We start from the raw sequence: 44,345 nt of genomic DNA, 5'->3' as shown, positions 1-44,345 counted from the left end.
CATCCGCCTCCTCCAATGTGAGCTCATCCTTCTCTATGAGCTCCTTAAGTCTTATCCTTTCCTCCTCAGTCAACACATCCGTGATGGGATTTCCGGATAAAACTCTGGACATCTCCCTTCTTAAAAGCTCGCTTGCCTCCCTTCTCAACACTCCTTCATAGCTGAGGAAATCTATCATGAACTCATTCACGCTTCTCAGGTTCTTTTTGAGGGAGTTGAATTTCTCGTGCATATATGCCTTGAGCGATGTCTCCAAGCTCTCGAGTCTCCTGTCCACCTGCTCAAATCTCCTGTCTATCTGCTTGAACTTCTCATCTATCTGTCTAAATCTCTCATCTATCTGTCTAAACTTCCCATCTATCCATGCGAACTTCCTTCCAAACCAATAAGCCAGACTTATAATTGAGAATAAGCCTCCAAGACCTCCTATTGCTGAGAGGATGCTGAGGATATCAGCCAGCTTTCACACCCCAATATGTGGATATGGAGGCATAAAAAGGTATCGTCACAGGCATTTTCAGTGCAGATAGCGATGCATGCAGAAGCTCCAAATGGCACAAGATTTATAAGGAGGGAATCGGATAATTTTAAAGTGGGAAGATGAGCGAATTTTCCCTCTCTTTAGCCTTCATTGTGCCAATAGTTGTGCTAATATTGGGGTCTATCGCTTTTGCCATCGCTGTAAGACGGATTCTCCTCTTTGAGAGGATGAGAAGAAGGGTTCAAAATGAGATAGAGAGGTACATTCAGAGGTGGAGGCCAAGGATAAAACCAGTTGATTCAATGAAGATTGGATCAGCAAAAGATGAGCTGAAGGAAAATATTCCAAAGCGTTGAGAAATCCTCTATTCTTTTTTTGTCTATGCGTGCTTCGTTGTTTTCATTAGGAAAGTAAAGGACGTGCCCGATAATTAAAAGGAATAGAAAGCAAAACTTTCTTAGCTGCTTCTCAGCTGACCTATAATAAATTGTGCACCTTGGGATAATAACATGAGCACTTGTGTTCTTGATAAACGTATTCTCCCCAGTGATAGGTCGAGATCTATTAAACTGGCTTCATTGTTTTCTCTGCGCTTTAGCTAAAATCCAAGGATATTTTCTAATTTTACTTATATAATATATTAGAAAAAGGACGTATATACCGCCTAGGCATAGCACATCTTCAATGCGATTTCTCTCTGTAAAGAAGAACATCAGCACCATAAGGCTCGCATAAGAGGAGCAAAAGAAGGCAATATCCGAGAGAAAATCCCTTCTCGTGAGAACTATTGGTTTTCCTCTCTCTAGGTGATAATAGATGTTCTCACGCAAAAGTTCAAAGGCAATGAACAGTCCAAAAAGTATTCCGATCATCGCAAGGCCCGGATATACCCCGATCTGTTGGGCATAGCTGAAGGGGCAGAAGGGACAGAGAAAGGCCATATATTCTAATATTGAATACTCTTTTTTCAATGAAAATTCGATTATAGGCGAAAAAGATATTAATGTAAATGCAAAAAGTAAAAAAGATATTATTTCCAGTAAAAGTATGATTCCATACTGTTTTCTCGAGGCTTTCTCCAAAGCATTACTTGCCTTCATTTTTATGGGCTCTATCGCTGAAAGAAGGAGTTTTGGCAGGATAGAAGCGATAACACCTCCTCCAAAGATCCCCATGATCACGGATGTAAAGCAAACGAGGAGTCCGATGGGATCGTGGATTATCCTCACAGAGAAGGAAAATGAGATATAAGTTCCCAGAATGAGCGAGATAATAGCCCAGATTTTCATGAATCTCGAGTAGAAAAGCTCAGATATGCCGAAAATTATAACACCAGTTCCTACTGCTACTGCTATTGTTGCTATAATGCCTAAAAATAGCCCAGGAGGTCCCTGAATGAAATCTCCAGTAAAAAATGCGATAAAAATGCCCAAGACGGAAAAAAGAATAAGCCAGATGATAGCCCGCACATACCATAGCAGGCGATTAATCAGCGTTTTCTTATCCCATCTATCCACTACATACCACCGTGAGATAGCAGATCTGGGCACTCATGTCTCTCGTATCGAGACCCACTATTAAAAGCTTGTAGTTCCCGTGTGGAAGATCGCTGGGCAAATTAAATGTTACATTATAGAATACAGTATTGTATGATTGGTTCACCAGTTTTACAGAGTATGATATTGTGTGGTTGCCAATCTCCACAGGATATCCCACCTCTATGCTCATGTTGCCCGGCTGCTCGCTCCACTCAGCGACTATTAAGACCGATACAGAGGAGCCTGCTTGAGCTGTTACATTGGATGGCACAGCATAAATTCTGGCTAAAGAATGAGAGGGGCCGAGCATGGATGTGTTGAATGTGGCTGATAGCGGATTGTAGCGATTTATCGCATCGCTTCTTCCTATTAGAGATCCATTTGCATAGATCCATCCGCTCCACTCCAATCCTGGTATTGATGAGATCCCCAACCATGTTGTATGGACGCCTTTTGTGACCTCCAAAGCTTTTATAAAGCAGAAACTGCCTGCAACAACTCCCATCACGGACCACGGCTGTGTTATCCAGAATTGTGTGTCGATCGGTATGTCTATCGTTGCCCCAGCATACCGAGCCCATGGATCCTTATAGGTCACTCCCTTATAGACAAGAATAACCACCACAGTACCACCAAGCCAGCGCAGAATAATCGACAATAACTCCTTTTCAGATAGAGCTAGAGTTTCTTCAAGGAGTTTTCTAATAGCCTCATCCTGATACAGCTTAAGAATTAAGTATGGTGTTGCTGTGCCTATTGGCACGAGACCTAGACGCTCCATTATAATAATGGGCATAATCTCTTCAACAGCTTTGGGGACTGTAACTGTAAGAATGAGCTCTATGATTAAAAGATTAACATAATATAACCTCTGCCGATCGGTGCTTGTGAGGACTTTCCCCTCCCTTTTCAGAAGATAGTCTACCTCTTCTGTTAGATGATAGGCTATCCATTCTGCTATGGGATATAGAAGTACCATAAATGCACCGTAATAGAGAATGATCATTATATGTCCAGGACTACCGCTCACTATCTTCACTTCTATTTGCACTCCTTTCTCTCTGAGTTCATCTATAACCTCCCTTAGCTTTTCATGTATCCCTTCTATCTCCAGTCTTAGAGAGTCAGCCAAAGACAGATCACTATACTGGATTATTTTTACCACAGGATATCCACGGAGACGGCTTCCCTCTATCAAATCCTCAGCAAGCTTAATAAGCTGTTCTGCTGCTTCTTCAGGTATCTTCTTCCCCTTTAATGCTTCTACCTCATTTATGAAGGATGAGAGTATGTTAGCAGAGGCATTTATCATGTTGTCAGCCTGATTTTTTCTTCCCTCCAGGACGAAACGGGAAGCATCTTTTGCCTTCTCAAGAGCATTGTTCAGCTTCATTACGAGGCTGTTCTTTATCCCAGGATTAAGCTCATAGCCCAGCAAGTGATCCCTTAGCTCTTCTATTCCCTTTGTCAGGAACCCCACCACGATAGCCTCATCTATCACAGAGGTTAGATTGGCTTCCTTGTAGAACACCTCCTCAAATTCCCTCAGAAGTTCTTCAATCTCCTTCTGATTGTCTTCTTGTCCTTCTTTCTGATCCAAGAGGGAATTTTGATCCAAGGAGGTTGCTTTTTCGCTCTTGGATCCAAAAACTGGCTGTACAATGCTAGAAAGGAGCAGAGCACACATAATCACAGCTAAGATCTGCCTTTCCATAAGAGAAAAACAGTAAGGAGTTTCTTTAAAAATATTTAAAATCTCACCTTTTTTTTTAGAAATACTTAAAGAACCCTTCTTCACGATTTTCATCTGATAGCAGACCATCCTCCCTCTCTTTTTATTGAGATAAGATGAGGAAAAGGCAATTCTGTTACTCTACATGGACTAAAAAATAAAATATTCTTTCTCTAAGATCTGTATAGAAGAAGTATATAAACATTTAGCTTGGAATGGGTTATAGACTATGCAAGCGGATAAACCTAAAGAGCATTCTTCTAGGTGCACATGTAAAAAGCACAAATAATATAAGAGGGATCGGTCTTAGCATTTTGCTGCGTGAACTCCTAAGAAGTCCTCCTTTTAAGATTTTTAAAGGTATTTCTCTATTGCCGGTATATGAGGCCTCCTAGGAATTTCTCATGGGTGAACAACTGGCTTGCAGCCTCCGCAATCCCAGATGATATAAGGCAGATCCTGTGGCTGAAGGAGAGGGGATTTGAGTTCATAATATCTCTTGAGGAGCTGGACAAGGAGATTGAGTCTTTCATAGAGGAGGTGGGGATAAAGAGGTTCTATTTCCCGGTGGAGGATTTTTCTGCACCTTCTGTCGATGATCTGATGAGGATAACAGATCTTCTCATGGAGCTGGAGGGAAGGAAAGTGCTAATTCACTGTTACGCTGGTTGCGGTAGAACGGGAACTGTGTTAGCTGCATACATGATCAGAAAGGGGATGTCGGCAGAGGAAGCCATATCATATGTGAGATCCATGAGGCCATGCTCAATAGAGACAGAGGAGCAGGAATTATCGCTTATCTACTTTGAGATGGCAAGTCGAGCAAAAATGCCTTATTACTGAGATCTATTTTCCGTGAATATTTATCCAGTGGTAGAAATATCTTCCGTATTCAACGAGCGCTTTCATCGCATTTACTCCCCTTTCTGGCTCTGGATAAGCCGGAAATCCCAGTTTTTCGAATTTTCTTCTGAATCTCACTGCGTAATCCTCCCCTCCTATATCGACAACAACCATGGGCTTCCCCATCAAGTCTACCTCAGCTATTCTCTCGGGAAGGGCTGATGTAACCCCTGGAACATGGTGTAGAGCTAGCATAACAATTCCATCCACAGAGTCATCTCTCACGATGACTTTCAGCGATTCCACAAATGAATCATCAGTGGCTGAGCCTGTCAGATCCACCGGATTTCTTATCGAAGCTATCTCCGGTATAACACCGGACTTCCTCATCTCATCCAACCTTCTAGATGTCTCCTCAGAGAATACAGCCATTCTCATTCCAGACAGCTCGATGGCATCTGTTGCCATTACTCCGGCTCCTCCTCCATCTGTTATCACTGCAATTCTATCCCCTCTTGCAGGTGGCTGCATTGAAAGAGCTTTTGCCATGTCGAAGAACTGCTCCATGTCATAAGCTCTGAGGACACCTGCCTGCCTGAAGGCAGCCTCATAAACGCTGTCAGATCCAGCTATCGCTGCTGTATGGCTGCTTGCCGCAGCAGCACCTGTTTTAGTCCTTCCAGCCTTAAAAACAACAATTGGCTTCCTCTTTGAGACCTCCCCAGCTTTTTTTAAGAACTCCCTTCCCCTATCTATCGATTCTGCATAGACAAGAATTACCTTTGTCTCCTCATCATCTCCCAGATATTCTATAAGCTCAACCTCATCCACATCAGCCTTGTTCCCATAGCTCACGAATTTAGAAAGCCCTATCCCCTCTCCGTACATGTAATCAAGGCATGCAACACCAAATGCCCCAGATTGTGTTATAAGGGAGATGCTGCCAGGCTCAGGTCTCTTCAGAGATGTCACCATATCTCCATCAAGCTCCTTGTCAACGGGGAGGAAGAGTGTATCCAAGCCGTGTTTTGGCACCAAGACGCCGACACAGTTCGGACCTATTAGCCTCATGTTGTACCTTCTGCATATTGATACAAGCTCCTCCTGAAGCTTTCTTCCCTCTTCTCCCACTTCAGCGAAGCCACCGCTTATCACAACTATGTTCTTTATGCCCTTTCTTCCACACTCCTCGGCTACTTGATTCACAAATCTTGCTGGTGTCACTATCACAGCAAGATCAGGCACCTCAGGAAGATCCATCACTGATCTGAAAGTTGGTATTCCTAGGATGTCAGGCCCTGGCTTTGGATTCGTTGCATAAAGCCTTCCCCTGAAAACTCCTCTATCCTTGTAGCCTTTCATGACCTCAGCCAGCGCATATCCAACTTTTCCAGGTTCCCTAGAGGCTCCAGCTATGAGAACTGCCTCTGGTTCAAAGAAGCCCCTTAGCATAGGCTGTGCTTAAAGGTGAAATTTATTAACCTTATCTCTATTAAATTTTTGTATATCCAGATCTACCTCCAGTATATGGCATGAAATGCATCTTCGGGCGGTAGCCTCAACTTTCTCTCCCTTCTATGTCTCCTTCTGTACTCCTTCTTGCATTTCTCCGAGCAGAAGTACTTTCCCCTCCATCTGTATGGTTTTCCCTCTATTCTTCTGCCGCAGTTTGCACAGCGTCTTGAGAAAAGACCTTTCAGGAATGCCACATGTTTTACAGCTCCGGATTTTATAAAAACTTTTTCTTGGAATCATGTTGATTTTAGGTATAATTTTTAATCTACATTCTCTATAGGCCCTTATGAGGCTAGTTGATGCCATACAGGCACTCAAGAATATAAGTAGGACTGGATGGATGCAGCATGGACTTAGGATTGCGGAAAGCGTTGCTGAACACTCCTTTGAGTCAGCTTTGCTTGCTCTTGAGCTTGCTTCTGCAGCAGGAATGAATGCTGAGAGAGCAGCAGCTCTGGCTCTCGTTCATGATGTTCCTGAGGCGATCATGGGTGATATGCCAAAGTGGAGCTCTGAAAGAGTGAGAAGGATTGATGAAGAGGCGATGGGGGAGATAAAATCTGATAAAATAGGCGAGCTCTTCAGGGAATTTGAGGAAGGAAGGAGCAATGAGGCAAAGATTGCTAGATTGTGCGATCTTCTTGCAACAAATATACAGGCAAGGAGGTACATGAAACAGGGATATGATATGACGGAGATAGAGGAGAAAACTAGGAGGGAGATAGCTGAGATGCTTGAGGATGATGTTTTTAGGCCCATCAGAGGAAGGGTATTAGAGTTAATGCAGGTCTGATAAATTGATCTAGGGGTAGTAAAAGCAATAAATTTTCTCAATTCTGTAATATATTTGCTTTTATGAAATCTGCTGTTTTTATTATGCAGCCGACGGAAAACATATGGATATACAGAGCATAGCTCTATCAGCAGGAGGACCATTTTTAGCTGGATTGGCTGTTGGTTACGCTGTGAAAAAGCTGATAAAGCTTGCTTTATTCCTTCTAGGGGTGTACATACTTCTCATGTATTACCTGAACAGTCAAGGGATAGTGAAGCTGAACTTCAATCCATCAGCAATAGCTGAGGAGCTCTCAATGAAGCTTGACCTCCTTGTGGAGAGGGCATCCCAGAACATAATACCGGTTTCATCGTTTCTTCTGGGCTTCATAGTTGGATTTAAGCTCTGATGGGAAATAAAGCTTTTATTAAAAGCTTAAGGCTTTTCGAAGGTGATTCCATGAAAAAGATAATTCTGATCCTTGTTTTCCTCTTTCTCCTTCTCACTGCTGTCCTTCTCCTCAATCAGCCGAGGAAAAGAATAGTGGTTGGCACACTGCAGGGGGGAATCTCCACTCTGGATCTGATGCCGGATGTGGATGTCAGGTACTTTGACAAGACCCTAGATCTAGCCCAAGCTCTTATGAGGGGGGATGTGGACTTTGCTGTCATACCAGCCGAACTTGTGGCAAAGATAAGGATGATGGATAGCGACGTTAAGATAATCTCAGTCGACATGATGCAGAATCAGGCGATAGTAGTGAAGGATATCTCCAGTCTTGAGGGGCTCAGAGGAAAGAGAATAGGGGTGTTCACTCCGACAGGGACTTTTGCTATGTTCAGCTCTTATATGAGTGCGTTGAACATAACGGATTTCAAGCTAGTTGATAAACCCCCGGCACAGCTGATACAGGCATTTCAAAAGGATGAGGTAGATGCGGTGGTGATTTGGGAGCCATATGTCTCCAAACTAGTGGGGATGGGAGGAAAAATACTGGTCACCTTCAGGGATCTCTGGAGAATTTGTGGTCTTAAAGGAGATCCAGTGATGGTAGTATGGGCCGCTAGGCCAGGAATAGATGCCGACTCTGTGAACAAAGTGATGAAGATGAGGGAAAAAGCTCTTTCAGAATGGGGAAATGAGACTCTCGTTGTCAGAGTGATGATGGACAAGTATGGGCTCACCGCTGAGGAGGCTTCCTTCATGTACAAAAGAGTTGAAATTGTTAAAACAGGCTTGGATGAAGATCTGAAAAGGAGCATAAGGGAGGTGTGGTATCTGGCATGGAGAGGAGGATATATTCAGAGGGATCCATCAGAAATAGGAGAGGACGCTTTCTGGAGCCCATAGGATGGATTCTGTCGATCTTTACAATGCTCCTTCTCTGGTCTCTCCTCTCCTTTATGAACAGGGAGATAGTTCCGGATCCAGTCTCATCTTTTGCATATATGTTGCAGCTTAAATCGTATGATCTTATTGAAAACATTTCTATAACGCTTGCAAACAGCGTGGAGGGATTCCTAATAGCTCTTCTCCTGAGCATGTTACTTCTCTCAGCATCTCATGCAAGCAGCATAGTTAAATCCATTATAAATTCAATGAACACAGTCCTCCAGAGCGTCTCAGTCCTTGTCTGGACGATAATATTCGTCCTGATATTTGGGGTTCTGAGCAGAATGCCATCCATTCTAGTTACAGCGGTCACAGTTCTGCCAGTTATGCTCTCAAACTTGGTAACATCCTTGGAGAACGTGGACAAGAGGTATCTGGAGATGGTCAGAATTCTTGGGGCAAACTGGAAGCAGGAGCTCGTTGAAGTCGTGATACCATCCAGCATTCCCTACTTAATATCAGCTTCTAGGGCCGGATTTGGCCTTGCTCTCAGGATAAGCGTTGTAGCTGAGGCATTTGGGAGCAATGGAGGAATAGGGTTCATGATAATACACAGCTACAATCTCATGGACACAAAAGGAGTTTTCTCATGGTCTCTTGTGCTTGTGATCCTTATGATAGCGATAGATCAGCTTGTTCTCAGGCCTGCTGAGAGATATATGATGAGGTGGAGGATCTGAACTGCTCTTTTGATTTTCAGAAATCATAAAATTTATTCTTTAGAAGGCTATTATCCTCTCTAAATTTCAAAACAATTTTGCTGGCCGGTGTTTCTCTAAAGCTCCTTCTCATAAGCTGCTTCCCCAGCTGATATTATTATGATGTCCTCAGGCCTTGCATAGATTCTCACAATATCTCCAACTCTGTTTGAAAAGCTAGGGTTCATGTATGCCAATATCCTCCCGAAGGCAGTCTCCAAGCTTATCTGGACATATGAACCGGCAAAGGAGGACCACTTCAACATCCCCTCGAACTTGTTCTCCGCCTCTAGTGTCGAGAAGGACTCAGGTCTCACTATGCAGACAACTTCATCTCCCACTTTTACAGACCCGCTCGATATTATTCCAACTATCTCATTTCCATTCAGAGATACAACAGCTCTTTCTCCCTGAAGCCTTGAAACTCTTCCTCTTATCATGTTGCACCTTCCGAGGAACGTGGCTACAAAGAGATCGGAGGGTCTTCTGTAGAGCTCAACAGGACTTCCAACCTGGATTATCCTCCCGGAGTTCATCACAGCAATTCTGTCGGATATCACCATTGCCTCCTCCTGATCATGGGTGACATAGATCGCTGTAAGGCCTAGATGCTTCTGTATTCTCTTTATCTCTTCCCTCATCTCCACTCTCAGCTTTGCATCCAAGTTGCTCAGGGGTTCATCAAGCAGGAGTATCTTCGGCTCTATGACCAATGCCCTTGCCAGCGCAACTCTCTGCTGCTGTCCTCCTGATAACTGGGTAGGATATCTCTCCTCCATTCCCTCAAGCTTGACGAGCTTCAACACCTCCTTTACCTTCTCCTTTATTCTGTTTTTATCATATTTTCTTATTTTAAGTCCATATGCTATGTTCTCAAAGACTGTCATGTGGGGCCATAAAGCGTAGTTCTGAAAAACCATCCCAGTCTCTCTCTTGAAAGATGGGAGATCTGTCACATCCCTGCCATCGAAGTATATCCTCCCGCTATCTGGAAACTCCAAGCCAGATATCAACCTGAGAAGAGTGGTCTTTCCGCATCCGCTTGGTCCAAGAACAGAGAAGAACTCCCCATGCTCAACTCTGAGGGATGCATTGTCGACTGCTCTCACCTTTCCAAAGCTCTTGCTCACATTTCTGAGCTCCACAACAACCATATCAGACACCCAGAAATGCAACTCTCTGCTTAAGTATCTTTGTTGATATAGTCATTACAATAAGCTGGATTGTCATTAAGAGAACTGCAAGAGCAGCAGCTATGCTCACAGTTCCCACGGCCCCGCTTGAGTATACAACTTGGCTCATATAGAAAGTTATCGGTCCCTGCTCAGGCCTTAAGCTGCTCAATGTTATGCTTGTGCTCACCTCGTTCATTGAGTAGACAAATGAGAGAAGGGACCCTCCTATAACGCTCTGGGATATCAGGGGGATCACTATGGAAACAAAAGTTCTGCCCCTTCCAGCCCCGAGATTTAGAGAAGCCTCCTCAAGGCTCTCATGAGTCTGTTGGAGTCCTGCAAAAACACTTCTAGTTGTAAACGGTATTCTTCTCACGGTATATGTGAAAATTAAGAGAAGACCTGGATTGATGAAGGGATCAAGCATGGACTGAGATGCGTATGAGGAGAAGAAGAGAAGGTATCCAACTGCTAGTATCACGCCTGGAACGGCTATCGGAATCGTGACAAGGCTGTCGAGAAAGTCCTTTCCGGGTATTCTTCTCCTTGCAATTACATAAGCTGAGCTTGTCCCCGCCAGCAACATGATGAAAGTGGCGGCGGAGGAGTAAATGAGGCTGTTAGTTATGGCTCTTAGCACATCAGGTCTCTCAAATAGGGATTCTATGAACTTAGAAGTGAGCTCAGTGGGAAGAGGTGAGCCACTATAAGCCCAATCAGTTACTGCAAGCACAAAGGTGCCTATCTGTGGGAATGATGCTGCTGATATCAGGGATATCAGGAAGATATATGCGAGAACAACGCCTTTCCATCCGAGTTTCCTCACCCTAGGGTTGAACCTGCCTCCTTTCGATATCATTGCATATCTCCTGAGTGTAACGTATTTTCTTATCAGGATGAACACGGCTGTTGCCATGAACAGCATTATCACAGCGGAGGCATATGTTGATGCATGCACCTGCTCAACAGATCCGAGGCCCTTCCTGAACTCGTTGTATATGTAGAAGCTTATGAGCCTCTGATGAAGCCCGCTTCCAAAGGCACCGCTCAGCCCTATAGGGGCACCGAGATCCTCCAAGCTTATTATAAAGACCAGAGCTGAGCCAGCTGCCAATCCTGGCATTGAAAGGGGGAGCGTTATGTCCCTGAATATCCTGAAGCCTCCCGCTCCTAAGCTTTCTGCTTGTTCCTCCATCGATGGATCGATTCCTATCAAGGAGCTCATTACATTAAGATAAACTATTGGAAAGAAGCTTATTGTCTGTATGAGTACTATCGCTGGAAGCCCTGATATCTGAACTTTAACAGGCAATAAGTGCAGGACATCGTGGAAGATGAAGTTAAAGAGCCCATTTGTGCCCAGAACTTTTCCCATGACAAATGCATTGACGAATGGAGTTGCAAGCATCGGGACGAGCAGAAGAATCCTGAACACGCTCTTTCCGGGGAAGTTGTATCTGGCTATTATGAAGGCTGATACAAGCCCTAAAATTGCTGAAAATAATGTAACAAAAGCGGAGACGACGATGCTGTTCATGAGTATGCCGAGATCAGGTCCCATATCCCCTATGAACATGAATGTACCCAGAGAGGTGTTGCTCACCCTGAGGAAGTTGAGATTAGGGGGATTTCTTATGAAGTCCGGGTTTTCGAGCAAGGAGCTGAAGTAGTAGAGGGAGAGGGAGCCTTTGTGGAAGAATGCCCTGGCAACCATGTAAATCAGAGGAACTAGGAGAAAAAATGAAAGGGTGAGCACGGGGAGGAAAAGCTGAGCTGATGTCAGGGGATCTAGCTCCCTTTTTACCTCCCTTATCCCCATGTTCTAACCCAGCTTCTTCAGCTCCTCAAGGATCATATCATATCTTGCTGTAGCAGCTTTCTTCCATGCCTCTATTAGCGACTTTCTGTAGTCAACATCCGTGAACAAGGCCTCATTTATGCTTTTTGCATAGCTTTCAGTGAAGGTCTCAACTTTTCCAGTCTTCGGATCCTTGAAGCTGAGCTTTGTAGGATCTGTCATCATCTCAACAAGTCTCAGGAACTCGCTCTCTGATATTTTTCCATCCAGCTTGGCCTTTGCAAGTTTCTCCCATGTGTTTTGCAGTTTATCATGGACTGCTGTTATGGTGGAGTAGAAGAACCATATCAAAGACTGCTCATAAGAGCTTGCTACCTCATCGCTGAAGTTTATCGCCAGCACCTTCATCGTGTTCTCGTACGCTATTCTAAGATCCTCCCTCTTCTTTCCCTCTGGCGTATCAAAAACCCTTGGATTTGCTGGCATCCTGTTTACCCTAGGATCAAGCCATATCTTCTGTCCTTCGGTGCTGAGAACCCATGCTATAAAAGCCTGAGCTGCCTCTGGGTTTTTAGTAGTGCTTAAAAGAGCTATGGGATCCCCGTTAACTATGGAGCCATCTGATGGGACTATGTATCTGCAGAACTCGGGCTTCTCAAGCTGGGCTGTGTAGCCATAAAAGTCAATTGTAGTCCCAACTCCAACATCCCCTCTTATAACAGCGTCCCTGACAAGCCCGGATTCATCATATATCCTAGCATTCGCGCCAAGAAGCGTTAATATCTGCCAGCCCTTTACCCATCCGTAGTCCTGAAGTATTATCTCGAACATTCTCGTGTTGCTCGTGCTTACAGAGGCATCTGCAGTCCCAACGCTGGGTATTGGCAGGGTTTTGGCAAAAGTCTCATTTGCAAGATCTATCCACTTGTCCGGCATTGGAAGCCCGGCTTTCTGGAGGTAGTTTGTGTTCACGGTGAAGCCGAATGAGGATATAGCAGCTGCAACCCAGAGGAGTTTCCCATCAGCAGTTCTCTTCATTATCGCACCAGAGAGCTCATCTGGTATCTCCTTGGAGACGGATATCACGAGATCGCTGTCAATTGGTCTTAAAAGACCCTGTCTCACCAGAAGATCGAAGAGAGTTGGACCTCCACCCCATGCGACATCTATCTCCTGTCCCGGCTTGGATGCGCTTGCCTTTATCACATCAACCCACTCCCCTGGATCTATGGAGAGCCACTCAACATTGACTATGTTGTATTTCTTTGCATAATCCGATGCCAGAAACTCGCTCTTGGCCACATCTAATATGTCATAACCATGCCTTGTTATCACCCTGAGTGTTATGCCTTTCTGTGGCTGCTGGACTGGAGCTTTTGCTTGCATAAGAACCAAAACTGCTATTAAAACAAGTACTGCTACAATTAAGGCCAGAAAAGCTGATTTTCCGACACCATATCTCCTCAATAAGCTCACCAAGCTTTTCCATAGATGTAATTTAAAATCTTTTTCTCAAGAAAACTATTTATAATTCCAGTCTTTGAGTTTATAGGTGGAAATATGAGGAGCATGGCCTTGTTTCTAGCTCTTCTGTTGGCATCCTCTCCAGCTCTTCTTGTAGGGGCTCAGGGAAAACCTCTTGTTGTCGTCTTTGCAAAGGGAATGATGAAGCCAGATGCCTCCCTTAACTGGATGATGGGAAATATAACGCAGGTGGAGTGGAAGGTCTACACGGAGACGATAAAATTTGATGACATAAAGAACGCAGCCCTTCTAATACTTGTCCAAGTGGATACGTCCCAGAACTACACAAAGGATGAGATATCTGCGATAAAGCAGTGGTTTGATCAGGGAGGAAAAGTTCTATGGGTCACTGGAGACTCTGATTATAAGGGAGGAGATTATCTCAGAATAGCTCCTGCAAACTCCGTTCTTGAGGCCGTGGGCAGCGTTTTAAGGAACGATCACTGTGAGGCAACAGATCCCAAGTTAGCACCAGCAAAACCATACCATGTGGCTGCCATAATATCACCCGATCCACCTCTCTCAGTTCTTGCTGACGGCATCAGCAATTATGTGCTCTTCCATGGTCCAGGGGCTGTTGCTGCATATTACAATGGAAAGTGGATGAATCTTGTAAATGAGACAATACCGAATGTTTACAGAATAGCCTGGACGAGCGATGGAGGGGCAATAGCAGAGTTCACTCCACCTCTGCCTCAGGCATATCCAGTTAACTACAGGGGAAAGATATTGGAGATGGCAGCAGAGGTGATGCCCAACAACGGTATAGTAATATTCAGCGCTGAGGCCCCATTTGATCACTACAAGGGAATGTGGATCAGCAGCTATGAGGAATTCCCGAAGCTAGACGGACCAAAATTTGTGACAAATGTAGTACTGTGGGCAGTTGGGCTCAAGGGAACGAAGCCAACATATCAGGGAGGAGGAGCTAACATAGCTTTATGGACATCCATCATAGTGGTGATAATAATAGTGATAGCTTTAGCAGTACTCCTCATGAGGAGGAAGAAGAGCTGAGAATTCCCCTCCATTCTTTTTTCTTAAAAAAGAGTAAGGGGTTTTGCTAGCTGTTTACTTCCTTCTCCTTATGATAACTAGGAGAGTTAGGAAAATCACCACAGCTAGCACAGCGATCATGATTACTGTATAAGGTGTCTGAGGTTGCTCTGCAGGTGGAGTTGGCTGAGGTCCTGTCGGCTGGGGTACAGCTGGTTTCCATGTTGCACTGTTTCCAGCGAAATCATATGCCACAGCCCTTATATCAGCTCCCTTTGCTGGTATCCATGCCGAGTACACAATAGTTCCGTTCTCAATAGGACTCATGTCAACTAGATCCGGCTTTTCCCACCTATCCCCTATTTTGTAGGATATGCTCATGTTCTTCGGTCCCCATCCACTGTCCTGTACAGAGAATCTGACAATTGTCCACTTTCCGTGCTCTTCTGCTCCAAGGAATTTTATAACAGGAGGAACTTTGTCGTCGCTTGTGTAAAACCCTATGGACACAGCTGAGTTAGCGGGAAGGCATAAATTCTTGAATATCACAAATCTGGTTCCATTGTAGTCAATGACCTCATAATTTCCTTTAGTTCCCTCCATCAACATCCTATATGAGCTTATTTGGACATCTTGAGGCAATCTGAACACAACTTTTATGTCACAGAACTCCTCCTTGAGCTCGTTTATTGCCTCAAATGATACATCATGGTGCTTTCCATCGTTATTTATGTAGAAGTACTTGAGAAATCCAAGCTTGTAAGGCTCCACTCCCTCCCCTGAATCCAGAGGTATCGAGTTAGGGTACTTGGCAAAGCCAGTTCCATCGTAGTAAGTGCTTCTCAGGTCAACTGTTCCATTGTCATATATCCTGAGCAGCTTGAATCCTCTTATATCATTCTGCCTTATGTCGTATGCTATTGCAGCTGGGGAGATGAAGTAATGCATTTTTCCATTCCAATCCCTGACCATTACATTCAAATCCGTGTGTATGTGCTCTGAGAGAATGAGCCTAACATCTCTGTTTATTATCACGCTGAAGAGCATCTTAGCCTCCTTCGGATGGTCCGCAAAACTTCCATATATGTATTTATCGGAGAGAAGCCTGTCAAAATCGTCTATCGAGCTCACATTTACCTCGTATATTCCTCTTTCTTTCAGTTCAGGGGAGAACAAAGGATGGTGGAATGCCAGTATCTTGAACTTTCCTTCTGCAGTGGATAGGACTTCATCGGCCCATCTTATGTACTCCTCCCTTATCCATCCATCCTCATCCGTTGGGAGAACCACTATAAAGAAGTTTCCTATCGACACTGAGTAGTTCCACGGGCCAAATATGCTCCTGTATATGTCAGCTTTTCCTCTGGTCTCATACTCGTGGTTTCCTATCACAACATAAGTTGGCACCTCAAGGAGGTTGTATGAGCCCAGAAAAAGCTTCCATGCAGATGATATAGATGGAGTCTCAACGAGATCTCCCAGGAATATCGCAACATCTGGATTTATCAGGTTTATCTCCTTCACAGCCTCGAAGAAGTTTGGAGCTGCAGTAGGAGTTTTTACATCACCGAATGCCAGAAGTCTGAGCATTTTCGGCCAGCTTGACATCACCCAGACGGAATGCGGTTCCTCTATGCTTTCCGATTCACTGGATAAAAGCAAGTTGTATAGACCAGGTCTCACGTCCTTTGGAACTGAGAAGAAGAACCCTGATGAATTTTTGGACAATAGAGGGAGATCGTATGATCCAAGCTCATTGTGTATCTTGGCTTTGCTTATCTGCAAGCTCGAGATGACCTTCAAGACTCCTCCCTGTAGGACGGGCTCCGGTATGCTTGGAAGCGGATATGAGACTTTTTCTGCATAGAAAACTATGTTTGCCGATGGAGGCTGTGCTGAGACAAGAACTAGGGGCAGGATCAGGAGGATTATAATAGGCTTTTTCATCCTACCACCAAGATCTTTAACTAGGGAAGCTAATAATTTTATCACGAATAAGAAAGAGTAACCGTTATGAAGAATCTCCTAGAATGTGAACATAAAACATTTATGTAGTGCTATCCAAAATCCTTATATGCTTTTCAAAATCGATACCCTGAGGACGGAGAGCCATGTCCTTTGAGCATACAGATAACACAGCAACTGAATTTCCTGATCTCACTGATTATGATCTCATCAGATATGATAGGCAGATAATGATCTTTGGAAAAGACGGCCAGAGAAAGCTGAAGAAAGCAAAAGTGCTTGTTGCTGGAGCTGGAGGGCTTGGATTTCCTGTATCAGTCTATCTTGCGGCATCAGGTATTGGAGAGCTGAGAATAGTTGACAATGATGTGGTGGAGCTGAGCAATTTAAACAGGCAGCTTCTTCACTGGGACAAGGATATAGGAAGAAGGAAGGCAGAATCTGCTCGTGAAAAACTGCACCAGATAAATCCTACTATCAAAATAAGGGCTTATGATGAGGAGATAACAGAGGAAACCCTGTTAAGAATTATTGATGGTGTTGATGCAGTTGTGGATGCCTTAGATAATTTTGATACAAGATATTTGCTGAATAGAGCATGCCTCAAGGCTGGTATCCCATTCTTTCATGGGGCTGTTCGCGGTCTCTTCGGCCAGGCAACAACAATAATTCCAGGTAAAACGGCTTGTTTAAGGTGTATATTTCCCACTCCTCCTAAAAAAGAGGTGTTTCCTATACTGGGAGCTGTAGCCGGCACAATAGGGACAATACTAGCAACAGAGGTGGTAAAGTATTTAACAGGAGTTGGGAACCTTCTGGAGAACAGGCTGCTTATCTACGATGCCGCCTCCATGAGCTTTGATCTTATAGAGGTTAGAAGGGATCCGAGCTGTCCGGAATGCAGTTTTTTGAGAAAATAAAAATTTATAAAAGATAACTAGCTTATTATCAAGAGATATAGATACATAGCTTAAGTTTTTAATTAATAATATGACTTTTGTTTTATTACATTTCTCTCTGAAATGGGATCTTAATTATTAAAGGGGAGTAATCGCTTGGTGTCAGCTTGGAGGAGATAAGGACAGTCCAGCTCACTGGCAGGTCCACCTACATAATCTCCTTGCCTAAGGAGTGGATGGATCAGATGGGGATAGGAAAGGGAGACAAGCTCAGGCTTGTCAGAAAGAATTCTGAGATCTCAATATATCCGGAAAACGTGAAGCTGAAGGAGGAGGAAAAAGTTGTCAGGGTGATCCCGGAGAGGGGATCGATGATAAGGGCTGTTCTGTCATGCTATATGGAGGGATACAGCAAGATTGAGATAACTCCGATGAAGGGAGAGTTTTCTCTGAGCGATCTAGAGGAGCTGAGGGAGTTCGTAAAGAGAGGGCTGATAGGAGCGGAGATAGTGATGGAAAACAGGAATAAGGTGGTGATAAACGTTCTTTTGGATCCCTCTCAGCTTCCCTTCAGGCAGGCTTTGATGAGGCTCTACTGGATGGTGAGCAGGATGATGGATTACTTGGAGGAGCTTGTGAAGGGAGAAGATGTAAGGGATGCTGTGATAAAATCTGATGACGATGTCGACAGATTGTGCTACTATCTGCTTAGACAGCTTAAGCTCTCCATAAAGAATGTGAAGGTGCTGAAGGAGGCAGGTCTTGAGGATCTCAGCGCAGCAATAGATTACAGCCTTGTTGTGAAGTTCTTGGAGAGGATATCAGATCACATAGTTGGAATAGCAAAAACAATGGTCAATAAAGAAGGTGTCCCCGAAGCATTAAAGCTATCTAGGAGGATATTTGAGAGCGCATTTGAGTCCATATCCTCCCTTAACTATGAGAAGGCGGAGAGAACAGTAGAGGAGAGCAAGAAAATGAGGGATATGCTCATGAATCTGGTGAAGGACAACCTTCTCATGGAGCACATAGCTAGGATCTCCGAGTATTCTGGGGATATAGCTGAGATAGCTGTTGACATATCGCTCAGACATTAATTCAAACTATTCCCCTTATATCCTCAAGCTTCAGGCCTTTCTCCGTAAGAAATCTTGAGATACCAAGTTTTATCTCCTCTATCACATTCAACCCCTTCTTTACCGCAGTTCCAATTCCCACCGCATCAGCTCCGGCCATTATCATCTCCAAAGCAGATCTCCAGTCCTCAACACCCCCAACTCCAATTATCGATACCTCTGGAAAGGCCTTCCTTATCTCGTTCACAACCCTGAGGGCGACGGGCCTTATAGCAGGTCCTGACAAGCCACCGTATTTTCCTCCTAGGATTGGGGCCATTTCATCAATATCTATCACCATAGCTCTCAGGGTGTTTATAGCAGTCACGCCATCTACATGCTCTATGAACTTCTCCAAGTACTCTGGTATAGAGGGGAAGTGAGCCGATATTTTTGCAAAGATGGGAATGGATATCGATCCCTTTAGCTCTTTTGTCAGAGTTTTAACAAAAATAGGATCCGATCCCATCTCAAGTCCAAGTTTCCTTGAGTGAGGACAGGATAAATTCAGCTCTACTGCATCGGCTCCAGCTTCCTCCATCATCGAGGCAACTTTCAGGAACTCGTCTATATCCTCACCAGCTATGCTCGCAAATATCGGTATCTTTGCCTCTCTTTTAGCTTTGATTATCTCCTCAGCCATCTCCTCAGCCCCTGGATTCGGAAGCCCCATTGAGTTGACAAGACCGAAATCCAGCTCATAAACATTTGGAAGAGGATTTCCCTCCCTTGGCTTCAGTGTTGTTGTCTTGGTGGTTATTGCACCTGCGCCTGCATCAGCAAGCCTTTTCATCAAGCCACTAGTTGTGCCGAGTATCCCGCTTGCAATTACAATTGGGTTCTCCAGCTTTATTCCCGCTACGGATACGCTTAGCATATAACTTCCCTTTCCTTTTTTACTATCTCCTCAGCTGCTGAAACTGGATCTGGGCTCTCCGTGATAGCCCTTCCAACTATCTCAAAGTCAGCTCCATATCTTATGGCTTCTCCTGGCATTGCCCCCTGTTTAACAATACCAGGAGATAGAATGGGCTTTCTTGTCATCTCCCTTGCTCTTGATATGTATTCAGGCCTTGTGGCTCCCACTACAAAACCGTCAACATCAACTGTTATCCCATATTTTATCAATTTTTCGAAATTCTCCTCAAAAATAAAAGCATTTCTGTGGCTCATCATCGCAACGCCTATCGCATCGCATCCCCTCTCATGCAAGAGCTTTACCGATTCCTCCAAGCTCATTGGGAACAGGTGAAATATCATGCCCCTGAACCCCATCTCAACCAACTTTTCAGCTATTCTCGAGTTTATCTCAGGAATATCAGCTATCTTCATGTCCGAGATGAAATACAAATCTCTCTCCTTTTTTATGACATTTTCAGCTTTTCCGGATATTATTGGAACTGTTCCGAGCTTAACTCCTGCTAAAAGGCTTTTCAATTTCTCAATGAGGCTCAGATGAGATGGGTTATCTACAGCAAGTATAAGCCTGCTTCCTTTTCTTCTTGCCTCTTCTTTAAGAACCTCCAGCTCCAAATTACCCTCATAGCCTCAAATCTCCTCTTTAATAAACTTTTCTTATGCTGATGGAATGCACCGAACTTTTCTAATCCACTTAAAATTCTATACTTTAGCTAACAAATTCTAGCTTTGTTGTAGAGGAAATTCTTCCGAGCTTATTATTATAAAAATCGACTTACCCATTATCAGAAAAAGAGTAGGAATGTTCTTCTTTCTAGCATCTCTGCAATATCATAGTACTTGTCTTTTTGACGGAAAATAGCAGTGTTACAATGATAGTCGAACTCGAATATCTCTCAAACATCTTACTTTTTGCTTTTTCCTTCTTTTGATTTTTTTTAAGATTTTTAAATTCTGTTTGCTAAGAACTATAAGGGGAATCATGCGAATGAAAAAGCTTGGTATGTGGTGTGCTGTACTGCTTCTCTTCGAATTGGCCACCATAATAACAGGTCCACTGTTCTTCCTAAGAGGTGTTGCTATGTACTGCTCTATGAAAGGACATGTGGCCTGTGCTAGCGTAGCAACTATCGGATCATCACTTTTGTTAGGATTTGGAGGTGCATATGCCGGAGCAAAAACGGCAGCTCTGGCAGCTGTGGCAAAAGTAACTATATTAACTGTAGCGAAGGCAATTGGTCCATGGGGCTGGGCACTACTAATTGGTGGGGCTATTCTTGCATGAAAATGGCTAATTTCTCTACAATTCAATTTTTTTCTTTTATACCTATGCTAGCAATTGCTATTTTCTTTTTTATATCCTGTATTATCATGTTAGTAGCGGGTGATCCGCTTCTTGCACTCTGTATAGCTTCCCTTTCTCCCATAGCTCTGCTTCTCGAGAAGCCCTCTTTGGATGCCATAAGAAGAAGAACGAGGTATATTTCCCATTTGAATGGAATAGAAGTGAGAGCATCAGCAGGAGAACTGAGAGTAGGTGGAATGACAGTACCACTCATTAATGCACAGCCGTCTTTCACGATAACAACGAACCCTGTTATAATAGTTACTAATGCAGCAGTAGAGCAGCTGAGCAAGGGGGAACTCTCAGCCCTGATAGCACATGAGCGTGGGCATGTAGAGCTGGATCATGTAATGCTTTTCTATCTGCTAACTCCCTTTATCCTTTATCTAGCAATAAGCGTGGGCTTCCTCACAGAGGTTTTGGTGAGGGCTCAGCTTGGTGCTTTGAGCGCTGTCTCCTCCCTTTTTATCATAATTTTATCAGGTATGATAGGTGCTCGCACCTTCTATAGGGTACTTGAGAGGGAAGCTGACTGGTATGCCATTAAATCGGCTCCTGATGGAGCTTATTCTCTTCTTAAAAAGCTTTCATCAGGGGACTTGCCGAGATGGTTCAGAATTCTCAAAAGGCTGTTTGGTTACCATGATCTAGAGCGAAACAAATCCTATTCCAACCCTGAATCAACTTCTAATTTTGCTAAATCAACTCTCTTCCCTCTTTTTCTCCTTTCTCTTCTTCTCTCAGTTTTAATATTTAAAGCTGCAGTAGAATATGGATTTCACCCGCTCTCGGCTCTTTCCCTTCTCTTGGTAACCCTTCCCTCCTATCTAGCTGCATTTATCATATTCTCCTCAATTATATACAAGATCTTTAGATTTCTTGGTTTTCCATTCTATAGGATTAGAGCCTCTGTTATCGCATATTGGGGTGTTTCGACATTGCCTTTAGCATTTAGTTTAAAAAATATTATTATATTAGTTACATATAATTTACTTGGTGTTGCTCTCTCCTCTCTTGTCATGAGCAGAAAGCTTGGAATGAAAGAAAAGGCATACTCATTATTAGGGTGGGCCCTAATATGGGGGATAACTGTCCTAGCTATAACGTTAAGCGAGTTCCTCTTAGTTATCTAATCTCAATCTTGGTCGGCTACTTCACAGGTATCTTCATTTCATTGTTATTTCCATCAAGTATAGCAGTGAGCAAACTTAATATATTATATTTACTTGATATTTTTATGAAAAATTTAACAATATATCTTAGCATTATAGTGCTCCATAAACTCTCTGTAAAAGAGCTAGTGGCTGTGCTGATATTCCTTAGCTTATCTATGGGATCATATTTTGCTTTTCTCTCCATGAGAATAAATCCTCTCCTCGGGATATTCACAATTCTTCTCGTCACTCTTGAGGTCATGGTGACAGTTCTTGTGCTTACAAGAATTTCGTTTGTTGTTATTCTCACTGGAGTAGTATGTTATGCTTTGTTATCAATATTGGAGGTGTATGGGTATAACATGATTCTTAATGTAGGATAAGAGAAATTCCTTAAGTTAAAAGTACTAAAAATAAAAAGAGTTTAGACGCGCTCACCACTAAAGCAGTAGAAATATTTAAATTGTATTATCTCCTCAGCTTAGTGGAGGATGGTATAATGCTAGGTAAGAATCCCTTAGATCTCCCTGTTGGGAGAAAGTTCAGCAAGGAGGAGATGCTTGCAGCATTGCGCCTTGGCATAATAGCAGAGCTGGATGCGATAAATCTCTATATTCAGTTAGCTGAATGCATAGATGATCCCTCAGTAAAAAGAGTTTTCGAGGATATTGCAAAAGAGGAGAAAACTCATGTGGGAGAGTTTCTCGCTCTTCTCAAAAAATTCGATCAGGAGCAGGCGGCTGAGCTAGAAGCAGGGGCCAAGGAGGTTGAGGAACTTAGTTCCAAGCGGAAATCATAAAAAGTTATGAAGAATAAATAAAGAATTTTTTAATTTCAGTATTCAGAGTTTCCCCATCTTTTTTCATGCTTAAACTCCTCTCTTTCCGACCAATATCTGTCCAAGGATAGAGATCCGGTTAGAAATGCCTTTATAACGTCGCTGACTTTTCCATAAGCTCCGGTTAGAACCTTTATCCCCATTGAGTTGAAGAAATCCTGGGCTCTTCTTCCCATTCCGTAAGCTATTATGATGTCCACATTCAAGGATCTCAGGAAGTTGGGAATATCCCCTGGTCCGTGCTCCGAGAACGGGCATTTGACAACTTTATATCCCGTTATCTCGCCGTTTTCAACATCCACCAAGGTGTAATATGGGGCTCTTCCAAAGTGAGCAGACATCTCGCTTTCTAAACCTCTATCATCAACGCTTGGCACGGCAATTCTCATATTCATCCCCTTCTATAGAAAAAAGGTTCCTATAAAAATTTTTGCATATGCACAATGTTTATCTTCTCTCCAATTAATCCCATCTATGCCGATGGAGAAGCTTGAGATAACAATTGTAAGCGGGAAAGGAGGTGTGGGAAAGACGACGATAACATCCAGCCTGCTCTATCTCTTCCACAGTAAAGGGATGAGGGTAGTTGCAGCAGATGCTGATGTGGATACGCCGAGCCTCCACCTGATTCTATCGATGGACATAATTGAAAGGAAACCGCTGGTTCTCTCATCAAGAGCTAGGATAAAGGAAGATCAGTGCACTTCCTGCGGTATATGTGCTGAAAAATGTCCATTTGGAGCTATAGAAATGAAAGAGAAACCCTTAGTAATAGAGTACATGTGCGATGGATGCTCAGTTTGCGAAAAAGCATGTCCCTTCAATGCAATAGAGCTTTTCCAGTTTACAAGCGGAAATCTCATGATCGGCAGGACTAGATATGGATTTCCAATTGTAACAGCTCAGCTTGAGATTGGAGAACACAATTCAGGTCTTCTTGTGAATGAGGTGAGGAAAAAAGCTTTCGAGATCTATAAGGAGGTAGGAGGAGATCTGATCCTGACAGATGGAGCTCCAGGAATAGGATGCCCCGTTATATCTTCTCTCTCCGCCACTGATTATGCTGTGATAGTGACCGAGCCGACTCCTGAGGCTCTTCAGGGAGCTGATCGCATTCTGGAGATAACAAGGCACTTCAAAATCCCCTCTGGCATTGTGATAAACAGATATAACATGAGCAATTTCCTTGAGAAAATGTTGAGGCATTTCGAGCTCAGTGGATCCAAGGTTCTCGGGATGATACCCCTTGACTTCTCCGTTGTGGAGTCCGTCTCAAACGCCCGTCCAGTGGTGGAGCACAGGCCAGATTCTGAGGCAGCAGTAGCGATAAAAAACATGTTTAGTGAGCTGCAGGAGGTGTTGAACATTGTCTGAGCTGAGGGCAGTTGCAGTAACTGGAGGGAAGGGAGGAGCTGGAAAATCGACGGTAGCCGTTAACTTAGCTGCTCTTCTGGCAGATATAGGCTATAAAGTTCTGCTTGTGGATGCTGATGTTGATAATCCAAATGACCACATCTATCTCGGGATGGAGAGAAGAAAAGCTGGAGATATCGTGATAAAAACTCCCGTTATAGATCAAAACCTATGCGATGGGTGTCTGGAGTGCGTTAGAATATGCCCAACCCATGCTCTGCTCGGCAGAAAAGGAAGTATTCCGCTGTTCTTTGAGGATTCCTGCTTAGGATGCTCTCTTTGTGCAGAGATATGTCCAAAAAAGGCGATAAAAGATGGGAAAAAAGAGATAGGAACCCTTTATGATGGAGAATCAGATAGAATAAGGATTATATCTGCGGCTATAAAGCCTGGTGAAGCTAGATCACCTCTTGTAGCTTATAGCTTGGTGAAGTTCTTCAGACAAATCGATAAAAATCAGTTTGACAGGATAATAATAGATACATGTCCTGGAGTCGCAAACCCGGTAATGCAGGCATTAAGGCTCGCAGAACATGCTCTTATAGTTACAGAACCCACTCCTCTTGGCCTTAACACGATGAAGTTGTCGTTTAAAGCGATGGAGAAGCTTGGAATGAGCTTTGATATAGTGATAAACAGGGCAAATGTGCCAAGCGGGGTCACCAAGATAATAGAGGAGGAGGCTGCAAAAAGGGGGATTAAGGTGTTCAGAATACCTTATGATGAAGCAGTCATAGAAGCAGCTGTACAGGGAGTTCCTGCGGTTAAGAGAAACGAAAGGATGAAGCAGGCATTTCTCGAGATTGTAAGGGAGGTGTTCTCCATTGATTGAGAGGATATGGGAGAAGCTGAGGGAGGTCAAGGATCCTGAAGCAGGAAGATCTATTGTGGATCTGGGGCTTGTGGATGAGGTCAAGTATGACAATGGAGTGGTATACATAACATTCCACCCAACAACACCCTTTTGTCCATCTCCCTTATCTGTTCAGATCGGAGTAGACATATATGTCAGGGTATCCGAGATAGAGGGCATCAGGGACGTGGTTGTTAGGATAAGGGATCATGCATACGAGAACATGGTGAACGAGCTCATAGACCTAAACATAAGGAAGATCTCGGCAGAGCATGGATCCACACAATAAGTTTTTATATAAGAAAGTTAGGTTAATCTAAGGTGGTGATATGACAAGGGTTGCTGTTCCCTCCACAGGGCCGGATCCCGATTCTCCGATGGATCCGAGGTTCGGCAGAGCCCCTTACTTTATTATATTTGATTTGGATACAATGAAATATGAGACAGTGCAGAACACTTTCATGAACGCTCCTAGTGCAGCTGGTATTCAGACAGCGCAGCTTTTGATAGACAAGAAGGTGGATGTCGTCCTATCAGGAAATGTGGGGCCAAATGCATATCAAGCTCTTGTATCAGCAGGCATCCAAGTTATTCCCATATCAGCCAGAACTGCAAGGGAGGCTGTCGAGATATACAAGAAGGGAGGTGCGTCACAACAACACCCTCAAGCTCCTCCACAGCCATATCCCCCAGCCCCTATGCCAGCTTGGGGTAGAGGAGGATGGGGAAGGAGAAGAGGAGGCTGGGGATGGCAGGGATCTGGGATGTATCCTCCTCCGATGCCAGCATATCCACCTTATCCTCCAATGCCCTATCCAGCTCAGCAGATGAGCAGGGAGGAGGAGATATTTTTCCTAGAACAGGAGATAAAGAGGCTTGAGGATGAGCTTGAATCGGCAAGAAGAAGATTAAAGGAGCTGAAAGGAGAAAAATAAAAAAGGTTATTGCCTCCCCAGCTGCCCCTTCAGGCTGTTTATCCTCTCCTCTATCATTTTAAGCTCTGCTTCTAATGCTTTTTTGTAGTTCTCCAGAAGGAATAGCTCTTGTTCTGGTGTGGGCACTGGAGGCCAGGGATACAAGTACCAAGGCCAGAGATACCTAGGATACCACCATCCCCACATGCTCTCACTCCCTACCAAGGCCAATACCAGTAGTAGGGCCACCAAGCAGATCTTGGATACCAGTAGTAGGACCAGAGGTAAGGCCAGAGATACCAGCAGGCCCCCCTTCCAAATATCCATCCGGGCCTCTGCCAGGGAGGAAGATAGCTAAACGGGCCCCTTCCGGGCCATGGACCCCACCAACCCCTCCATCCCCACATCGTCTCACCTCCATTATGTGCTATTGCACATAATGCCTTAGGCGATATATAAATCTTTCTTTATTAATAAGGAATTTTATTATTTATACTGCTGAGCTCTCCTGAACTCCTCACTTAGCTCCTTCAGCCTTTCCACCCATGTCGGATTCTTCTCGATGATCTCATTAACTAAGCCCAGGTATCTTGCCACTCTAATTGTATTTGGGGATATTCTAATGAGCTTTCTTCCATTTACCACAACATAATGCTCTCTCTCAATACTCTCACCCAGTATGTACTCTGCCTCGTTGACGCTTGCTTGCAGTGCAAAACAATGGGGACTTCCATCTATTGTGACCACAGTGATTTTCTTAGGCTTGGAGGATCTTATTATGCTTGCAATTTTGCCATAATATGCTGCGGGCTCCCTCTCTGGGCATGCCAGAAGCGTTACTTTACCATTGCTCAGCTCTTTGAAGAGCTCTGGATTTACCGCTTGCAGGCACTCTGATGCTATCAGAATCTCAGCTCCTCTCAACAGAGGTGTCTTTACCCAAACGCTCCACACCTTCAAAGAATCATATGCCACAAGAACCACCATATCTTCGAATTAGATCCCCAGCGCTCGGCCCAGATCTGGCTGAGAGATATTTATCCAGCAGCAAAAACACGCAATATTGGCCGCACATAGTGCAGGATCTTATATTTCCGCCAAACTGCATCCTCACTTTAGATGCCTTCTCCGGATCCGGAGAGGCTTTTATCTGGCCCTCCCAGTCCAGTTTTGCTCGCATCAGCGAAACTCTGATGTCTTCTTCAGCAGCCTTAGCGCCAAGCTTCACGATATCACCCGCGTGAGCAGCTATTTTTGCGGCCAACAGCCCCTCCTTGACCTGTTCAACATTCGGCAAGCTCAAATGCTCAGATGGTGTTAAGTAACATATAAGATCTGCACCAGCAGCTGCAGCAATTGCTGCGCCTATGGCTGCCGCTATGTGATCATAGCCTATGGCCACATCTGTGACAAGCGGTCCAAGGACATAATACGGCAAGCCACCGCTCAGGGACTTCATCAACCTCACATCAGCAGCTATTTTGTCCAAGCTCATGTGTCCTGGACCTTCTATCATCACCTGAACTCCTTTAGCCACCGCATCCCTCGCAAGCTTTGAGTTATTCACAAGCTCGGCTATTTGAAGCTCATCATGTGCATCAGCTGTTGCTCCAGGCCTTAGTGCATCTCCCAAGCTTATAGTAGCATCATACTCCCCAAAAAGCTCTATAAGATAATCCCAATGCTCTAAGTACGGGTTTTCTCTGTTGTTCTCAATCATCCAAGCAGCTAGGATGGATCCGCCTCTGCTAACTATTGGCATGATTCTAGAGCCTCTTACAGCCCTTAAAGCCAAATCCCTAGTTATTCCGGCATGTATAGTCATGAAATCCACTCCATCTCTTAGGTGTCTCTCAACAATGGACACGAACCAGTCTGATGGTATGTCAACTCCACCGAATTTTCTTATCCCTTCAATCCACGCTTGATATGCGGGGACTGTGCCGAAGGGAATTCCATCTGATTCCTCAAGAAGCTTCCTTCTGATATAATCCAAATCACCGCCTGTGCTGAGATCCATTATCGTGTCCGTGCCATATCTCACTGCAGTTCTCACTTTTTCGATCTCCATTTTCATATCAGCAATAGCGCCACTTGTCCCGACATTTACGTTTACCTTTGTCCTCAGGCCCTCACCAATGCCGGTAATACGTATTTTAGGTCTTCTATTATTTCTTACAATTATAATCCTGCCAGACGCCACCCTTCGTCTTAGGGTCTCGTAATCAATGCCCTCCACTCTGGCCAGCTCAGCTATCACATCGACATGTCCACCACATCTAGCCTCCGATATAACGCCCATCATGACCCCTTCCAGCGGGATCAGGAGGATACCGGCTAAGAAGGCATCCCGGGCACGATCCCTACGCCGGCATTACCCGGATCAGGTTCGAGGGGTCGGCAGCCACAAGCTGCCCTCTCAGCCGGGTTTCCCCAGCTCCCCCTGTGCCCGCTAAGATAAGGCTAATTAGTTGAGATTAAAAAAAAGTTTTCCATAATCTCAGTTAGATTCAGGTATTTCTCAAAATTTTTACCTTGTTTTTATATACTGCAATAATATATTTATAGAACCAAAAGTTAAATCTGGGTAACAATTCTGTTACCCAGAGTGAATAATGCGTTTATACGAGATCAAGGAATTGCTGGAGTCCTCAGGTAGGCTTGTGGTCGATGTAAAGCAGCTATCTATCCTACTGGGGATACCAAGAAGTCATGCAAAGGTATACGCAGCCCGTCTTGTGTCCAAAAATTGGGCTTGGAGGCCGAGAAAGGGGATAATAGCCCTGACGGATGATGAGTTTGTGCTTGCCACTCAGCTGGTAGAGCCCTCCTACATCTCCATGCACTCAGCTCTCTACCTTCAGGATCTTCTAGATCAAGTTCCGGTCTTGATAGATTGCGTTACAACAAGGCAAAGCTTAAGCCTGAAGAATCTGGGAATTAGATACAGGAGGATAAATCCAATGCTCTTCTTTGGATATAAAAGGCTTGACAGGCAGAAAAGCTATGTTCATGTGGCAATTCCAGAAAAAGCAGTTCTTGACATGGTTTACTTTGGCTATTCACCGCCAGACGGCATAGAGCTGAATATGGACATTCTTAGCAGGATGGCAGAGAACTTCTCCATGCTGAAAAGTCCAAGAGCAAGAAGAGTTGCGAAGTGGGTGAGAGGTATATGCTGACTAAGGAGGAACTGGCAAAGTTAGCTAAAGCGAGAGGAGTAAGACTCTGGCAGGAGGAGAAGAGGTATGTGCAGGCTCTTGTGATGTATGCCCTTAGAAACTGGCCGATAGTGATGAAGGGAGGCACCTATCTGTGGTTCTTCCACGGTCTGAACAGGTTCTCAGATGACCTAGATTTCACTCAGTTGGGGCAGATAGAGGAGTCAATTGAGGAACTAACCCTAGTTCTTGAGCTCTTTGGTGCAAAAAATTCAGTGAAAGTGATAAAAGATGATGATTATGTTCTGATGTTCAGGATAAGCGTCAGAGGGCCTCTTTACACATCCGAAAAGGACCTTTGCCATGTCAGAGTGGAGATAAGCAGAAGGGAGAGTGTTGCTCTTGATCCTCTTTCTGTCAGACTGGATGAGCCTTATTACGGTATTCCCATAGCATTTCTCAGGGGAATGGACTTAAGAGAAGTGTTGGCTGAGAAGATAAGAGCTGCTTTTGTGAGGGGAAGTGCAAGAGATCTCTATGATGCTTGGTTCCTCGTGAGGAAAGGTATTTCAATCGATAGTAATCTTTTAACACAGAAACTGAATTTTTATAATATCAGAACAGATATATCATCAATTATCTCCGGACTGAAGAGGCTTCAAGCAAGGTGGAGCTCTGAGCTGAGGCCTGTTGTATTCGGGGAGGTTCCAGATTTTCAGGAGGCATTTAAGGTAGTGAAAATGGCTCTTGCTGCAGGTGTTTGATTTTAGGAACTTTCTGAAAGTGATGGAGGTAAATTACTAATTGGGCTTGAGAACAAATTTTCAGAGAGCCCTAGATTCCAAATTCAGCTTAATCGATCAGTTTTACTCCATATACCTCTTCTGCATATGTCAGTATTGTCTCTAAAATTGTTCTCGCTTTTTCATAAAGCTCTTCTGCCTTTTTTAGATCGTACAAACTTGATGGAATCACAAGCTTCCCAAACTTCCTCATCGGATATCTGCTCCTCAGCCACTCTTTCTCCAGATCTATAAGATCTTTGGCTATATCTGATAGCTTTTCCGACCATTCATCAGGTGATTTTGATACTATAGCACTCACAAAATGGGATGCCACAAGTTGCTCTGCAACTATTATGTCATTTAACAGCAATATCGATTTTACAATTTTCTCCGCTGCTTGTTGAGCATGATATACAGAATCAGCATAAAGACCATTCTCAAGAAGCACTTTTGAGCTCCTGAGATCCTCCTTTGCCCTTCTCGCAAACTCTCTCGCCATCTCCAAGTCAGGCAAAATCACGCACCCCACCTTTGTCAACATGAATTGATCCGGCTCTCCTGAGCATCTCGCTTGCTCTTTCAATCCAGAAGTAGACAGGATATTTAGCGTATATTATTTCATATCCGGATAGAACTGCAGAGACAAGAGGGGAGGCCTTTAACACCTCCTCAATGAAATCCTGAAGGGAGACAACAAGGATATGCTTTCCCTCCTTGTAGATAACCTCCCCTCCCTTGCTTCTTGTTATCACTAAGATGTCCTCATCCGATGACTCATGCGAATATCCCTTGACCCTCGATCCGAACCTTATTATTCCCATCATCTTGTCCCAGACCTATCTCACTCAGGAGTTTTTGCATCTCCACAGATCAAGCTGTTGTTCACAATATATAAATTTTCATAAGGAGTGCTTAATCCCTGTTGGCACAAAATTTCCAGATCCCTACTCAGGGGATTCTCCTGCTGGAGATCACGTGATGTTTGGTATCCTTGCCCTATACCTGTGTTCATTGAACTCCCCTACTGTCATGCCGGCAATTCTTGCTGCCCTGTATATGTCCCCTTTCTCGATGAAATACAGTAATGCTGCCCTTATATGCGGAGGCTGGGCTTTTATGAATTCCCAATCAGCATTTCTCCTTCTTATCTCCCTGAACTCCCTATCCTCCTTCTCCCACTCCTCAACTCTCATATTCTCATGAAAATGTATGACTAATTTAAGTTTATGCTTTTCCTTCTATGTTCAGAAAATTCATTGCTCAATGTCCGCGGAAGACACCTTCAAAACTAACTTTAAGAATGCTCAGCAACCTTCTGCAGAGGGATTGCGATGAAGCTAGAAATTCTGGGACTCTCAGTTCTTCTCGTGATATCCGTGGCTTTTGCGCTCAATTACTACTTCTACTCTGCTGATCTGGAGAAGAAACTCCTTAGTACTCAGAATGCTGCAAAAGAAGCTGAAAATGCCCTCAATACCACTAAGTCTAGGCTAGAAGAAGTAGAAATGAACTTGTCCAAGGCTGAACAGGAGCTTGAGAAAGCCAAAAGAGAGATAGATATTCTCAGGGGAAATCTCCTCAGGATAAATGAGTCCCTATTTCTGTGCATAAAAAATCTTTCAGGCTATGTAAACCTGTCAGGAGGAGTTAGAAATATGTCAAATGAGCTCCTATCGTGCAAAACTGAGCTATCTGCATGCAAATCTATTAATTCAAGGCTTGAGGAAGCTGATGTTCATGTTGTCCACTGGTGGTATGAGGGATCAGCAGGTTGTGCTGTCTGCGGAACATCCTCAGCTGTATTTCACATAGTTCTTTTCAACGCAGGATATAATGCGGCAACAAACGTCAGGATTGTGATAACACTTTATGACAGCAGGAACATCCCCATAAAGACAGCCACAGTTTACGTTGGCTCGATTGACGGAAGAACTGGGAAGGTGGTGGATCAGACTGTGACCTACACAGGTGCTTTCCAGAGGGCGGATGTTAGCTGTTATTGGAACTGAACTGTCAAGGGCAAATTAGCCTCTATCAGCAGGATAAATTTGAAGGGAAATGAAGCTGCTTTCATCTCTGATAGCTAACATTTTATCACATGGTTCTTCTTAAGTGCGAGCTATCTCAACAACTCTCCTCTCGGGAACCTTGAGAACTTCCATTAGAATATCTCCAAACATCTTACTTGCATCAAGTATTTCTATTTCAACAATTTTATTTTCTTCATCATAATTTATTATCACTTGATCATATTCCTCAGCATGATGTATCTGTTTATCCCTAATTAATATGTCTAGGATGTCGCCCTCTCTGTCATATTTTATTCTCATTTATACCTCTCCCTCCTACAGGGATAAACCGTGATGACTAGGATCTTCTCATTTTCTTCGTACACAATCCTTAATACTAACTCACCAGTTAATAAACCTTGCGCAATTCTCCTTCCATAACGGCCATAGACAATCTTCTCGGGATTTCTAATAATTTCTAGAACTTTCTCCTTAGTAACACCTAAACCCATCAATCGCTTAAGTTTCTCTTTTGCGTGTGCAGTAAAGTCTATTTCTTTAATTCCCATGCTTAACCTCCCATGCTGATGAGAAAATCTGTATCAATTAGAACCTGTTTCAACGTCATCCCTCAGTTTTGAAACGAAATTCCTTTTATCAGCAGTTTCTCTCAGAAAGTTTTCTACTTCCCTTTGCCTTTATCGTTGTGTTCAGCAGTTCATCCCATGTTCTTTCTCCTCTAAGCATTTCAAGCTTCCTTTTAAGCTCGATGTTTATCGATATTATTCCTCTCCTCATATGTTCATGTATTCATGAATGCAATATAAATTTATCCAGCTTTCTACTGTGGCTTCAAAAGTTTGTTGTTATTGAACAAATCAACGATGCCGACTATATACTTCGGAGGGACTTCTTTCACCAGATATATCCCCTTTCCGGCTTTTCTCACCTCAAATCCGTCATTTATCATGGCTTTTGCATCTATCTTGAGGATAACAACATCTCTCCCATGTCTTCTAGCCATGCTTAGAGCATCCTCTATGGAGGATGAGAGATGCGCATACCTCCTCTTTCCCGGCTTTATTCCCTGATCCCTTATCATTTTCCAAGCTCTTAAAGTGGTTCCATGATATAGAATCTCGACATCCTTTGTCGGAGTGCCCGCTTCAACATCGATGCTGTGGCCATATGTAGCTCTTATTCTCCCATCCTTTATCTCAAATCTCCCCTTCTCATCGATCTCCACAACCTCCACTATGTGCTCAGGTCTCACCCATTCATATCCTCTTCTTGTTGCGATTCTTCTTGCAAGCTCCTCCACTGTTATGCTTGAGAATCCTTTGTTATCAAGCGTCATTCCAACAGAGGATGGATTATGCCTTAGAATGTAGGAAAGTAGTTTGCTCAACCTCTCCATTCTTGAGTTCTTCACAATCTCTCTTGGATAAAAGTGGCTTTAAAATTAACTATGCGGAATAAGAAGCCGAATGTTTGTTCCTTGCTCATATGTTTTGCAGAAGGTCTGAGTACTTCTCCATCCTCATCTTTTTTCCCTCCTGCTGGACAAGCCATGTCATCCAGCAGAGCTCTATAGGTCTGTATCCACAGCTTATTGCGATGTTTTCAGCTTTTCTGATGAATTCTATATCATCCTCAACAGGCTCCATTCCAGCCTCCCTGAGAATTCCGTTTATAACCCTCTTCACTATCTTATCGGGCATCACTGTATCTATTCCGCCCATCATCCTGAGGTACTGAAATGTGACGATTCCCACACCTTTTATCCTTCCTATGGGATCATCCCTCCAGCTCTCCAGCTTTGAGCTGCTTGCCCACCTTCTTATTGCCCTTCTATCATCCTCATCCAAGGTGGAAAGATAAAAAGCAATGTTCTTTGCCATTTCCCATGATCTCCTGTTTTTCCACACCGATCTCAGTTTCTCAACATCACAATGGGCCAGATCACTCAGCCTCTTTATCTCGCTGAACCTCTCCTTAAACTCAATCACCTTTGGCACGACTGCGGTGAAGTAGTTCAGTCCTATCGATGTGAAAGCAGCATCAACAACCATTAGAACAACGCTTCCTCCCCATCTCTCAGTCCTAAGGCATCTATCGCAGTGCTCCTTTAGACCTGGCACTTTTGACATGTAGTTGTCCACGATCTCCTTCAGGGAGGGCACGTTCAGCTGGAGCTAGGACTAAAAGATAAGCAATCGGTTTACATCTGAGTATTTTGAATATTTTAAGTAGCTTCAGTCCACTGGCTGCCTCTTGTCATCAATCTTTGTGATAATTTTTCAGGATCCCTGAGGATCCACTTAGTTGGAGAGATTATAGCAGAGGCCTTCTCTGTTAAAGAAGTTGAAACTCTTAGAAAAGCGGGAAGTGTGAGGATAAATATGTAAAGGAGCCCATAAATTCCTCTTAGATTATGATTACTGCAAGACAATAATCAGCTCCAAAAGATGTTGCAAAAGAGATGTGGAGAATTGCAGAGGAAGTGATATAGAGCTTTCTAGGTGAGGAGATTTGACCGTTCTAGACTGCTATGACTTTAAATAAATTTAGACTTCAACTTCTGCTTCTAGTAAAGTTTTTAAGATTCCCCTTTCTTGTATTAGGGGGTATCTATGGCGAAGAAAGTCCTGATAATAGCTGGAGATGGTGTTGAGGCCCAGGAGATCTTTTATCCATACTACAGGCTGAAGGAGGCTGGATATGAGGTGGATGTAGCTGCTCCATCGAAAAAAGATGTTCTCTTCACTGTTGTCCATGACTTTGAGCCGGGATGGGAGACCTACAGCGAGAAGCCCGGATACAGATTTCCATGGGTTTCCAAGGCGTTTAAGGACGTGAAGCCGGAGGAATATGAGGGCCTTGTGATACCAGGAGGGAGAGCTCCTGAGTTCATAAGGACCTATCCCGAGCTGGAGAAGCTGGTCAAACATTTCTTTGAGAAGAATAAACCCGTTGCAGCTATATGTCATGGCCCATTGGTTCTAGCTGCATATGGCCTGCTGAAAGGCAGGAAAGCGACAAGCTACATAGCTGTTAAGCCTGATGTGGAGACAGCTGGAGCAAAATATGTTGATACTGAGGTTGTGGTGGACGGAAATCTGGTGACCAGCAGGGCATGGCCAGATCTTCCAGCATTCATGAGGGAGTTTCTGAAGCTATTAAAGTGATAAAAAGGCGGTAATAGAATCCACCGTCCCAACTTTTTTATTTTTATAAATATAGTTTAATATACTGTCTTAACTAAGATAAAAATTGTAGAAAGCAAATTTTCTGTATTATGGCTTTTTGTGCTCTACCAAGTTCTTTAACAAGTGTTCTCTTGCTCTCCAGACCTCCAAACCTGCTATGGAGCCATCCTCAGATATCTCCACAAAAAGATCATCTGCTATCTCTACGGTGTCCTTTAGGGGGCCTTCCTTGATGAGTATGTAAAGTATGTCTGCCTCTGGATCAAAGCGGACCTTCATCTCACCCTTAACCATCTTCCCCTCTCCTCCCTGCTGCTGATTATCTCTCAATGTTGCTTGTGTCTAGGACACTTATAACCGTTTCAGCTGATTGTGCTTTTCGTATATTATGATAAGCCAGTGTCCGGGTTTTGTTCTCGGGCCTATACACACGGTATACCCAGTAAGTATATCGAGATATGTCATTACTGGGTTATTAAGTATTTCTTCCACCTCCTTTTCATCTATAACTCTTTCCTTAAGCCTATTTTTAGCATGCTCAGTTAGTTCGAAGCTTGTTCTGTCTGAACGTTTCATAATACCCGTAATCCCTGTAACTGAAAAGCTTTTAAACTTGGTTTTTGATTCACTTATATAAATGATGAGAATGAAGATGTTTCATTTTATATAAGCTAAATTTAATTTATTTAAATAAAGAAATTTCTAATTAAATATTATAGAATCTATTTAAATGCACTATATATGAACTCTACACCGAAAAATATCAGGACAAAGCTAAGAATTCCCATTATCACCTTAAGGGCAGGCTCGTTCAACCTGCTTCCTTTGTAAAATATGTAGGCTATGAAGACAAGCCATGCAAAGTCCATCCAGACATGAAGAATATACATGAACAGCACCCCCAGCGGGAATAGCTGCATGGAATCCATCACGAGCTTTGTCCCCACTGTCAGCCACCACACTATGAAGTACGGGTTAAGAGCAGTTAGCATTATTCCTGCTAAAAATGCATTTCCCTTGCCCTCAGATATGTCTATACTCGCTTTTCTCAACGATCTAAGCTGGGTAAAAGCAAAGTAAAGCAGAAAGATTCCTCCTATCAGGGAGAGAATTGATCTGAAGCTCTGTGCAACAATAGAAACACCCGCTGCTATCAGAAGAACTAGAGGGAGCTCGAATGTCATGTGACCAAGTGATATCAGAAATCCAGCTTTCTTCCCGCTTTTAATTCCAAGGCTGGCAGCGGATACAGTTAACGGTCCTGGAGATAGCGCTCCAGATAGTGTTATTGCCTCTACTTCCATTATGAATGCGAGGATATCCATAAGCCAGCGCTCAAGCTATCCTTTAAAATCTAATGGACATTGATTCCTGTCCTTTTGCGATCTCTAATAGTAAACTTTATATTTTCTGGGATCTATATTTAGTATGTCAGTCATAGAGAGGGTGAAAACTGGGGTTCCGGGACTCGACGAGATCCTCAGAGGGGGAATTCCGAGGAGGAATATGGTCCTCCTAGCTGGAGGTCCTGGAACTGGGAAGACAATACTTGGCCAGCAGTTCCTCTATCACGGGCTCATGAACAATGAACCTGGCATCTACGTTGCCCTCGAGGAGCATCCTGTTCAAGTGAGGATAAACATGCAGCAATTCGGCTGGGATATCAGAAAATATGAGGAAAGAGGGGAGTTTGCAATAGTGGATGCATTTACTGCAGGCGTGGGAGAGGCTGCGAAGAGGGAGAAGTATGTCTGCCCATCTCCCGATGACTTTCCAACGCTCATAGATCTGATAAAGCAGGCGATAAAGGAGATAGATGCCAAGAGAGTTGTGGTTGACAGCGTCACGACTCTCTACATAACTAAACCTGTTGTGGCAAGAGGAATAGTGCTGCAGCTGAAAAAGGTGCTTTCAGGCCTTGGAACAACATCCTTCCTAGTATCTCAGGTAAGCGTCACGGAGAGAGGATTCGGAGGGCCTGGAGTGGAACATGCAGCTGATGGAATAATAAGGCTTGATCTGGATGAGATAAACGGGAAGCTCTACAGGAGCATAATAGTCTGGAAGATGAGAGGGACCGCTCACTCAATGTCCAGACATCCGTTTGAGATAACGGATAAAGGTATTATAATAGATCATGAGAAGAGTTTGAGCTTGGGGAGGTGATAATATGGGGATAAGCCTTTCTCCTATCGGTAAGGAGGAGATAAAAAATCTGGAGACAGCTCTTTTAGTTGAGACGTTATTTAGGAAGGAGGTCTGGGAGGAGATAAAAAATCCATCCGAGAGACTTACATGGCTCACATCCCTTGGGATAGCTGCTGGAGCTCTTGCTAGGGAGAAAGCGAAGTTAACAATAAAGCAGATAGCTGAGGAGCTCGGAGTGACTGAGGCGACAGTTAGGAGCCATCTTTCAGGGAAGACAAAAGCAGGACAGCTTGTGAGGGAGACTTACGAGAAGTTCCTCAAGGAAGGAGTTGCGTTCAGAGGATTTGAAAAAGTGGTGCAAGTGGAGGAGATAAAAAAGGCATTGGATGAACTGGCATCGAGCATAGAGGCTGTCAGCAAGAAGATAGAGGAGATAAAGAAGATGTTAGGGTAAAAACTAAGCCAAAACTTCCTACATTTTAAACCCTCTATTTATTTTGCAATAAATATTTTGTCTTGCTAAAGCTTTCAGATATTTCTTAATTAATAACAAGCTTCATTGATAAAGCTTAATAAGGATGATCAGTGCGGGATCAAAATGAATGCAGAAGAGCTTGTGAGAAGGATATCAAGAGGAGAGAATCTGCACACAGAGTTCAAAGAAAATGTGGAAAATCCTGAGAGTCTGGCCAAATCTATAGTGTGCTTTGCCAACACTGATGGAGGACAGATAATAGTGGGAGTATCGAGGAATGGAGAGATAATCGGCGTGAAGGATCTGGACTACTTGGAGAGGCTGGTAGATGATGTTGCATTTAATGGATGTGAGCCTCCTGTCACGGTTGTGGTGGAAACAGTCGAGGTTGAAGGAAAAAAAATAGTCCTAGTTATAAATGTCCGTTCTGGTCTAGCATTAACTTTCATCCCTTCCCTTATTGGGCCTTCGGGGTGAACGGATGAAGACCCCACATCTCTCAGTTTAAGGAGGTTCCTCACTGCTATTACATCTCTATCCTCCTCCAGCCCACACTTAGGGCACCTCATAAGCCTGTGCCCATTCGGGCTTAGCTTTTCCCTACATATCGGGCAAAGGGTTGAGGTACCCCTTGCATTTACGTAAACAACATTTAAACCTGCCAATTTAGCCTTATATTCGATAATTTTCTGGAGCCTTCTGAAGCTCCACCTGTGCAGCCTGCCGTTAACTGCCCTTGAATATCTGATTCTCCTCCTTATGTTTGTAAGCCTCTCCAAGATTATCGTTGTTGCATTATCTTCTCTGGCTTTTTCCACTATTTTGTCCGCAAGCTTGTGGTAGATATCCTCAATCCTCCTTTTCTCTCTTCCCCTGTATTTCTCCATCAGCATTTCCCCTCTTGATCCAAGCTTGAGTTGAATTCTCTTTCTCTTAAGAAAATAAGCCGTCCTTATCGCCCTTTCCTCAGTTTTAAAGTTCACTATTCCCTCTGTTGATCCAAATGCTACATTATTTTCATTTATGTCCACAGCTATTGCCTTATTATCCTGCTCCATTAACTTCACAGTCTTGGAAAAACAGATGTTCAAATAGAATTCATTGTTTTTCCTTAAGATCCAAGCTTCTCCTGCTTTCATATCCTTGAACTTCTCATGGTATGTCCCATGAAGAAGCTTCACCCTTATCCTTCCATGTTCAGTCGCTATTGAGGCCTCCCATCTCTCCAGATCCAGGCTGAATAGATGGTCATCAAGCATCAAAACTTGTTTCTTAAAGTATGGCTTCTCTGCTTTCGCTAAGCCTCTTCTCTTTAGCTTTCTGAAGCTTCTGTAGATTGAGCAGGCCATCTGGCAGGCCGTGTATATGTAGTGAGATGGAAGGCTTGGGTACTTCATCCTCATCTCGTAGTACTTCTCTGCCTTCAGCCTCTTGAAGCTCGTGATCCCCTTCATCCAAGCAAAGTCAAGTAGCTGGTTTAAGACCTCTCCATACATCGAGAAAAGGCTCTCTGGGATAGATCCATTCAGTTTAAAGCTTGCAGTGAGCTTAACAGTCTCTAATGGCACTTTTTACACCCTCACGACCTTTCTGTAAAGCTTTTCAGGCATTGGGTTATTTAAGTGACTCAAGTTTATAAAGTTTATGCTAGAAAGAAACAGTTTTCTGACCCCAATAAGAATTCTAATATTCAGCAATAGAGTTGAGTTTCACAGCCCGGGAAGGCTTCCAAACACAGTTAGCATAGAGAGCATCAGGATGGGGGCAAGCCATGTGCTCAGAAACCCCAGAATTTACAGCTTCTTCGTAAGGATGGGTCTTGTAACAGATATTGGAAGCGGTGTAGCTAGGATAATAAAACTGGTTAAGGAGAGCACTGGAAAGGATGTGATCCTTGAGGAGACGGAGGGAGAGTTCATCTTAGTGATGCCGAGAAGAGGTCAGTGAAAAACAGCTGGTGTGAAAGAAGTTCGAGAACCTCGAGTTAAAAATCTTTTTATTGTACTGTTCTTCAGAAGCCCTATGTTTGCCAGAACTAAGGAGATTCTTAAGAAGGCAAGAACCATATGGGCTCTTGATCACGCATCCAGCTTGATGGACTGGGATCTAGAGGTGAACATGCCTGTAGAAGGGGTGCAGGAGAGGGGAATAGCGGCATCTGAAATAGCTGTCCTGAGGCAGAAGCTTCTGCTCGATGAGGAGCTCTCAAGCCTAATAGAGAAGGCTGAAAAGGAGGAGCTGGATGATTATGAAAGAGGGCTTTTAAGGGTGCTGAAAAGGGAGATAAGAATAGCTAAATCGCTTCCTCCAGACCTAGTTCAGGAGCTGACAAGGGTCACTCAGGAGGCGAAGGTTGTCTGGAGGGAGGCGAGGGAAAAGGATGATTACAGCAAGTTCAAGCCGTATTTGGAGAGGATAGTGGAGCTTGAGAAAAAAGTCGCTGACTTCTTGGGGTATGAAAAACATCCATATGATGCCCTTCTTGATCTTCACGAGGAGGGGCTGAAAACAGATGATGTGCAGAGGATATTCTCCTCCCTTGAACCGGGAATAAGGAAAGTCCTGTCCAAAATAACGAATTTCTATGGGAAGCACTGGCTTGAGGAACAGAGATACGATGTAGAGGCGATGAAACTCCTGAACTTAGAGGTTTTGAGAATTCTGGGGTATCCCTTAGGAAGCAGATCTAGGATAGATGTGTCAGCTCATCCGTTCACCATACACATGGGCATAAGGGATGTGAGAATAACCACTAGATACGAGGGATATGATTTCAAGAGGAGCTTCTTCAGCACACTTCACGAGTTCGGTCATGCTCTCTATGAGCTTCAGGTGGATGATTCGCTGATGGCAACTCCTCTATCAAAAGGAGTTAGCCTTGGAATACATGAAAGCCAATCCAGGTTCTGGGAGAACATGATAGGCAGATCAATTGAGTTTGTAAGGGGAGTTGAAAATATTCTTAAGGATAAACTGGGCTTTCTGAGGGATGTCCCTGCAGAGGAGATCTACAGGTACTTCAACATTGTCAGGCCGAGCTTGATAAGAACAGAGGCTGATGAAGTCACATACAACCTCCATATAATACTTAGATTTAAAATAGAGTTCGGAATGATAGACGGAAGCATAAAAGTGGATGAGATACCGGAGGAGTGGGACAACCTGATGGAGGAGCTCCTCGGGATAAGGCCAGAAAGCTACAGAGATGGTGTGCTTCAGGACATACACTGGAGCATGGGGGATATAGGCTACTTCCCCACCTATACACTGGGAAATGTGATATCAGCCCAGATAAGGGAGCATATGATGAGGGAGATCCCAGATCTTCACGAGAAGGTGAGGAAAATGGATTTCGAGCAGGTGAAGGAATATCTGAAGGAGAGGATACACAGATGGGGGAGTGTTTACAGCCCAAAGGAGCTGATAAAGAGGAGTTTTAAGGAGGAGATAAGGCCAGAGCCCTTCCTCGATTACCTTGAGAAAAAGTACTTATCTGTACATCAGAACTGAGTCCCCTATGCTTAAGCTGAGGGATTCAGCCACAACAGGACACTTGACCATTAGCATGTAGAATATGCCTTTAAACTCGCTTAGCACCTCATAATTTCCCTGCCCCTTCGATATCGTTATATCGTGATCTTTAATCCATCTCAGAACCTCATCCGATCTCCTGTCCGGTCCTGTCCCGGGCTCTCCGTTGCTGACAGTCTTAAGCTCAACTCCATCTATTTTTACATATCTGAAGTCTTCTACAGTGGCATCGTTTATTAAAGGCCCTCCCTTGACGACAAAAGTGATTTTGAAGTCTTTTAACTCAAGAAGAGTTTCTATCAGGAGCTTGTCGAAGACTATCTCCCCCGCATTATCGGCAAAGTATAGGATCGACCTTGATCTGCTCAGCATATTTCTGAAAAGATCGTAGTGATCAACTGCAAGATCAGAGCTGAGAACTTTGTTTAAAGTGCCCTCAAGATCGTATGATGATAGAGCTCCAAAATCAACTATGTTCCCGGCTATTGCAATTTTGACAGCAGTTCTTACTGGATCCTCGCTTTTTCTCACAAGCTCCTTGCAGTAGGGATAGAGAGATAGGGCTTTGTCATTGCTCTCCTTCTTCACATTAGCATATGGATCCCCTCCTGCGAACTCCCTTATTATCTTTTGAACCCCATAGTCGATCTCAGGTGGAGTTTTATCCCAGCTAATTGAAAGAAGGTGCGAGATAACTTTCCTCAGGGCCCCCTCTATCCTGCTGTCATCAAGGGAGAGGAGCCTCAATGCCTGTATTGTCTGCCTCTGGAAGCATGGTATGCAATCGGGCTTGACTCTCATATGCTGCAGTACACCATCCAAATATAAGCTGAGGTCATTCTTCTTCTAATGCAGTATTTATGCTGTAGCAGAGATATTCAAAGCAGAATCATGAGGCTGTTGTGGCATCTGTTCTGGAGGAAGCCCTAAGGTAGGCTTCGGAGGGATTGCTAAGAAGATAACCGAGGGGAAGAGGCTTACAAGCATAGACGTGATAATCCTCCTTCTTGACCAGATGAACAAGAGAATAGATGATACAAATAAGAGAATTGATGAGATAAAGGAGGATCTGGGATTGCTTCACCAGGAGGTATCCTCCATAAAGTCCGACATAATAGCCTTGATGAGGGAGAAGCTGAAGACAGGCTGATTTTTAGCAATTTTAGCAGATTAATATTTATAATCTGAGAATCTAAAGAGATATATATTAACTTTGTGGATAGCATTGCATAGCTTCTCAATGTGCTAGAGAATAAAAAAGGCAATTAAAGGCTTAAAAATCTGTAAAAGTTAGTAGGTGATGAGGAGTTGGACTCATCAAGCTTCATGAGGCGAAGGAAATCCTCACGAGAGCCTTTCTTGAGCTAGGAGATGCGCACACTCCTGAAGATCAGCACCTTTATCGGATCGATGCCCAAGGTGAAGGCAGCAGAGTACGCTAGGGAGAGGAGAGAAGCAGATAGGGGGATCCGCTCTACTACTATTCCAACTGTTCCCAGCAGCAGAAAAACAGCTATGATCACCAAGACTGATGCTATTAACTCCCTTCCTGGCCTGCTTTTCCAGAAGTACCTTCTTTCCCTCACTAAAAGGACTCTGAACTGGCTTGTGAAGACCATAATGAGCAGAATAAAGGTCTGCATCTTATTCTTGGGAAAGGAAAACAGCCTCTGGCCTATATAAATAGCTATAAGAGCCTCTATCAGTAAGAGAATACCTAGGACAACAGATGATACCATTATGTTCCTTATATTCCACTTGTTTGGGTTCGATGTTGGCTCTGCGTTATCAGTGGCAAGCGACATCGTGGCAAAGTCATTGGCAAATATAAGCAGGGCCATGCCCATCAGAGTTAGAACATCATATCCGAGCCAGAACAGCCCTACAGCTAGGAGGAGAGTGAACTGAATCACCTTCGTCACCTTGTTGATTATCCATGTCAGAGCTCTCTGGTATACCTTTCTGCTCTGGATAATCACCTCAACTATCCCGCCAAGCCCAGGGGTGAGCAGCACCACTCCGGCTGATGCCTTAGCGACATCTGTTGCATTGCTTACCGCTATGCCGAGCTCAGCCTGTTTCAGGGCTGGAGCGTCGTTTACTCCATCTCCTGTCATCCCAACCATGTGTCCCTTTGCCTGTAAGCTTTTTACAACAGCATACTTGTCCTCAGGAAATACCTCGGCAAGGAAATCAGCTCTCTCAATCTCCTCCAAAAGCCTTGATTCATCCAACTTCCTCAGATCAGAGAGAGAAATACCTTTCTCCCCTATGCCCACAAGTCCAGCTATCTCCTTGGCTATAGGAAAGCTATCCCCAGTTATCATCTTCGGCCTGACATCGAGCTCCTTAAGTCTCTTGATGAGCTCAGCTGAGTCAGGCCTTGGAGGATCTGATAGGGCAATTATTCCAGCAGCTTCCAGAGGACCCCCTTCCTCCCCCTTTGCCACAAGCAGTGCCTTATATCCCTTTGAGGCCAGTTCATTTAACTTCTCCTCTATAAACTTTTTTCCATTTACGCACATCTCCAGAACTATCTGAGGGGCTCCCTTCACAACTCTGATCCTTTTTCCCTCGATCTCAACAACTGCTTCAGATCTCTTTGTGGACGGATCAAATGGGATAAAGGAAATGCGCCTTCCCCTGATATTCACTTTTCTAGCCCTGCTCACAATTGCTACATCTATTGGGTCCTTGGTCTCCTCGCTTGATGCGTAGAAAGCAAGCTCCAGCAGCTCATCCTCAGATAGATTGAGCGGGACAAGGGAGGAGACCTCCAAGGAGTTCATCGTTATTGTGCCCGTCTTGTCGAGGCAAAGCACATCCACAGAGGCTGCATCCTCAACTGTATCCAGCTTTGTCACCAGAACTCCTTTGGATGCCAGATACCTTGCTCCTGCTGCCTGCATTATGGTCATAACAGCTGGAAGGGCAACAGGGACGCATCCCATGAGGATCGCCACATCAAAGGTCAGGATCGATATTAGCTCGTTCTTGAGATGCATTACATAGGCAAGGATGGAGACAGCTATCATCACAGCAATACCCAAGTACATGGAGTATCTCGTGATCTGAAGCATTACCTCCTGCTGATGGGACTTCGGCCTTGCTATTCTTACTAGCTCTGCAGTCTTTCCGAAGTATGT

Annotated in this window: 55 protein-coding genes, 2 pseudogenes and 1 riboswitch; of the genes and pseudogenes, 27 read left to right on the top strand and 30 right to left on the bottom strand. The window is 43.9% G+C overall.

Translation table 11 applies throughout. The features are described from left to right. A pseudogene (locus D6D85_RS02385) lies at positions 1 to 277 on the bottom strand (hypothetical protein); the annotation flags it as partial. Between the two features lie 323 nt (positions 278 to 600). Between D6D85_RS02385 and D6D85_RS02380 the strand changes: the two are divergent. Beyond that, on the top strand, positions 601 to 837 hold the full coding sequence (locus D6D85_RS02380) for a hypothetical protein (protein ID WP_125670479.1): 237 nt from the start codon (positions 601 to 603) through the stop codon (positions 835 to 837). A 219-nt stretch (positions 838 to 1,056) separates the two neighbouring features. Here the strand turns inward: D6D85_RS02380 and D6D85_RS02375 are convergent, their stop codons facing one another. Together D6D85_RS02375 and D6D85_RS02370 are read right to left on the bottom strand one after the other, a co-directional pair. Then, complete coding sequence (locus tag D6D85_RS02375; RefSeq protein ID WP_125670478.1) at positions 1,057 to 2,031, bottom strand: hypothetical protein; 975 nt, start codon at positions 2,029 to 2,031, stop codon at positions 1,057 to 1,059. Beyond that, positions 1,991 to 3,733, bottom strand: coding sequence for a hypothetical protein (locus tag D6D85_RS02370; protein ID WP_125670477.1), 1,743 nt, complete (start codon positions 3,731 to 3,733; stop codon positions 1,991 to 1,993). Before D6D85_RS02370 ends, D6D85_RS02375 begins: the two co-directional genes overlap by 41 nt. A gap of 399 nt (positions 3,734 to 4,132) precedes the next feature. Here D6D85_RS02370 and D6D85_RS02365 point away from each other — a divergent pair, with 399 nt between their 5' ends. Continuing rightward, complete coding sequence (locus tag D6D85_RS02365) at positions 4,133 to 4,594, top strand: protein-tyrosine phosphatase family protein (protein WP_125670476.1); 462 nt, start codon at positions 4,133 to 4,135, stop codon at positions 4,592 to 4,594. A gap of 3 nt (positions 4,595 to 4,597) precedes the next feature. Here the strand turns inward: D6D85_RS02365 and D6D85_RS02360 are convergent, their stop codons facing one another. Together D6D85_RS02360 and D6D85_RS02355 are read right to left on the bottom strand one after the other, a co-directional pair. After that, a complete protein-coding gene (locus D6D85_RS02360) occupies positions 4,598 to 6,046 on the bottom strand; it encodes an acetate--CoA ligase family protein (protein ID WP_125670475.1) in 1,449 nt (482 codons plus the stop codon). A 62-nt stretch (positions 6,047 to 6,108) separates the two neighbouring features. Beyond that, positions 6,109 to 6,303, bottom strand: coding sequence for a DUF2116 family Zn-ribbon domain-containing protein (locus D6D85_RS02355; RefSeq protein WP_161969639.1), 195 nt, complete (start codon positions 6,301 to 6,303; stop codon positions 6,109 to 6,111). 92 nt (positions 6,304 to 6,395) lie between these two features. On the opposite strand from D6D85_RS02355, the gene D6D85_RS02350 reads away from it, so the two are divergent. From D6D85_RS02350 to D6D85_RS02335, 4 genes are all read left to right on the top strand, one after another. After that, the gene (locus D6D85_RS02350; RefSeq protein WP_125670473.1) at positions 6,396 to 6,902 is read left to right on the top strand and encodes an HD domain-containing protein; all 507 of its coding nucleotides are present in this window, start codon (positions 6,396 to 6,398) and stop codon (positions 6,900 to 6,902) included. Between the two features lie 103 nt (positions 6,903 to 7,005). Continuing rightward, positions 7,006 to 7,293 carry an FUN14 domain-containing protein gene (locus D6D85_RS02345; protein ID WP_125670472.1) on the top strand — a complete coding sequence of 96 codons (288 nt, stop codon included), beginning with the start codon at positions 7,006 to 7,008 and terminating at the stop codon, positions 7,291 to 7,293. A 50-nt stretch (positions 7,294 to 7,343) separates the two neighbouring features. Next, positions 7,344 to 8,234, top strand: a complete 891-nt coding sequence (locus D6D85_RS02340) for an ABC transporter substrate-binding protein (RefSeq protein WP_161969638.1) — start codon at positions 7,344 to 7,346, stop codon at positions 8,232 to 8,234. Continuing rightward, positions 8,168 to 8,956 (top strand): ABC transporter permease, encoded by a 789-nt coding sequence (locus D6D85_RS02335; RefSeq protein WP_125670470.1) that lies wholly within the window; start codon positions 8,168 to 8,170, stop codon positions 8,954 to 8,956. The genes D6D85_RS02340 and D6D85_RS02335 overlap by 67 nt, the downstream gene beginning before the upstream one ends. A gap of 95 nt (positions 8,957 to 9,051) precedes the next feature. Here D6D85_RS02335 and D6D85_RS02330 read toward each other — a convergent pair whose 3' ends face one another. Genes D6D85_RS02330 through D6D85_RS02320 form a run of 3 tightly spaced genes read right to left on the bottom strand, consistent with a single transcriptional unit; the run spans position 9,052 to position 13,423 of the window. After that, complete coding sequence (locus D6D85_RS02330; RefSeq protein ID WP_125670469.1) at positions 9,052 to 10,128, bottom strand: ABC transporter ATP-binding protein; 1,077 nt, start codon at positions 10,126 to 10,128, stop codon at positions 9,052 to 9,054. A 1-nt stretch (position 10,129) separates the two neighbouring features. Further along, the gene (locus D6D85_RS02325; protein WP_125670468.1) at positions 10,130 to 11,968 is read right to left on the bottom strand and encodes an ABC transporter permease; all 1,839 of its coding nucleotides are present in this window, start codon (positions 11,966 to 11,968) and stop codon (positions 10,130 to 10,132) included. Positions 11,969 to 11,971: 3 nt separating this feature from the next. Continuing rightward, entirely contained in the window at positions 11,972 to 13,423 is a 1,452-nt protein-coding gene (locus D6D85_RS02320; RefSeq protein ID WP_237558719.1) for an ABC transporter substrate-binding protein, read from the bottom strand. Between the two features lie 84 nt (positions 13,424 to 13,507). On the opposite strand from D6D85_RS02320, the gene D6D85_RS02315 reads away from it, so the two are divergent. After that, on the top strand, positions 13,508 to 14,488 hold the full coding sequence (locus tag D6D85_RS02315; protein ID WP_125670467.1) for a hypothetical protein: 981 nt from the start codon (positions 13,508 to 13,510) through the stop codon (positions 14,486 to 14,488). Between the two features lie 54 nt (positions 14,489 to 14,542). Here D6D85_RS02315 and D6D85_RS02310 read toward each other — a convergent pair whose 3' ends face one another. Beyond that, positions 14,543 to 16,414, bottom strand: a complete 1,872-nt coding sequence (locus D6D85_RS02310; RefSeq protein ID WP_125670466.1) for a metallophosphoesterase family protein — start codon at positions 16,412 to 16,414, stop codon at positions 14,543 to 14,545. 164 nt (positions 16,415 to 16,578) lie between these two features. Here D6D85_RS02310 and D6D85_RS02305 point away from each other — a divergent pair, with 164 nt between their 5' ends. Next, a complete protein-coding gene (locus D6D85_RS02305) occupies positions 16,579 to 17,352 on the top strand; it encodes a HesA/MoeB/ThiF family protein (RefSeq protein WP_125670465.1) in 774 nt (257 codons plus the stop codon). Positions 17,353 to 17,498: 146 nt separating this feature from the next. Next, entirely contained in the window at positions 17,499 to 18,428 is a 930-nt protein-coding gene (locus D6D85_RS02300; RefSeq protein WP_125670464.1) for a phosphate signaling complex PhoU family protein, read from the top strand. 1 nt (position 18,429) lies between these two features. Here the strand turns inward: D6D85_RS02300 and D6D85_RS02295 are convergent, their stop codons facing one another. Both D6D85_RS02295 and D6D85_RS02290 read right to left on the bottom strand, forming a co-directional pair. Next, positions 18,430 to 19,323 (bottom strand): dihydroorotate dehydrogenase, encoded by an 894-nt coding sequence (locus D6D85_RS02295; protein WP_125670463.1) that lies wholly within the window; start codon positions 19,321 to 19,323, stop codon positions 18,430 to 18,432. Next, a complete protein-coding gene (locus D6D85_RS02290) occupies positions 19,317 to 19,979 on the bottom strand; it encodes an orotidine 5'-phosphate decarboxylase (RefSeq protein ID WP_125670462.1) in 663 nt (220 codons plus the stop codon). Before D6D85_RS02290 ends, D6D85_RS02295 begins: the two co-directional genes overlap by 7 nt. Positions 19,980 to 20,346: 367 nt before the next feature. Between D6D85_RS02290 and D6D85_RS02285 the strand changes: the two genes are divergently transcribed. From D6D85_RS02285 to D6D85_RS02270, 4 genes are all read left to right on the top strand, one after another. After that, positions 20,347 to 20,649 carry a hypothetical protein gene (locus D6D85_RS02285; protein WP_125670461.1) on the top strand — a complete coding sequence of 101 codons (303 nt, stop codon included), beginning with the start codon at positions 20,347 to 20,349 and terminating at the stop codon, positions 20,647 to 20,649. Between the two features lie 86 nt (positions 20,650 to 20,735). After that, positions 20,736 to 21,842, top strand: a complete 1,107-nt coding sequence (locus D6D85_RS02280; RefSeq protein WP_161969637.1) for a M48 family metalloprotease — start codon at positions 20,736 to 20,738, stop codon at positions 21,840 to 21,842. Between the two features lie 137 nt (positions 21,843 to 21,979). Continuing rightward, a complete protein-coding gene (locus tag D6D85_RS02275) occupies positions 21,980 to 22,246 on the top strand; it encodes a hypothetical protein (protein WP_125670459.1) in 267 nt (88 codons plus the stop codon). A gap of 116 nt (positions 22,247 to 22,362) precedes the next feature. Further along, positions 22,363 to 22,662 carry a ferritin family protein gene (locus tag D6D85_RS02270; RefSeq protein WP_125670458.1) on the top strand — a complete coding sequence of 100 codons (300 nt, stop codon included), beginning with the start codon at positions 22,363 to 22,365 and terminating at the stop codon, positions 22,660 to 22,662. A gap of 35 nt (positions 22,663 to 22,697) precedes the next feature. Here D6D85_RS02270 and D6D85_RS02265 read toward each other — a convergent pair whose 3' ends face one another. Continuing rightward, entirely contained in the window at positions 22,698 to 23,090 is a 393-nt protein-coding gene (locus D6D85_RS02265; RefSeq protein WP_125670457.1) for a NifB/NifX family molybdenum-iron cluster-binding protein, read from the bottom strand. A gap of 85 nt (positions 23,091 to 23,175) precedes the next feature. Here D6D85_RS02265 and D6D85_RS02260 point away from each other — a divergent pair, with 85 nt between their 5' ends. The 4 genes from D6D85_RS02260 to D6D85_RS02245 are packed head-to-tail and all read left to right on the top strand — an operon-like array spanning position 23,176 to position 25,902. Then, a complete protein-coding gene (locus tag D6D85_RS02260) occupies positions 23,176 to 24,075 on the top strand; it encodes a nucleotide-binding protein (protein WP_125670456.1) in 900 nt (299 codons plus the stop codon). Next, a complete protein-coding gene (locus D6D85_RS02255; protein WP_125670455.1) occupies positions 24,068 to 24,946 on the top strand; it encodes a nucleotide-binding protein in 879 nt (292 codons plus the stop codon). The genes D6D85_RS02260 and D6D85_RS02255 overlap by 8 nt, the downstream gene beginning before the upstream one ends. Continuing rightward, positions 24,939 to 25,256 (top strand): metal-sulfur cluster assembly factor, encoded by a 318-nt coding sequence (locus D6D85_RS02250; protein ID WP_125670454.1) that lies wholly within the window; start codon positions 24,939 to 24,941, stop codon positions 25,254 to 25,256. Before D6D85_RS02255 ends, D6D85_RS02250 begins: the two co-directional genes overlap by 8 nt. A 40-nt stretch (positions 25,257 to 25,296) precedes the next feature. Then, positions 25,297 to 25,902, top strand: coding sequence for a NifB/NifX family molybdenum-iron cluster-binding protein (locus D6D85_RS02245; RefSeq protein ID WP_125670453.1), 606 nt, complete (start codon positions 25,297 to 25,299; stop codon positions 25,900 to 25,902). Positions 25,903 to 25,908: 6 nt separating this feature from the next. Here the strand turns inward: D6D85_RS02245 and D6D85_RS02240 are convergent, their stop codons facing one another. The 4 genes from D6D85_RS02240 to thiC all read right to left on the bottom strand — a co-directional run bounded on the left by D6D85_RS02240 (position 25,909) and on the right by thiC (position 28,183). Beyond that, a complete protein-coding gene (locus tag D6D85_RS02240; RefSeq protein WP_125670452.1) occupies positions 25,909 to 26,088 on the bottom strand; it encodes a DUF5320 family protein in 180 nt (59 codons plus the stop codon). 11 nt (positions 26,089 to 26,099) lie between these two features. Beyond that, positions 26,100 to 26,288, bottom strand: a complete 189-nt coding sequence (locus tag D6D85_RS16660) for a hypothetical protein (RefSeq protein ID WP_125670451.1) — start codon at positions 26,286 to 26,288, stop codon at positions 26,100 to 26,102. A gap of 79 nt (positions 26,289 to 26,367) precedes the next feature. Continuing rightward, positions 26,368 to 26,868 carry a 4Fe-4S ferredoxin gene (locus D6D85_RS02230; RefSeq protein ID WP_125670450.1) on the bottom strand — a complete coding sequence of 167 codons (501 nt, stop codon included), beginning with the start codon at positions 26,866 to 26,868 and terminating at the stop codon, positions 26,368 to 26,370. Continuing rightward, entirely contained in the window at positions 26,846 to 28,183 is a 1,338-nt protein-coding gene (gene thiC, locus D6D85_RS02225) for a phosphomethylpyrimidine synthase ThiC (protein WP_125670449.1), read from the bottom strand. Before thiC ends, D6D85_RS02230 begins: the two co-directional genes overlap by 23 nt. A gap of 40 nt (positions 28,184 to 28,223) precedes the next feature. Then, positions 28,224 to 28,335, bottom strand: a riboswitch (TPP riboswitch). Positions 28,336 to 28,496: 161 nt separating this feature from the next. Between thiC and D6D85_RS02220 the strand changes: the two genes are divergently transcribed. Together D6D85_RS02220 and D6D85_RS02215 are read left to right on the top strand one after the other, a co-directional pair. After that, positions 28,497 to 29,063 carry a type IV toxin-antitoxin system AbiEi family antitoxin domain-containing protein gene (locus D6D85_RS02220; protein ID WP_125670448.1) on the top strand — a complete coding sequence of 189 codons (567 nt, stop codon included), beginning with the start codon at positions 28,497 to 28,499 and terminating at the stop codon, positions 29,061 to 29,063. Continuing rightward, entirely contained in the window at positions 29,042 to 29,806 is a 765-nt protein-coding gene (locus D6D85_RS02215) for a nucleotidyl transferase AbiEii/AbiGii toxin family protein (RefSeq protein ID WP_125670447.1), read from the top strand. Before D6D85_RS02220 ends, D6D85_RS02215 begins: the two co-directional genes overlap by 22 nt. Positions 29,807 to 29,894: 88 nt before the next feature. Here D6D85_RS02215 and D6D85_RS02210 read toward each other — a convergent pair whose 3' ends face one another. The 3 genes from D6D85_RS02210 to D6D85_RS02200 form a co-directional block, all read right to left on the bottom strand. Further along, positions 29,895 to 30,341 (bottom strand): HEPN domain-containing protein, encoded by a 447-nt coding sequence (locus D6D85_RS02210; protein ID WP_161969636.1) that lies wholly within the window; start codon positions 30,339 to 30,341, stop codon positions 29,895 to 29,897. Continuing rightward, complete coding sequence (locus D6D85_RS02205; RefSeq protein ID WP_125670445.1) at positions 30,334 to 30,648, bottom strand: hypothetical protein; 315 nt, start codon at positions 30,646 to 30,648, stop codon at positions 30,334 to 30,336. The genes D6D85_RS02210 and D6D85_RS02205 overlap by 8 nt, the downstream gene beginning before the upstream one ends. 150 nt (positions 30,649 to 30,798) lie before the next feature. Next, positions 30,799 to 31,020 (bottom strand): hypothetical protein, encoded by a 222-nt coding sequence (locus tag D6D85_RS02200; RefSeq protein WP_125670444.1) that lies wholly within the window; start codon positions 31,018 to 31,020, stop codon positions 30,799 to 30,801. A gap of 138 nt (positions 31,021 to 31,158) precedes the next feature. Here D6D85_RS02200 and D6D85_RS02195 point away from each other — a divergent pair, with 138 nt between their 5' ends. Beyond that, a complete protein-coding gene (locus D6D85_RS02195) occupies positions 31,159 to 31,836 on the top strand; it encodes a hypothetical protein (RefSeq protein ID WP_125670443.1) in 678 nt (225 codons plus the stop codon). Positions 31,837 to 31,935: 99 nt separating this feature from the next. On the opposite strand, the gene D6D85_RS02190 is transcribed toward D6D85_RS02195, so the two are convergent. From D6D85_RS02190 to D6D85_RS02175, 5 genes are all read right to left on the bottom strand, one after another. After that, positions 31,936 to 32,157 (bottom strand): DUF2283 domain-containing protein, encoded by a 222-nt coding sequence (locus tag D6D85_RS02190; protein WP_125670442.1) that lies wholly within the window; start codon positions 32,155 to 32,157, stop codon positions 31,936 to 31,938. Then, positions 32,154 to 32,405 (bottom strand): DUF4258 domain-containing protein, encoded by a 252-nt coding sequence (locus D6D85_RS02185; RefSeq protein ID WP_125670441.1) that lies wholly within the window; start codon positions 32,403 to 32,405, stop codon positions 32,154 to 32,156. The genes D6D85_RS02190 and D6D85_RS02185 overlap by 4 nt, the downstream gene beginning before the upstream one ends. Positions 32,406 to 32,493: 88 nt before the next feature. Further along, positions 32,494 to 32,634: a hypothetical protein gene (locus D6D85_RS15980; RefSeq protein WP_161969635.1), complete on the bottom strand. Its 141-nt coding sequence runs from the start codon at positions 32,632 to 32,634 to the stop codon at positions 32,494 to 32,496. 43 nt (positions 32,635 to 32,677) lie between these two features. Next, positions 32,678 to 33,268, bottom strand: a complete 591-nt coding sequence (locus tag D6D85_RS02180) for an RNA 2'-phosphotransferase (protein WP_237558718.1) — start codon at positions 33,266 to 33,268, stop codon at positions 32,678 to 32,680. A gap of 70 nt (positions 33,269 to 33,338) precedes the next feature. Beyond that, positions 33,339 to 34,019, bottom strand: coding sequence for a hypothetical protein (locus D6D85_RS02175; RefSeq protein ID WP_237558717.1), 681 nt, complete (start codon positions 34,017 to 34,019; stop codon positions 33,339 to 33,341). Between the two features lie 450 nt (positions 34,020 to 34,469). Here D6D85_RS02175 and D6D85_RS02170 point away from each other — a divergent pair, with 450 nt between their 5' ends. After that, positions 34,470 to 35,024 (top strand): DJ-1/PfpI family protein, encoded by a 555-nt coding sequence (locus D6D85_RS02170; protein ID WP_125670440.1) that lies wholly within the window; start codon positions 34,470 to 34,472, stop codon positions 35,022 to 35,024. A gap of 108 nt (positions 35,025 to 35,132) precedes the next feature. Here the strand turns inward: D6D85_RS02170 and D6D85_RS02165 are convergent, their stop codons facing one another. The 3 genes from D6D85_RS02165 to D6D85_RS02155 form a co-directional block, all read right to left on the bottom strand. Beyond that, a complete protein-coding gene (locus D6D85_RS02165) occupies positions 35,133 to 35,375 on the bottom strand; it encodes a DUF2283 domain-containing protein (protein ID WP_237558716.1) in 243 nt (80 codons plus the stop codon). A 21-nt stretch (positions 35,376 to 35,396) separates the two neighbouring features. Further along, on the bottom strand, positions 35,397 to 35,621 hold the full coding sequence (locus D6D85_RS02160; RefSeq protein ID WP_125670439.1) for a DUF4258 domain-containing protein: 225 nt from the start codon (positions 35,619 to 35,621) through the stop codon (positions 35,397 to 35,399). A 146-nt stretch (positions 35,622 to 35,767) separates the two neighbouring features. Beyond that, entirely contained in the window at positions 35,768 to 36,370 is a 603-nt protein-coding gene (locus tag D6D85_RS02155) for a LysE family transporter (protein WP_125670438.1), read from the bottom strand. Between the two features lie 103 nt (positions 36,371 to 36,473). On the opposite strand from D6D85_RS02155, the gene D6D85_RS02150 reads away from it, so the two are divergent. The 3 genes and pseudogenes from D6D85_RS02150 to D6D85_RS17175 all read left to right on the top strand — a co-directional run. After that, positions 36,474 to 37,211, top strand: coding sequence for a KaiC domain-containing protein (locus D6D85_RS02150; protein WP_125670437.1), 738 nt, complete (start codon positions 36,474 to 36,476; stop codon positions 37,209 to 37,211). 4 nt (positions 37,212 to 37,215) lie between these two features. Then, positions 37,216 to 37,647 carry an ArsR family transcriptional regulator gene (locus D6D85_RS02145; RefSeq protein WP_125670436.1) on the top strand — a complete coding sequence of 144 codons (432 nt, stop codon included), beginning with the start codon at positions 37,216 to 37,218 and terminating at the stop codon, positions 37,645 to 37,647. 144 nt (positions 37,648 to 37,791) lie between these two features. Further along, positions 37,792 to 38,034 (top strand): annotated as a pseudogene (locus D6D85_RS17175) (AlbA family DNA-binding domain-containing protein); the annotation flags it as partial. Here D6D85_RS17175 and D6D85_RS02135 read toward each other — a convergent pair. Continuing rightward, positions 37,977 to 39,236 (bottom strand): RNA-guided endonuclease InsQ/TnpB family protein, encoded by a 1,260-nt coding sequence (locus D6D85_RS02135; RefSeq protein ID WP_237558715.1) that lies wholly within the window; start codon positions 39,234 to 39,236, stop codon positions 37,977 to 37,979. The pseudogene D6D85_RS17175 and the gene D6D85_RS02135 overlap by 58 nt on opposite strands. Positions 39,237 to 39,312: 76 nt before the next feature. On the opposite strand from D6D85_RS02135, the gene D6D85_RS02130 reads away from it, so the two are divergent. Both D6D85_RS02130 and D6D85_RS02125 read left to right on the top strand, forming a co-directional pair. Further along, entirely contained in the window at positions 39,313 to 39,615 is a 303-nt protein-coding gene (locus D6D85_RS02130) for an ATP-binding protein (protein ID WP_125670434.1), read from the top strand. Positions 39,616 to 39,690: 75 nt separating this feature from the next. Further along, a complete protein-coding gene (locus D6D85_RS02125) occupies positions 39,691 to 41,178 on the top strand; it encodes a carboxypeptidase M32 (protein WP_125670433.1) in 1,488 nt (495 codons plus the stop codon). Here D6D85_RS02125 and D6D85_RS02120 read toward each other — a convergent pair. After that, on the bottom strand, positions 41,158 to 42,000 hold the full coding sequence (locus D6D85_RS02120; protein WP_125670432.1) for a damage-control phosphatase ARMT1 family protein: 843 nt from the start codon (positions 41,998 to 42,000) through the stop codon (positions 41,158 to 41,160). The two genes, D6D85_RS02125 and D6D85_RS02120, sit on opposite strands and share 21 nt — an antisense overlap. Before the next feature lie 214 nt (positions 42,001 to 42,214). On the opposite strand from D6D85_RS02120, the gene D6D85_RS16945 reads away from it, so the two are divergent. Then, positions 42,215 to 42,349 (top strand): hypothetical protein, encoded by a 135-nt coding sequence (locus D6D85_RS16945; protein WP_272914406.1) that lies wholly within the window; start codon positions 42,215 to 42,217, stop codon positions 42,347 to 42,349. A gap of 214 nt (positions 42,350 to 42,563) precedes the next feature. Here D6D85_RS16945 and D6D85_RS02110 read toward each other — a convergent pair. Next, positions 42,564 to 44,345, bottom strand: a 1,782-nt coding sequence (locus tag D6D85_RS02110; protein WP_125670431.1) for an HAD-IC family P-type ATPase, incomplete at its 5' end; no start/stop codon positions are given.

It is taken from the genome of Candidatus Methanodesulfokora washburnensis (assembly GCF_003947435.1).
In the GTDB taxonomy this organism is placed as follows: Archaea; Korarchaeota; Korarchaeia; order Korarchaeales; family Korarchaeaceae; genus Methanodesulfokora; species Methanodesulfokora washburnensis.
The sequence above is the reverse complement of the archived record's forward strand: the minus strand, read 5'-3'. Positions and strand labels throughout refer to the sequence as shown.

Bases quoted from the DNA above. Each gene is read 5' to 3' on its own strand.
- D6D85_RS02380 (WP_125670479.1), top strand. From the start codon at position 601: ATGAGCGAATTTTCCCTCTCTTTAGCCTTCATTGTGCCAATAGTTGTG.
- D6D85_RS02370 (WP_125670477.1), bottom strand. From the start codon at position 3,733: ATGGAAAGGCAGATCTTAGCTGTGATTATGTGTGCTCTGCTCCTTTCT.
- D6D85_RS02365 (WP_125670476.1), top strand. From the start codon at position 4,133: ATGAGGCCTCCTAGGAATTTCTCATGGGTGAACAACTGGCTTGCAGCC.
- D6D85_RS02360 (WP_125670475.1), bottom strand. From the start codon at position 6,046: ATGCTAAGGGGCTTCTTTGAACCAGAGGCAGTTCTCATAGCTGGAGCC.
- D6D85_RS02350 (WP_125670473.1), top strand. From the start codon at position 6,396: ATGAGGCTAGTTGATGCCATACAGGCACTCAAGAATATAAGTAGGACT.
- D6D85_RS02345 (WP_125670472.1), top strand. From the start codon at position 7,006: ATGGATATACAGAGCATAGCTCTATCAGCAGGAGGACCATTTTTAGCT.
- D6D85_RS02340 (WP_161969638.1), top strand. From the start codon at position 7,344: ATGAAAAAGATAATTCTGATCCTTGTTTTCCTCTTTCTCCTTCTCACT.
- D6D85_RS02335 (WP_125670470.1), top strand. From the start codon at position 8,168: ATGGAGAGGAGGATATATTCAGAGGGATCCATCAGAAATAGGAGAGGA.
- D6D85_RS02330 (WP_125670469.1), bottom strand. From the start codon at position 10,128: ATGGTTGTTGTGGAGCTCAGAAATGTGAGCAAGAGCTTTGGAAAGGTG.
- D6D85_RS02325 (WP_125670468.1), bottom strand. From the start codon at position 11,968: ATGGGGATAAGGGAGGTAAAAAGGGAGCTAGATCCCCTGACATCAGCT.
- D6D85_RS02315 (WP_125670467.1), top strand. From the start codon at position 13,508: ATGAGGAGCATGGCCTTGTTTCTAGCTCTTCTGTTGGCATCCTCTCCA.
- D6D85_RS02310 (WP_125670466.1), bottom strand. From the start codon at position 16,414: ATGAAAAAGCCTATTATAATCCTCCTGATCCTGCCCCTAGTTCTTGTC.
- D6D85_RS02305 (WP_125670465.1), top strand. From the start codon at position 16,579: ATGTCCTTTGAGCATACAGATAACACAGCAACTGAATTTCCTGATCTC.
- D6D85_RS02295 (WP_125670463.1), bottom strand. From the start codon at position 19,323: ATGCTAAGCGTATCCGTAGCGGGAATAAAGCTGGAGAACCCAATTGTA.
- D6D85_RS02285 (WP_125670461.1), top strand. From the start codon at position 20,347: ATGCGAATGAAAAAGCTTGGTATGTGGTGTGCTGTACTGCTTCTCTTC.
- D6D85_RS02280 (WP_161969637.1), top strand. From the start codon at position 20,736: ATGTTAGTAGCGGGTGATCCGCTTCTTGCACTCTGTATAGCTTCCCTT.
- D6D85_RS02270 (WP_125670458.1), top strand. From the start codon at position 22,363: ATGCTAGGTAAGAATCCCTTAGATCTCCCTGTTGGGAGAAAGTTCAGC.
- D6D85_RS02265 (WP_125670457.1), bottom strand. From the start codon at position 23,090: ATGAGAATTGCCGTGCCAAGCGTTGATGATAGAGGTTTAGAAAGCGAG.
- D6D85_RS02260 (WP_125670456.1), top strand. From the start codon at position 23,176: ATGCCGATGGAGAAGCTTGAGATAACAATTGTAAGCGGGAAAGGAGGT.
- D6D85_RS02245 (WP_125670453.1), top strand. From the start codon at position 25,297: ATGACAAGGGTTGCTGTTCCCTCCACAGGGCCGGATCCCGATTCTCCG.
- D6D85_RS02240 (WP_125670452.1), bottom strand. From the start codon at position 26,088: ATGTGGGGATGGTGGTATCCTAGGTATCTCTGGCCTTGGTACTTGTAT.
- D6D85_RS16660 (WP_125670451.1), bottom strand. From the start codon at position 26,288: ATGTGGGGATGGAGGGGTTGGTGGGGTCCATGGCCCGGAAGGGGCCCG.
- D6D85_RS02230 (WP_125670450.1), bottom strand. From the start codon at position 26,868: ATGGTGGTTCTTGTGGCATATGATTCTTTGAAGGTGTGGAGCGTTTGG.
- thiC (WP_125670449.1), bottom strand. From the start codon at position 28,183: ATGGGCGTTATATCGGAGGCTAGATGTGGTGGACATGTCGATGTGATA.
- D6D85_RS02220 (WP_125670448.1), top strand. From the start codon at position 28,497: ATGCGTTTATACGAGATCAAGGAATTGCTGGAGTCCTCAGGTAGGCTT.
- D6D85_RS02205 (WP_125670445.1), bottom strand. From the start codon at position 30,648: ATGGGAATAATAAGGTTCGGATCGAGGGTCAAGGGATATTCGCATGAG.
- D6D85_RS02200 (WP_125670444.1), bottom strand. From the start codon at position 31,020: ATGAGAGTTGAGGAGTGGGAGAAGGAGGATAGGGAGTTCAGGGAGATA.
- D6D85_RS02195 (WP_125670443.1), top strand. From the start codon at position 31,159: ATGAAGCTAGAAATTCTGGGACTCTCAGTTCTTCTCGTGATATCCGTG.
- D6D85_RS02190 (WP_125670442.1), bottom strand. From the start codon at position 32,157: ATGAGAATAAAATATGACAGAGAGGGCGACATCCTAGACATATTAATT.
- D6D85_RS02185 (WP_125670441.1), bottom strand. From the start codon at position 32,405: ATGGGAATTAAAGAAATAGACTTTACTGCACACGCAAAAGAGAAACTT.
- D6D85_RS15980 (WP_161969635.1), bottom strand. From the start codon at position 32,634: ATGAGGAGAGGAATAATATCGATAAACATCGAGCTTAAAAGGAAGCTT.
- D6D85_RS02170 (WP_125670440.1), top strand. From the start codon at position 34,470: ATGGCGAAGAAAGTCCTGATAATAGCTGGAGATGGTGTTGAGGCCCAG.
- D6D85_RS02160 (WP_125670439.1), bottom strand. From the start codon at position 35,621: ATGAAACGTTCAGACAGAACAAGCTTCGAACTAACTGAGCATGCTAAA.
- D6D85_RS02155 (WP_125670438.1), bottom strand. From the start codon at position 36,370: ATGGATATCCTCGCATTCATAATGGAAGTAGAGGCAATAACACTATCT.
- D6D85_RS02150 (WP_125670437.1), top strand. From the start codon at position 36,474: ATGTCAGTCATAGAGAGGGTGAAAACTGGGGTTCCGGGACTCGACGAG.
- D6D85_RS02145 (WP_125670436.1), top strand. From the start codon at position 37,216: ATGGGGATAAGCCTTTCTCCTATCGGTAAGGAGGAGATAAAAAATCTG.
- D6D85_RS02130 (WP_125670434.1), top strand. From the start codon at position 39,313: ATGCTAGAAAGAAACAGTTTTCTGACCCCAATAAGAATTCTAATATTC.
- D6D85_RS02125 (WP_125670433.1), top strand. From the start codon at position 39,691: ATGTTTGCCAGAACTAAGGAGATTCTTAAGAAGGCAAGAACCATATGG.
- D6D85_RS02120 (WP_125670432.1), bottom strand. From the start codon at position 42,000: ATGAGAGTCAAGCCCGATTGCATACCATGCTTCCAGAGGCAGACAATA.
- D6D85_RS16945 (WP_272914406.1), top strand. From the start codon at position 42,215: ATGAACAAGAGAATAGATGATACAAATAAGAGAATTGATGAGATAAAG.